The 56,253-nt window shown below is 68.3% G+C and carries 55 protein-coding genes (1 of these 55 cut by a window edge); 24 read left to right on the forward strand and 31 right to left on the reverse strand.

All coding sequences use genetic code 11. From position 1 onward, the window contains the following. Positions 1-139 precede the first annotated feature (139 nt). The 5 genes from ACIPEP_RS17080 to ACIPEP_RS17100 form a co-directional block, all read right to left on the reverse strand. Positions 140-2,281, reverse strand: coding sequence for a beta-galactosidase (locus tag ACIPEP_RS17080; RefSeq protein WP_402717906.1), 2,142 nt, complete (start codon positions 2,279-2,281; stop codon positions 140-142). 3 nt (positions 2,282-2,284) lie between these two features. Beyond that, positions 2,285-3,193, reverse strand: coding sequence for a carbohydrate ABC transporter permease (locus ACIPEP_RS17085; RefSeq protein WP_402717907.1), 909 nt, complete (start codon positions 3,191-3,193; stop codon positions 2,285-2,287). Beyond that, positions 3,190-4,134, reverse strand: coding sequence for a carbohydrate ABC transporter permease (locus tag ACIPEP_RS17090; RefSeq protein ID WP_254790855.1), 945 nt, complete (start codon positions 4,132-4,134; stop codon positions 3,190-3,192). The genes ACIPEP_RS17085 and ACIPEP_RS17090 overlap by 4 nt, the downstream gene beginning before the upstream one ends. Before the next feature lie 11 nt (positions 4,135-4,145). Beyond that, entirely contained in the window at positions 4,146-5,537 is a 1,392-nt protein-coding gene (locus ACIPEP_RS17095) for an ABC transporter substrate-binding protein (RefSeq protein WP_402717908.1), read from the reverse strand. A gap of 105 nt (positions 5,538-5,642) precedes the next feature. Continuing rightward, the gene (locus tag ACIPEP_RS17100) at positions 5,643-6,704 is read right to left on the reverse strand and encodes a LacI family DNA-binding transcriptional regulator (RefSeq protein WP_402717909.1); all 1,062 of its coding nucleotides are present in this window, start codon (positions 6,702-6,704) and stop codon (positions 5,643-5,645) included. Positions 6,705-6,977: 273 nt separating this feature from the next. Here ACIPEP_RS17100 and ACIPEP_RS17105 point away from each other — a divergent pair, with 273 nt between their 5' ends. Further along, positions 6,978-7,538: a hypothetical protein gene (locus ACIPEP_RS17105; RefSeq protein WP_402717910.1), complete on the forward strand. Its 561-nt coding sequence runs from the start codon at positions 6,978-6,980 to the stop codon at positions 7,536-7,538. Between the two features lie 78 nt (positions 7,539-7,616). Here ACIPEP_RS17105 and ACIPEP_RS17110 read toward each other — a convergent pair whose 3' ends face one another. The 7 genes from ACIPEP_RS17110 to ACIPEP_RS17140 all read right to left on the reverse strand — a co-directional run bounded on the left by ACIPEP_RS17110 (position 7,617) and on the right by ACIPEP_RS17140 (position 13,963). Next, positions 7,617-7,919 (reverse strand): Sec-independent protein translocase TatB, encoded by a 303-nt coding sequence (locus ACIPEP_RS17110; RefSeq protein WP_336698598.1) that lies wholly within the window; start codon positions 7,917-7,919, stop codon positions 7,617-7,619. A 31-nt stretch (positions 7,920-7,950) separates the two neighbouring features. After that, positions 7,951-8,187: a twin-arginine translocase TatA/TatE family subunit gene (locus ACIPEP_RS17115; protein ID WP_308202932.1), complete on the reverse strand. Its 237-nt coding sequence runs from the start codon at positions 8,185-8,187 to the stop codon at positions 7,951-7,953. 63 nt (positions 8,188-8,250) lie between these two features. Then, positions 8,251-9,180, reverse strand: coding sequence for a carbohydrate kinase (locus ACIPEP_RS17120; RefSeq protein ID WP_402717955.1), 930 nt, complete (start codon positions 9,178-9,180; stop codon positions 8,251-8,253). Between the two features lie 52 nt (positions 9,181-9,232). Continuing rightward, positions 9,233-10,708, reverse strand: a complete 1,476-nt coding sequence (locus ACIPEP_RS17125; RefSeq protein ID WP_402717911.1) for a glycoside hydrolase family 32 protein — start codon at positions 10,706-10,708, stop codon at positions 9,233-9,235. Next, entirely contained in the window at positions 10,705-11,613 is a 909-nt protein-coding gene (locus ACIPEP_RS17130) for a carbohydrate ABC transporter permease (protein ID WP_083295207.1), read from the reverse strand. The genes ACIPEP_RS17125 and ACIPEP_RS17130 overlap by 4 nt, the downstream gene beginning before the upstream one ends. Then, positions 11,610-12,557, reverse strand: coding sequence for a carbohydrate ABC transporter permease (locus ACIPEP_RS17135; protein WP_070417979.1), 948 nt, complete (start codon positions 12,555-12,557; stop codon positions 11,610-11,612). The genes ACIPEP_RS17130 and ACIPEP_RS17135 overlap by 4 nt, the downstream gene beginning before the upstream one ends. Then, complete coding sequence (locus ACIPEP_RS17140) at positions 12,557-13,963, reverse strand: sugar ABC transporter substrate-binding protein (RefSeq protein WP_070417978.1); 1,407 nt, start codon at positions 13,961-13,963, stop codon at positions 12,557-12,559. The genes ACIPEP_RS17135 and ACIPEP_RS17140 overlap by 1 nt, the downstream gene beginning before the upstream one ends. 137 nt (positions 13,964-14,100) lie before the next feature. Between ACIPEP_RS17140 and ACIPEP_RS17145 the strand changes: the two genes are divergently transcribed. Continuing rightward, positions 14,101-15,177 (forward strand): LacI family DNA-binding transcriptional regulator, encoded by a 1,077-nt coding sequence (locus ACIPEP_RS17145; RefSeq protein WP_309776872.1) that lies wholly within the window; start codon positions 14,101-14,103, stop codon positions 15,175-15,177. After that, complete coding sequence (locus ACIPEP_RS17150) at positions 15,174-16,646, forward strand: GH32 C-terminal domain-containing protein (protein ID WP_402717912.1); 1,473 nt, start codon at positions 15,174-15,176, stop codon at positions 16,644-16,646. Before ACIPEP_RS17145 ends, ACIPEP_RS17150 begins: the two co-directional genes overlap by 4 nt. Positions 16,647-16,705: 59 nt before the next feature. Here the strand turns inward: ACIPEP_RS17150 and ACIPEP_RS17155 are convergent, their stop codons facing one another. From ACIPEP_RS17155 to ACIPEP_RS17175, 5 genes are all read right to left on the reverse strand, one after another. Then, positions 16,706-17,818 (reverse strand): GDSL-type esterase/lipase family protein, encoded by a 1,113-nt coding sequence (locus ACIPEP_RS17155; RefSeq protein WP_402717913.1) that lies wholly within the window; start codon positions 17,816-17,818, stop codon positions 16,706-16,708. Positions 17,819-17,939: 121 nt separating this feature from the next. Then, positions 17,940-18,431, reverse strand: a complete 492-nt coding sequence (locus ACIPEP_RS17160) for a GNAT family N-acetyltransferase (protein WP_402717914.1) — start codon at positions 18,429-18,431, stop codon at positions 17,940-17,942. A gap of 23 nt (positions 18,432-18,454) precedes the next feature. Next, positions 18,455-19,027: a DUF2510 domain-containing protein gene (locus ACIPEP_RS17165; RefSeq protein WP_402717915.1), complete on the reverse strand. Its 573-nt coding sequence runs from the start codon at positions 19,025-19,027 to the stop codon at positions 18,455-18,457. 75 nt (positions 19,028-19,102) lie between these two features. Then, complete coding sequence (locus tag ACIPEP_RS17170; RefSeq protein WP_402717916.1) at positions 19,103-21,004, reverse strand: ABC transporter ATP-binding protein; 1,902 nt, start codon at positions 21,002-21,004, stop codon at positions 19,103-19,105. Between the two features lie 131 nt (positions 21,005-21,135). Beyond that, positions 21,136-22,080, reverse strand: a complete 945-nt coding sequence (locus ACIPEP_RS17175) for a LysR family transcriptional regulator (RefSeq protein WP_070417972.1) — start codon at positions 22,078-22,080, stop codon at positions 21,136-21,138. Between the two features lie 75 nt (positions 22,081-22,155). Here ACIPEP_RS17175 and ACIPEP_RS17180 point away from each other — a divergent pair, with 75 nt between their 5' ends. From ACIPEP_RS17180 to ACIPEP_RS17215, 8 genes are all read left to right on the forward strand, one after another. Next, a complete protein-coding gene (locus tag ACIPEP_RS17180; RefSeq protein ID WP_402717917.1) occupies positions 22,156-23,115 on the forward strand; it encodes a putative oxygenase MesX in 960 nt (319 codons plus the stop codon). A 20-nt stretch (positions 23,116-23,135) separates the two neighbouring features. Beyond that, positions 23,136-24,185, forward strand: coding sequence for a methionine synthase (locus tag ACIPEP_RS17185; protein ID WP_402717918.1), 1,050 nt, complete (start codon positions 23,136-23,138; stop codon positions 24,183-24,185). Positions 24,186-24,410: 225 nt separating this feature from the next. Then, positions 24,411-24,965 carry a hypothetical protein gene (locus ACIPEP_RS17190; RefSeq protein WP_402717919.1) on the forward strand — a complete coding sequence of 185 codons (555 nt, stop codon included), beginning with the start codon at positions 24,411-24,413 and terminating at the stop codon, positions 24,963-24,965. 27 nt (positions 24,966-24,992) lie between these two features. After that, a complete protein-coding gene (locus tag ACIPEP_RS17195; protein ID WP_402717920.1) occupies positions 24,993-25,538 on the forward strand; it encodes a hypothetical protein in 546 nt (181 codons plus the stop codon). Positions 25,539-25,588: 50 nt separating this feature from the next. Next, a complete protein-coding gene (locus ACIPEP_RS17200) occupies positions 25,589-26,092 on the forward strand; it encodes an SdpA family antimicrobial peptide system protein (RefSeq protein WP_402717956.1) in 504 nt (167 codons plus the stop codon). Then, the gene (locus ACIPEP_RS17205; protein ID WP_402717921.1) at positions 26,083-27,045 is read left to right on the forward strand and encodes a sporulation-delaying protein SdpB family protein; all 963 of its coding nucleotides are present in this window, start codon (positions 26,083-26,085) and stop codon (positions 27,043-27,045) included. Before ACIPEP_RS17200 ends, ACIPEP_RS17205 begins: the two co-directional genes overlap by 10 nt. 11 nt (positions 27,046-27,056) lie before the next feature. Beyond that, a complete protein-coding gene (locus tag ACIPEP_RS17210; protein WP_402717957.1) occupies positions 27,057-27,470 on the forward strand; it encodes a DUF1648 domain-containing protein in 414 nt (137 codons plus the stop codon). Further along, positions 27,467-28,459, forward strand: coding sequence for a CPBP family intramembrane glutamic endopeptidase (locus ACIPEP_RS17215; RefSeq protein WP_402717922.1), 993 nt, complete (start codon positions 27,467-27,469; stop codon positions 28,457-28,459). Before ACIPEP_RS17210 ends, ACIPEP_RS17215 begins: the two co-directional genes overlap by 4 nt. A gap of 63 nt (positions 28,460-28,522) precedes the next feature. Here ACIPEP_RS17215 and ACIPEP_RS17220 read toward each other — a convergent pair whose 3' ends face one another. Both ACIPEP_RS17220 and ACIPEP_RS17225 read right to left on the reverse strand, forming a co-directional pair. After that, on the reverse strand, positions 28,523-29,320 hold the full coding sequence (locus ACIPEP_RS17220; RefSeq protein ID WP_402717923.1) for a serine hydrolase domain-containing protein: 798 nt from the start codon (positions 29,318-29,320) through the stop codon (positions 28,523-28,525). 31 nt (positions 29,321-29,351) lie between these two features. Then, complete coding sequence (locus ACIPEP_RS17225; protein ID WP_402717924.1) at positions 29,352-29,645, reverse strand: PLDc N-terminal domain-containing protein; 294 nt, start codon at positions 29,643-29,645, stop codon at positions 29,352-29,354. Between the two features lie 98 nt (positions 29,646-29,743). Between ACIPEP_RS17225 and ACIPEP_RS17230 the strand changes: the two genes are divergently transcribed. Beyond that, on the forward strand, positions 29,744-30,085 hold the full coding sequence (locus ACIPEP_RS17230; protein ID WP_402717925.1) for an SdpI family protein: 342 nt from the start codon (positions 29,744-29,746) through the stop codon (positions 30,083-30,085). 62 nt (positions 30,086-30,147) lie between these two features. On the opposite strand, the gene ACIPEP_RS17235 is transcribed toward ACIPEP_RS17230, so the two are convergent. Next, positions 30,148-30,534, reverse strand: a complete 387-nt coding sequence (locus tag ACIPEP_RS17235) for a hypothetical protein (protein WP_402717926.1) — start codon at positions 30,532-30,534, stop codon at positions 30,148-30,150. 120 nt (positions 30,535-30,654) lie between these two features. On the opposite strand from ACIPEP_RS17235, the gene ACIPEP_RS17240 reads away from it, so the two are divergent. Further along, on the forward strand, positions 30,655-31,080 hold the full coding sequence (locus ACIPEP_RS17240) for a hypothetical protein (RefSeq protein ID WP_070417961.1): 426 nt from the start codon (positions 30,655-30,657) through the stop codon (positions 31,078-31,080). Positions 31,081-32,349: 1,269 nt separating this feature from the next. On the opposite strand, the gene ACIPEP_RS17245 is transcribed toward ACIPEP_RS17240, so the two are convergent. Beyond that, positions 32,350-33,243 carry a hypothetical protein gene (locus tag ACIPEP_RS17245; RefSeq protein ID WP_402717927.1) on the reverse strand — a complete coding sequence of 298 codons (894 nt, stop codon included), beginning with the start codon at positions 33,241-33,243 and terminating at the stop codon, positions 32,350-32,352. Between the two features lie 127 nt (positions 33,244-33,370). Between ACIPEP_RS17245 and ACIPEP_RS17250 the strand changes: the two genes are divergently transcribed. The 3 genes from ACIPEP_RS17250 to ACIPEP_RS17260 all read left to right on the forward strand — a co-directional run bounded on the left by ACIPEP_RS17250 (position 33,371) and on the right by ACIPEP_RS17260 (position 35,458). Then, positions 33,371-33,715 carry a hypothetical protein gene (locus ACIPEP_RS17250; protein WP_402717928.1) on the forward strand — a complete coding sequence of 115 codons (345 nt, stop codon included), beginning with the start codon at positions 33,371-33,373 and terminating at the stop codon, positions 33,713-33,715. A gap of 100 nt (positions 33,716-33,815) precedes the next feature. Beyond that, positions 33,816-34,673: a hypothetical protein gene (locus tag ACIPEP_RS17255; protein ID WP_402717929.1), complete on the forward strand. Its 858-nt coding sequence runs from the start codon at positions 33,816-33,818 to the stop codon at positions 34,671-34,673. A 101-nt stretch (positions 34,674-34,774) separates the two neighbouring features. Further along, positions 34,775-35,458, forward strand: a complete 684-nt coding sequence (locus ACIPEP_RS17260; protein ID WP_402717930.1) for a DUF5677 domain-containing protein — start codon at positions 34,775-34,777, stop codon at positions 35,456-35,458. A 12-nt stretch (positions 35,459-35,470) separates the two neighbouring features. On the opposite strand, the gene ACIPEP_RS17265 is transcribed toward ACIPEP_RS17260, so the two are convergent. After that, the gene (locus ACIPEP_RS17265; RefSeq protein ID WP_402717931.1) at positions 35,471-35,599 is read right to left on the reverse strand and encodes a hypothetical protein; all 129 of its coding nucleotides are present in this window, start codon (positions 35,597-35,599) and stop codon (positions 35,471-35,473) included. Positions 35,600-36,029: 430 nt separating this feature from the next. Between ACIPEP_RS17265 and ACIPEP_RS17270 the strand changes: the two genes are divergently transcribed. Continuing rightward, positions 36,030-37,796, forward strand: coding sequence for an AIPR family protein (locus ACIPEP_RS17270; protein ID WP_402717932.1), 1,767 nt, complete (start codon positions 36,030-36,032; stop codon positions 37,794-37,796). A 1-nt stretch (position 37,797) separates the two neighbouring features. Then, a complete protein-coding gene (locus tag ACIPEP_RS17275) occupies positions 37,798-38,829 on the forward strand; it encodes a hypothetical protein (RefSeq protein ID WP_402717933.1) in 1,032 nt (343 codons plus the stop codon). 225 nt (positions 38,830-39,054) lie between these two features. Here the strand turns inward: ACIPEP_RS17275 and nrdF are convergent, their stop codons facing one another. The 4 genes from nrdF to nrdH all read right to left on the reverse strand — a co-directional run bounded on the left by nrdF (position 39,055) and on the right by nrdH (position 43,441). Next, complete coding sequence (gene nrdF, locus ACIPEP_RS17280; RefSeq protein WP_071295675.1) at positions 39,055-40,056, reverse strand: class 1b ribonucleoside-diphosphate reductase subunit beta; 1,002 nt, start codon at positions 40,054-40,056, stop codon at positions 39,055-39,057. Between the two features lie 503 nt (positions 40,057-40,559). Beyond that, positions 40,560-42,665, reverse strand: coding sequence for a class 1b ribonucleoside-diphosphate reductase subunit alpha (gene nrdE, locus ACIPEP_RS17285; protein ID WP_083295195.1), 2,106 nt, complete (start codon positions 42,663-42,665; stop codon positions 40,560-40,562). A 17-nt stretch (positions 42,666-42,682) separates the two neighbouring features. After that, positions 42,683-43,099, reverse strand: a complete 417-nt coding sequence (gene nrdI, locus ACIPEP_RS17290; protein WP_022906556.1) for a class Ib ribonucleoside-diphosphate reductase assembly flavoprotein NrdI — start codon at positions 43,097-43,099, stop codon at positions 42,683-42,685. A gap of 108 nt (positions 43,100-43,207) precedes the next feature. Then, positions 43,208-43,441: a glutaredoxin-like protein NrdH gene (gene nrdH / locus ACIPEP_RS17295; RefSeq protein WP_022904483.1), complete on the reverse strand. Its 234-nt coding sequence runs from the start codon at positions 43,439-43,441 to the stop codon at positions 43,208-43,210. Positions 43,442-43,797: 356 nt separating this feature from the next. On the opposite strand from nrdH, the gene ACIPEP_RS17300 reads away from it, so the two are divergent. From ACIPEP_RS17300 to ACIPEP_RS17310, 3 genes are all read left to right on the forward strand, one after another. After that, positions 43,798-45,003 (forward strand): MFS transporter, encoded by a 1,206-nt coding sequence (locus ACIPEP_RS17300; RefSeq protein WP_070417915.1) that lies wholly within the window; start codon positions 43,798-43,800, stop codon positions 45,001-45,003. Positions 45,004-45,125: 122 nt separating this feature from the next. Next, positions 45,126-45,944 carry an aldo/keto reductase gene (locus ACIPEP_RS17305; protein ID WP_402717934.1) on the forward strand — a complete coding sequence of 273 codons (819 nt, stop codon included), beginning with the start codon at positions 45,126-45,128 and terminating at the stop codon, positions 45,942-45,944. A 19-nt stretch (positions 45,945-45,963) separates the two neighbouring features. After that, positions 45,964-46,539 carry a hypothetical protein gene (locus tag ACIPEP_RS17310; RefSeq protein WP_402717935.1) on the forward strand — a complete coding sequence of 192 codons (576 nt, stop codon included), beginning with the start codon at positions 45,964-45,966 and terminating at the stop codon, positions 46,537-46,539. On the opposite strand, the gene ACIPEP_RS17315 is transcribed toward ACIPEP_RS17310, so the two are convergent. Further along, positions 46,536-46,874: a hypothetical protein gene (locus ACIPEP_RS17315; RefSeq protein WP_402717936.1), complete on the reverse strand. Its 339-nt coding sequence runs from the start codon at positions 46,872-46,874 to the stop codon at positions 46,536-46,538. The two genes, ACIPEP_RS17310 and ACIPEP_RS17315, sit on opposite strands and share 4 nt — an antisense overlap. A gap of 203 nt (positions 46,875-47,077) precedes the next feature. Here ACIPEP_RS17315 and ACIPEP_RS17320 point away from each other — a divergent pair, with 203 nt between their 5' ends. Beyond that, on the forward strand, positions 47,078-47,905 hold the full coding sequence (locus tag ACIPEP_RS17320; protein WP_402717937.1) for a hypothetical protein: 828 nt from the start codon (positions 47,078-47,080) through the stop codon (positions 47,903-47,905). A 63-nt stretch (positions 47,906-47,968) separates the two neighbouring features. Beyond that, entirely contained in the window at positions 47,969-48,490 is a 522-nt protein-coding gene (locus tag ACIPEP_RS17325) for a ribonuclease H (protein WP_402717938.1), read from the forward strand. A gap of 3 nt (positions 48,491-48,493) precedes the next feature. Here ACIPEP_RS17325 and ACIPEP_RS17330 read toward each other — a convergent pair whose 3' ends face one another. Further along, the gene (locus ACIPEP_RS17330; RefSeq protein ID WP_402717939.1) at positions 48,494-49,045 is read right to left on the reverse strand and encodes a GNAT family N-acetyltransferase; all 552 of its coding nucleotides are present in this window, start codon (positions 49,043-49,045) and stop codon (positions 48,494-48,496) included. A 5-nt stretch (positions 49,046-49,050) separates the two neighbouring features. Continuing rightward, entirely contained in the window at positions 49,051-51,639 is a 2,589-nt protein-coding gene (locus ACIPEP_RS17335) for a DEAD/DEAH box helicase (protein ID WP_402717940.1), read from the reverse strand. Between the two features lie 110 nt (positions 51,640-51,749). On the opposite strand from ACIPEP_RS17335, the gene ACIPEP_RS17340 reads away from it, so the two are divergent. Next, positions 51,750-52,766 carry an LLM class flavin-dependent oxidoreductase gene (locus tag ACIPEP_RS17340; RefSeq protein WP_402717941.1) on the forward strand — a complete coding sequence of 339 codons (1,017 nt, stop codon included), beginning with the start codon at positions 51,750-51,752 and terminating at the stop codon, positions 52,764-52,766. Positions 52,767-53,186: 420 nt separating this feature from the next. Here ACIPEP_RS17340 and ACIPEP_RS17345 read toward each other — a convergent pair whose 3' ends face one another. Both ACIPEP_RS17345 and ACIPEP_RS17350 read right to left on the reverse strand, forming a co-directional pair. Next, positions 53,187-55,646: a glycoside hydrolase family 3 protein gene (locus ACIPEP_RS17345; RefSeq protein ID WP_402717942.1), complete on the reverse strand. Its 2,460-nt coding sequence runs from the start codon at positions 55,644-55,646 to the stop codon at positions 53,187-53,189. 46 nt (positions 55,647-55,692) lie between these two features. After that, positions 55,693-56,253, reverse strand: the 3' end of a protein-coding gene (locus ACIPEP_RS17350) for an MFS transporter (protein ID WP_402717943.1). Its footprint extends 708 nt past the window's final position; only the last 561 of its 1,269 coding nucleotides appear in the window; its start codon lies off the right edge, out of view; it ends in the stop codon at positions 55,693-55,695.

Genomic DNA, 56,253 nt, shown 5'->3' on the forward strand with positions numbered 1-56,253 from the left:
GTGGGTGGGGGGGGGGGGGGTGGGGGGGGCGGGGGGGGGGCCGCCGCGGGGGGGGGGGGGGGGGGGGGGGGGGTCCCGGGGGGGGGGGGGGGGGGGGGGGCCCCCGGGCCCCCCCCGCCTCCCGTCCCGCAGTGGTCGCCTACCGGACGGCCAGCACCCGCACGTCCCACGCCCCGAGCGACAGCTCGGACCCGGCGGCGAGCGCCGTGCCGTCGAGGACGTCCTCCGCCGCGACCGGCACCTGGAAGGCGCTCGGCGTCCACGACCAGTTGTGGACCACGTGCACGGTCTCCCCGCGTCCGTTGACCGAACTCTGCACCGACTGCGTGTCGGTCTGGGGACGCCAGCCGGGTGCTCCGTCCGCCCCTGGAGCCGCCCAGTCGACGAGCGCCGCGGCGAGCGCCGGGTCCGGGACGGTCCCGACGTAGGTCACCCGTCCGGCACCGTGCGCACGGGTGGTGACCGCGGCGAACCGGCCGTGGTGCGGGTGGTCGTACCCGACGAGCACGTCGGCGTCGTCGACGAGCAGGCCGTCCGCCCACCGGGTCGCCGTGGCCCCGACCGGCACGGAGAACCCGTGGTCCGTCGCGGCGGCCCCGGCGGACACCGGGACGCGGCGACCGAGGTTGCTGAACTCGTCGTAGTGGACGCCCGCCGCGACGTCGAGGAAGGCGGGCTTGCGCTCGAGCCGGGCACGCGCCTCCTCGTCCTCGTAGCCGGTGCGGATGCCGACCACGAGGTGGCCGCCGGCCTCGGCGTAGGCGGCGAGCCAGTGCAGCTGCGCGTCGGTGGCGATGGTGAACGCCGCGGCGACGAGGACCGGGCGCTCGGCGGCGAAGGACCCCGGGTCGCGGTCGAACACCTGCGACGGGTGCACCGTGTTCGCCTGGAGCCCGGCGTCGAACACCCCGCGGGCGAAGGCGTCGTAGACCGTCTGCCACGATCGGCGGTCGGGCTCCATGCCGTCGCCGAGCGCCGGGTGTTCGTTCAACGCCCACTTCGACTCGTTCGAGAAGAGCAGCGCGACGTCGGCGCGCGGCCGGAGTCCGGCGACCCGGTCCCCGGCGCGCGCGAACTCGGCACCGATCCGGGCGATCTCCTCGTACGTCCGCCCGGGCTGCTGGGAGTGCGGGAGCACCCCGCCCCAGTACGTCTCCACCCCGTAGTGCAGCGTGTGCCAGTGCCAGTACTCGATCATCGAGGCGCCACGGGACACGAGCGCCCACGCGGCCTGGCGCCACTGCCCCTCGTACGCCGGCTCGTTCATCCAGGAGAAGCCGATGGCCTGCGCGTTCGTCTCGGTGACGAGGAACGGCGCCTGCTTCGACCCGTACATCCGGTCACCCGACGCGACGATCGACCAGGCGCCGGACGACGTCCAGAACTGGGCCGGCTCGTCGGTGCTCGGGAGCTCGAGCGCGTCCTGCATCCGGTAGTAGGGGTTGCCGGCCGTGACGTCGAGGGAACGGGTGAGCACCTCGTCCTCGACGGTGGGCCGCTCGTAGGCGATGCACGTCGTGACGAACTGGTCCGCACGGGAGTACTCCCGCACGACCGACGCCTGCCAGGCGATGAAGTCCGTCGTAATCGAGGCCTGGAACCGACGCCACGCGAGGTCGTACTGCGGCTGCGCGTTGCCGTCCGGGGTCCACAGGTCCGCCCAGGTCGAGAGCCGGTGCGACCAGTAGGTCAGCCCCCACTCCTCGTTGAGCCGCTCGACGCTCCCGTAGGTGTGGCGCAGGTGGTCGACGAACCGCTGGAACACCTCGGGGTTCGCGATGAGCTCGTTGCCCGGCTCGTTGTCGACCTGGTACCCGATCACGGCCGGGTGGTCGGCGTACCGGGCGACGATCTTCCGGATGACCCGCTCGGCGTGGAACAGGAACGCGGGGTGGGCGTAGTCGATCTCCTGGCGAGCCCCCCAGCCCATCGCCTCGCCGCCGGTCCGTCGCCGGACGTTGATCTCCGGCACGATGCGGGCGAGCCACATGGGCACCGCGTAGGTCGGCGTGCCGAGGACCACCCGGATGCCGTGCTCGTGTGCGGCGTCCAGCACCGGGGCGAGCCACTCGAGGTCGAACCGGCCGTTCTCCGGCTCCCAGGTGCTCCAGACGGACTCGCCGACGCGGATGACCGAGAACCCGGCCTCCTGCATGAGGCGCATGTCCTCGCCGAGCCGGGGTGTGGGCTGGTACTCGTGGTAGTAAGCGGCGCCGAAGAGGACGCGGTCGTGCTGCATGGTGCGGGGTACTCCGTTCGAGGGTGCTTGGTCGCGGGTCATGTCTCAGCCCTTCACGGCGCCGGCCGTCAGGCCGTCGAGCAACTGCTTGCGGAGGAGCAGGAACACGAGGATGGTCGGCACGCTCGCGAGCACGGCGCCGGCGAGCACGAGGTCGTACGAGCGGTTCTCCGAGGCGAAGATCGCGTTGAGGCCGAGCGGCAGGGTGTACTGGTTCGAGTCGGACAACAGGACCAGCGGCCACTGGAACGAGTTGTAGCTCTGCAGGAAGCTCCACACGGCGAGTGCGCCGAGGGACGGCCGGAGCAACGGGAGCACGACACGACGGAACGTGCCGAACTCCGAGTTGCCGTCGATGCGGGCGGCCTCGATGATCTCGTCCGGGATCGCCTGGACGATGAACTGCTGCATCATGAAGATGCCGAACGCCGGCGCCACCCACGGCACGACGAGCGAGAACCACGGGTTCGTGAGCCCCGACTTCACCACCAGGATGAAGAGCGGCACGAGGATCACCGCGAACGGCACGGACAGCGACGAGAACATCACCGCGAACAGCACCCGCTTGCCCCGGAACCGGAACTTCGCGAACCCGTAGCCCGCCATCGCGCAGACGAAGACGGACACGATGGTGGCGATGAGCGCGGTCCCGACACTGATGCCGAACCACGCCCAGAACGGCTGGGTCGACAGCAGGTTGGAGTAGTTCTCGCCGGTCGCCGGGTTCGGGATCAGCGACGGCGGTGTCGCGAAGATGTCGCCGCGTCGCTTGAACGAGCCGGACAGGGCCCAGAGCAGCGGGAAGACGAACACGAGCAGCAGGGCGATGAGGGTCGCGTAGAGCAGCCCACGGCGGGCGACCCACCCGCGCGTGCGGGGCGGGCCGGAGCGGGGAGCCCGACCTCCGGCGGTGGTGACGGCCCGGGTGGTCGGGCGGTCGGTGGTGGCGGTCATGCGTCCCTCCCGATGGCGAGTGCGCGGTTGAGGATCTGGCTGACGCCGAAGACGATGACGAACAGCACGACCCCGGCCGCGGCCGCGTACCCGAACTGCTGTCGCTCGAACGCGGCGCGGTAGATGAACATGGCGACGGACAGGGTCGCTTCGCCCGGGCCGCCCTTCGTCAGCAGGTACGGCTCGTCGAAGAGCTGCGCGGCGCTGATGAACGACGTGACGACGACGAAGCTCGTGACCGGTCGGATCTCCGGCAGGGTCACGTTCGTGAACTTCCGGAACGTGCCGGCACCGTCGAGCGACGCGGCCTCGTACTGCTCCGGCGACACGTTCTGGAGCGCCGCGAGGAAGAAGATCGTCAGGTACCCGACCGTGCGCCAGAGGAGCACGAACCCGATCGCGACCTTCGCGAGCGTCGGGTCCCCGAGCCAGTCGGTGTTCGGCAGCCCGAACAGCGCCTTGAGCGAGGCGTTGAGCAGCCCGTAGTTCGTGTCGAACACCAGGCTGTAGATGAGCGCGATGACGATCGGTGACAGCACCATCGGGATGAAGAACGTCACGCGGAACAGGTCACGGGCGCGCAGCCCCTTGGCGTTGAGCGCCTGCGCGACGAGCAGGGAGACCGGCACGATGACGAACACGGCGATGAGCGTGTAGATCAGCGAGTTCACCAGGGCGGTGCCGAAGCTGGTGTCGCGGAACAGGTTCGCGTAGTTCGACAGCCCGATCCAGTTCGGGGTGCCGAGACCGACCCACTCCGTGAGCGACAGGTACACGGCGGCGAGCACCGGCACGATCATGAACAGGCCGTACAACACGTAGAACGGCGCGATGAACAGGTACGGCGCGCTGCCGCCGTTCGTGTTGAGCCGTCGTCGTCGGGCCGGCGGATCGGCCGTGGTGGCGGACACCGGGATGCCGGTGGCGGTGGATGTGGACAACGTCGTCCTCCTCAGGCGCGGGTCTGGCCGCGGAAGTCGGCCGCAGCGGCGTCGAGCGCCTGCTTCGGGGAGATCTGGCCCTTGTAGGCCTTGATGATGTAGCCGCTCAGGACGGTCTGCAGGATCGCTGCGTCGGCGCTCTGGTGCTGCGACGGGACGTCGTCGACGACGGACTTGTAGACGCCGAACAGCTGCTGCCCGCCGAAGTACGGGTCGCTCATCGCGGCGAGGCGCGGGTCGTCGTAGACCGAGCGCAGGGTCGGCAGGTACCCGAGGTCCTGGTACCGCTTCACCTGCTGGTCCGGGTCGAGGTACGCCGCGAGCACGAGGTCGATCCCCGCCTTCGTGAGGGGCTTGTCGCGGAGCACCGCGAACCCGGTCCCGCCGCCGACGCTCGTCGTGCTGCCGCCACCGGCGAACCGGGGCAGGTTCCGGACGCGCCACTTCCCCTTCTGCTCGGGGACGTTCGGCTTGATGCCGTAGCTGGCGTACCAGGAGGGCATGTCGACCGCCAGGATCGTGCCGCCCTTCAGCCCGGACTGCAGGCTCGGCCCGTACATGTCCGCGACCGTGGCGATCGCTCCGGACTGCACGCCGTCGACGAGGAACTGCAGGGTGCGCTCGGCCTCCGGGGTCTGGATGGCGATGCCGCCGTCCTCGTCGTACAGGTCGCCGCCGCGCTGGAGCAGCAGGATCTGGTAGCTCTGCAGCGTGCCGCCCGGATCAGTGACCGCGACCGCGTGCAGCGAGACGCCCTTGCTCTTGTTGAGCTTCGCCCCGAGGTCCATGTACTCCTCCCACGTCGTCAGGTCGTCGGGGATGCCGAGGGCCTCGAACCGGTCGGCACGGTGGTAGTACACGCAGAGCGGGGTGTCCGAGTCGAGCGCGTAGAGGTGTCCGTCCTTCGAGAACGGCGTCAGTCGTGCGGCGATCAGGTCGTCCTGCTGCGCGGCCACCGACGGCGACAGGTCGCTCAGCAGCTCCTTCGCGATGTCGCCGCGGAGCATCCGGCAGAACGCTCCGATCTCGAGTCCCGCGACGTCCGGTGTGCCCGTGCCCGCGACCGCCTGGGCGATGAGCTTCGTCGGGATGTCGGCCGCCGCGATCGTGGTGATGTCGAGCGCGAACCGGAAGTCGGACTTCCGGTCGGCGACCGGCAGCGCCTGGGTGAAGAACTTCTCGTAGCCGGGGTCGTGCGTCCAGAACGCCAGGTCGGCGCGTCCGGAGCGGACGGCTGCGGTCGACTGCGGTGAGCAGGCGGCCAGCAGGCCGCTGAGCGCGAAGGCTCCGCCAGCAGCGGCGCCCCATCGGAGCAGGCCGCGTCGGCTGGGTCCCGGGCTCGCGTTCCGGTCGGGAGGCGCGGCTGCGGCGGTCGTGCCGGGTCGCGGTGGTACTGGGGTCACGTGTCGTCTCCTGACGTCGTCGTCGAGGTGGGTGCGGGTGTGGAGGCGAGCGCGCGTGAGCGCTCACTCACGGGACGGCGGCAAGCCGCGCCTCCCGTCCGGTGTTCAGTCGGCGGGGCGGAGGTGACGCCGCTCCGGTGACGGCGGCGCACTGGTGGCGCGCGTGATGAGCTGGCCGGGGAGCATCCGGTGCCGCTCGGCCGGCGGGTGGCCGTCGAGCGTCCGGAACAGGCGGTGCATCGCGAGACGGGTGGCCTCGTCGAAGTCCTGGCGGATGGTGGTGAGGGGCACCGGCAGGAACGCCGCGATCGGCATGTCGTCGAAGCCGACGATGCTGACGTCGCCCGGGACGGACAGACCCGCCTGCTGGATCGCGGACATCGCGCCGATCGCCATCTGGTCGTTCGCCACGAACACCGCGGTCACGTCGGGTCGGGTGAGGAGCGCGCGCATCGCGTCGTGGCCGCTCTGCGGCGACCAGTCCCCCTCGACCGGTTCATGCTCGGCGACGCCCGCATCCTGCAGGGCCGCGCGCCAACCGGTCTCCCGGCGCTGGCTCGAGGTCCAGTTCCCGGGGCCGGCGATGTGCCACACGGTCTCGTGGCCGAGGGCCAGCAGGTGGTCGGTCGCAGCGAAGGCGGCACCGGTCTCGTCGAGGCCGACCGCGAGGGTGTTCTCACGGTCGGCGACGTCGGGCGGCCCGAGCGTCAGGACGGTCACGCCCGAGGGCATGCGGAGCTGGTCCATCTGGTTGTCGACCGGCTCGGAGAAGACGATCGCCTCGACGTCCTGGCCGATGAGGGAGTCCACCGCGGGTTGGAGCTCCTCGGCGGTCGCGGTCACCGTTCGGACCACGGCGAGGCTGTAGCCGTTCGTGCGGCAGGCCTGCTCGACGCGGGTGAGCATCGCCGTCGGGCCGTACAGGTTCGTGCCGATGGTGATGAGGCCGACGCGGCGGGAGCGCTGGGACTTCAGGGAGCGGGCGGCGGCGTTCGGGCGGAAACCGAGCTCGGCGATCGCGGCCTCGACCTTGGCGCGCACGGCCTCGGTGACGTGGGGCTCGTCGTTCACCACGCGGGAGACGGTCTTCTGGGAGACACCGGCGAGGGCGGCGACGTCGGTCATCGAGGCGGGGCGCAGGCGGCGGACGGGGGCGGTGTCGCTCATGTGCCAGCTCCTTCGCTGCTGCCTCGGGCCCGAGGGGGATCGGGTGTGGGAGACAGGTAACCACGGGGTTGTCTACGTAGTCAAGGGTCATTTTCCCCGTATTGCTCGCACCCGTGAGGTTGTACCGTTCGCTGATGTGCAGCATTCTGGGCTTCGTCGCCGCGCCCGTGGCGATGATTCGGGGAGGATGAACTTGAGCGCAGACGAGCGGCGATCGTTGACTGCGCACGGAGGGACCGGCGACTCTTCGCAACCGATCGACGGCAGCGAGCGATGAGGGGGTCGCGAACGAGACCATCCGTCGCCCTCGCTGCCGGCGCCTCCTGCGCGGCGTTGCTCGCGGTCGACAACCTGCTGGGCTTCACCGGGCACCACGTCCTCGGTGCGATCGCCGTGCCCGTCCTGGCCGCGACGTCGGTGGCAGCAGGGTCGATGGCTGCCGCTGGTGGAGCGTTCACCCGCGATGCCGTGCGCATCCTCGTCGCCGCCGGCGTCGTCGGCTTCGTGGCGACGCTGTCCCCGGCGACCAGCAGTCAGCTGTGGTTCCCCATCGCGCTCGTCCTGCAAGCACTGGTCCCGCTCGCCTTCGTCGCAGCTGGGCTCCTCTCCGCGCGGCAGCCCGTGGAACCCCGTGCCGTCCGCGTGCTCGGGATGCTGCTCCTGGTGCCGGCCACCGCGTGGATCGTCACCGCGTTCGCGTCGGTTGCGCTCGTGGTGTTCCTGATCGCGCAGACCTGCACGCTGCTCGTCGCGGCAGCCACGGAACTGCACCCGGTCGTCCGCCGGGCGTGGGGACTCGCGCGCGGGCTCTGGTCGAGCGCTGATGTCCGTTGAGGCGTTCGTGCATCAGACGCTTCGACCGCGGATCGCGTGGTCGGGGAACTCACGCGCTCCGCGGAGCGGCGCGGGGCATCACTGCTGAGTCTCATGGGTGACAGCCGTCGCCGCTGACGCCCGCTCCCCCGACTCGCTCGCTGACGACGGGTGCGTCAGCGCATCACGGATGATCCGGCGCGGGTCGTACCGACGCGGGTCGAGCTCGGACCAGTCGATCTCGACGCCGATCTCCTCCTCGACCTGGGCCTTCGTGGATTCCGCCCAGTGACGGAGCTGTCGGACGAACCCGGCCAGCTGCTGCGCGAGACCGACGAGGCGGTGCGGTCCGACGAAGACCGCGGCGACGATCCCGATGACGATCAGCTTCTCGGCGTCCACGGTGCGCTCCGCTCAGCTCGAGGCGGTGTCGTCACTCGACGGGCGTCGTCGGGGTCGACGTCGCGGCGGGAGCAGAGTCGCCGGTCGCGGCGGGAGCGGAGTCGCTGGTCGGGGTGCCGTGCGGCTCAGTGTCGCGGACCTCGCGGCGGAAGATCGTGAGCGACTGCCCGAGACCCTTCGCCAGGGCGGGGAGCTTGGTGGCGCCGAAGAGCAGGATGACGATGCCGAGGATGACGAGCAGGTGGATGCCGGTGAGGTTGCCGAGCATGGTGTTCTCCTTCGAGGGTTCGGGTGGTGGACAAGGGTCGGTGGGTCCGCACGGTCGACGCGGTCACCGGACGGCCTTCGGGCCGGAGGCCAGCCGGACGTCGTCAATGGTCGGCAGGTCGGCCCCGCGACGTCCGACCGTGATCGCCGCGGCGATGGAGCACGTCCGTCCCAGCTCCCGCAACGCGGTGCCGTCGAGGTGCCCCAGCGACGAGTCGCTTCCCGTCGACGACGAGTCCCCCGGCCACGGCCTCGAGCGGGTCAACTGCCAGAGGAGCGCCGCGGTGTAGGTGTCCCCCGCGCCCACCGTGTCGATGACGGCCGCGCGCTCCCCCGGCACCGTCACCCGCTCCGAGGCCGTGGACAGGACGGATCCCGATGCCCCGGCGGTGACGACGGCGAGCTCTGCCCCGAGCCCGATGACCGCGTCGAGCACCGCGTCGGTGTCACGCCCGGGCCAGAGCCATGCCGCGTCCTCGTCGGAGAGCTTCACCACGGTCGCCAGGGCCGCCAGCTCCTCGAACCGGGCGCGTGCTGCGGACCGGGTGCCGAGCAGGGCGGGGCGGACGTTCGGGTCGAACGAGACGATCCCACCGGCGGCCGTGGTCCGTTCGGCCGCAGCGAGCACCTTCTCTGCCCCCGGCTGGAGGAACGCGGCGATCGATCCGACGTGCAACCACTCCGGTGTCCGCTGGAGGCGCGGGAGGTCCCACTCGATGTCGAACGCGTAGCTGGGCTGCCCGTCCGCACCGAGCAGCACCGTCGCGGACGACGTCCGTGCAGCGCCGAAGCCGCCGGCGACGAGCTGCACGCCCGAGGCCTCGAGGTGCTGCGCGACGCGCTGTCCTCGCTCGTCCGCACCGAGCCAGGTCGCGAACTCGACCTCGGCGCCGAGCCGCCCCAGGCCGAGCGCCACGTTCGCGGGCCCGCCGCCGGGGACCTCGCGGCCCTGACCGACGACGTCGACCAGCGCTTCGCCGGCGACGGTGATCATCGACACGTCCGTGTCCTCCCCGGACCGGCGACGGGGCCGTACCGCAGCGACATCAGGCAGTCCCGGCGCCGGCGACGACCGCCCGCGGAGCGGACGCCACCGACGTGACCGAGCACTCGAGCGGCCACCACGACGCGCCCTCCGGGGCCTCGACGGTCCACGGCGGTGCCTGCACCGGGTAGACCCGCGTCGTGGCGGAGCGTCCGGCGCTGGTGAAGACCTCGACCACGGAACCGTCGAGCAGCACGCGCACCGCGGGGCGGTCCGCCGCGGCGTCGAACGGACGACGGATCTCGGCTGGGCGCCGGTCCGCGCGCTGGTCGGTGCTGGCGCAGGACCGGTCGACGGTGAGCGTGTCCGCCTCGGTGTCGACGACGATGTCGAGGAACTCGGCGTCGGAGAACCGGACCCGGATGCGGCCGGTCACCGGGTCCTGGAGCACGATCTCTGCCTGGGCGCCGATCGTCTCCGCGCGGCCGTCCGTCGCCGAACCGACGCGCAGCGCATCGAGAGCCGGGTGGGGCTCGGTCAGGAGCCGTCCGTCCGCGACCCACGCGCGGCGCGGCAGGGAGATCGCTCCCGACCAGCCGGCCTGCTCGGTCCACTCCTGGGTCCGGCCCTCGGTGATCCACCCCAACAGCACCGGGCCCCACGACCCCGTCCGCATCACCGAGGCCGCGTAGAAGTGCTGCCCGTCGTCGATCCGGGAGGGCCGCGGGTCACCGGTCAGGGGTACCGCGAGCACGTCGCCGGGCCCCTCCGCGTGGGACCAGGACGCGACGATCGCCACGTCGGCGCCGTCGATCGTGATGATCTGCGGGCACTCCCAGCCCTCGCCGGTGTCGATGCCGTGCACCGTCGCGCGCGGCATGGCGACGAGGTCGCCGACGAACGCCCAGTCGACACCGTCGGTCGAGCGGTAGTGCCGGACGGACGCCACCTGGTCGGCGTTCGCGGCGCCGACGGCCATCGACCACCCGTCTCCGTCGGGCCACACGAACGGGTCGCGGAACATCGTGATCGATTCCTCGGCTCCGGGGTCCGCGACGACCTGCACGGGGGCTCCGAAGGTGGCTCCGCCGTCGGTGGACTCGGCGAGCAGCACCGACTGGAAGGGGCTGTGGTCGACCTTGCCGGAGTAGTAGGCGCGGACGACGCCGTCGTGCAGGACGGTGTTGCCCGACCAGGCACCACCGGAGTCGGCACCGCCCGGGACCGGCACGATCGCCGGACGGTGGAGCGTCCAGTGCACGAGGTCGTGGCTCGTCACGTGTCCCCACTCCACCGGGACGTCGAGGTCGACGCGCGGCCGAGACTGGAAGTACAGGTGGGCCTGCCCGCCGATGTCGATCGGGCCGTTCGGGTCGTTGACGTAGCCGCGGGGCAGGCGGACGTGGAACTGCGGGAGGTGGTGGTCGGCTGGTGCGATCACGGTCGGTGCTGCTTCCTGGGACGGGGTGGGGACGGCGCGGGCGTCGGCCGACGGGGCCACTGCCGAAGGCGCCTCGGTCACGGGCGTGTCGGTCATCGTGACGACCCCGCCGTGACGCCCTCGATGAAGTACCGCTGGGCGACGATGAACAGCAGCACGCTCGGGATCATCGTCAGGACCACGCCGGCGAGCACGACCGAGATCGAGCCGGTGCCGAGGTTGCCCTGCAGGCCGACCAGGCCGAGCGGGAGCGTGAACGTGTCCTGCTGGTTCAGGAAGATCAGCGGCCGGTAGTACTCGGCCCAGAACCCGGAGAAGTTCAGGATCGCGAGCGTCGCGATCGCCGGGCTGGCCATCCGCGAGTACACGTGCCAGAAGACGCCGAACTGCGTCGCTCCGTCGATGCGCGCCGCCTCACCGAGCTCCTTCGGCATCTGCATGAAGTACTGCCGCATCAGGAAGGTGCCGAACGCGCTGCCGAGGGCCGGGACGATGAGCGAGGCGATGGAGCCGGTCAGTCCCATGTCCTTCAGGATGACGAACACCGGGATGATGATCGTCTGGATCGGCACCATCATGGTGGCGAGGAAGATCCCGAAGATCGTGTTCTTCCCCGGGAAGCTGATCATCGCGAACGCGTAGCCCGAGAGCGTGCAGGTGATGGTCTGGCCGACCACGATGAGCAGTGTGACGAGCACGCTGTTCACGAAGAACTGGCCGATCGGGATCTGGTTGAACACGGCCGCGTAGTTGCTGAAGTCCCACGAGAGCGGGATCCACTGCGGCGGGTTGTCGAACGACTCGGCCGGGGTGCGGAGCGAGGTGGTCAGGGTCCAGAGCAGCGGCCCGAGCGCGAACACCGCGGCGATGATCAGGATGACCAGCCCGATGACGCTGCCGACCTTCGCCACCGGTCGGCGGCGACGGACGATGTGGGCGACGCTCGGCTGTGCGACGGTCTCCGGCGCGTGGAGCGGGTTGATGACGTCGGTGGTCGTCATTGGTAGAACACCAGCTTTCGTGCGGCGATGAACTGGATCCCGGTGATGATGCCGATGATGACGAGCAACAGGATCGCGATGGCGGAGGCGAACCCGAACTGCAGGTTCTGGAAGCCGGCCTGGTAGAGGGAGATGGTCGCGGTCGTCGTCGCGGTGCCCGGCCCGCCCTTCGTCATGATGAACGGCTGGTCGAACAGTTGCATCGCGTTGATCATCGCGATCACGGTGGCGAAGAGGATCGTCGGGCTGATCAACGGGATCTTGATCCGGAAGAGGGTGCGCCACGGCCCGGCTCCGTCGATCGCTGCGGCTTCCTGGACGTCGACCGGCACGGACATCAGGGCGGCCACGAACAGGACGAACGTGAAGCCCACCTGCTGCCAGACCACCACGAGCACGACCGTGACCTTCGCCCAGAACGGGTCGTTGAGCCAGTGCGCGCCCGGGAGCCCGATCTCGTTCAGGTAGTAGTTGATGAGCCCGAACTTGGTGTCGAAGATGTAGCCCATGAAGATCGACACCGCCGCGGACGACGCGAGCAGTGGCAGGTAGAACGACGTCCGGAAGAAGACGCGCGTGGCGTTGCGCTTCCGGTTGTTCGCCAGCACTGCCAACAGCATGCCGAGCGAGATCTGCAACGCGACGATGCAGACCGCGAGCACGACGGTCACCCCGAACGAGGCCAGGACCGGACCGTCGGTGAACAGCCGCACGTAGTTGTCCAGGCCGACGAACTTCGGGCTGCTGATCACGTCCCACGAAGTGAAGGAGAGCCCGAGCGACGCGAGGATCGGGATGAAGGTGAAGACGGCGACGAAGACCACCGCCAGTCCGATCATCGCGTAGCCGAACGAGGCTTCACGGCGCCGGACGCGCTTGGCCGCCGGGCGGCGGGCTGCGACCTCGGCAGCCCGCCGGGAGCGGAATCCTGTCGTCGCGGTCATCACGACGCCTGCGCGGCGGCCTTCTCGATGTCGGCCTGCAGGCCGTCGAGCGCCTTCTTCGCGTTGCCGGACGAGATCGCCTGGGTGGTGCGCTGGTTGAGGGCCGTCGCGAGCGCGTTGTAGTAGGGCGGTGCGGAGATCGGCACCGAGTTGTCGAGCTGGTCGTAGAACACCGACCAGTGCTCAGGCCCCGTGGTCTTGTACCGATCGGCCGTCAGCAGCGACTTCTGCGCCGGTGTCGTGACGTTGCCGGGCCAGAGCGCGTCGAAGCTCTCCGGCTGCACCATGAGCTTGATGACCTCGAACGCCAGGTCCTTCTGCTTCGACGAGTCGAAGATGCCGTACCCGCCGGCACCGAAGAGCGACTTGTTGCTCTTCCACGTCGGGAACTCCACGACGTCGAAGCTGCCGTCCTTCATGCCCGCGTTGTGGAGACCACCCGCCCAGAACCCACCACCGATCGTCATGCCGATGCGCCCGGACGCGAAGAGGCCCTGCAGCGTGCCGCCACCGCCGACGTCGGGCGACGGGGACGCCCCCGACTTCTGCAGGTCGATCACGTACTGCAGCGCCTCGACCGCGGCGTCGGAGTTCGCCGTCGGGTCGCCCCACTTCCAGCCGCCCTTGCGGCCACTCACGCCCACGGCGTTGCCGTCGAACGCCTTGCTGCCCCAGAGCCAGTCGCCGCCGGAGTAGCGACCCTCCTCGAGGAGGTTGCCGTCGTTCGCGTAGAGGAACGAGGTCCAGCTGCCCCAGAGCCGCACGACCCAGTCGAACGCGTAGGTGCTGCCGCCGACCTTGGCCAGGCTCTCCGCCGACGAGTGGAAGTCGTCCATCGACCAGTTCGCGGCCGGACGCGAGAGCCCCGCCTTGTCGAACAGCGACGTCGAGTAGAACATGCTGCCGGCGTTGAAGCTGTCGGGCAGCGTGTAGAGGTGCCCCTGGTACATCGTCGACTCGACCAGCGATGGGTGGATGCCCCTGAAGTACGTCGACAGCCCGGACAGGTTCTTGGTGACGAGGTCGTCGAGCGGCGTCAGCAGGTTCTTCGAGGCGAGCAGCTGCTGCCCCTCGGTCGCGACACTGACGATGTCGGGCACGTCCCCGGAAGCGATCTGCGTGAGCACCTTCGCCAGGAAGTCGTTCCAGTCGGTGCCGTTGATGGCCGTGACCTGCAGCTTCGCCGTCTTGTCGAGCTGCCGGATCTTCGGCTCGATGGCCTTCTGGAGTGCGGTCGCCGCGCTCTGCTCCCCGAAGTAGAGCATCTTGATCGTGCCCGTCGCGCCACCGCCACTGCCGGAGGTGGAGCACGCCGCGAGCGATCCGATGCCGGCCAGTGCGAGTCCGGCACCACCGAACTTGAACAGCGTGCGTCGGTCGATCGGAGTGCTGAATCCGTTCGCCATGGGTCGCTCCTCTCTGAGCGATCGTGGCCCCGTCGAGTCGGAGCCAATACGTATTTGCTCGCCGACTGTACACACGTCGTCCAGATGAGGCAATACGTATTTGCTTCTGCCATGATGAGCATGTCGAAGGAGGACAGATGGCGAGCCGAAAGCAGACGGAACCGTCGCACCGCGTCACGATGAAGGACGTCGCGCGGCATGCCGGCGTCTCGCAGCCGACGGTCTCGTTCGTGCTGAACGACCGGCGCGACGTCTCGATCGCCGCGGACACCCGGGCCCGTGTGCTCGAGTCGGCGAAGGCGCTCAACTTCCAGCCGAACCGTGCCGCGCAGTCCCTCCGGTCGAACCGGTCCTACACGGTCGGGGTCATCGCGGACCGGCTCGTCTCCCAGCCCTACGCCGGTCACATCGTGCTCGGTGTGCAGCAGGCCGTGCAGGAAGCCGGGTACGTCTGCTTCGTCGTCGAGACCGCGCAGACGTCCGACGGCGGCACGGCGGCCGTCGCGAACCTCGTGCAGCAGGGCGTCGCCGGCCTGATCTACGCCGCCCCCGGCCCCGAGGACGTCACGCCGGTGTCGGGCGTCGAGGGCGTGCCGACGGTCTTCGTAAACTGCTTCCCGCCGGACGGCGCCCCGGCCGTCACCGTGCTGGCCGACGAGTTCCAGGGTGGCCACGACGTCGCCGCTGCCGTGTTCGCCGCCGGGCACACCGACGTCGCGTTCCTCGGCGGTCCGGAGGACGACTACGCCTGCCGCGAGCGCAAGCGCGGGTTCGACGAGGCCGCGGCCGAAGCCGGGCTCCGAGCAGACGCCGTCCCCGTCCGGTACGGCACCTACCAGGTGGGCTCCGGCTACGACCTCGCGATGGAGTTCCTCGCCGACGACCCGCCGACCGCCCTCGTGTGCGGGAACGACCGCATGGCTGTCGGCGCACTGATGGCGGCGCAGTCCCTCGGGCTCCGCTGCCCGGAGGACGTCAGCATCGTCGGCTTCGACGACCAGCCCGACCTCGCCGACCAGATGCACCCGCCGCTGACCACGGTCGCGCTCCCCCACCAGCAGATGGGCTTCGACGCCGGCACGCTCCTGCTCGCCGAGACGCACGATCCCGGGCGCCACCTCGTGCCCTGCGAGTACGTCCCGCGAAGCTCCCTCGCAACGCCACGGGACGCCCCAGCCCCCGCACCCGCAACCGATCCGCAGGAGTCCGAGTGACCGCCGAACCGAGCACCCACTTCCGCCCGCCGAACGGCTTCGTGGGCGACGTCATCCCGTTCGCGGCCGACGACCGGGCGTGGCTGTACTACCTGCTCGACGAACGGCCGGACGCGGCAACCGTCGACCGTCCGACGGGCATGCCCTGGGGCGCGGTCTCGACGACGGACTTCGTGACCTTCGAGGACCACGGCGTCGTGCTCCCCTCGGGCGGACCCGACGCCAGCGACTTCGACTGCTACACGGGCAGCGTCGTCCGCGACGACTCCGGGCTCCTGCACCTGTTCTCCACCGGCCACAACCCGCGCATCACCACCGACACCGATCTCGGCCGGAAGGACGTCCAGGTCGTCTGCCACGCGACCTCCGACGGCGACCTCACGCGCTGGACGAAGCACCCCGAGTGGGACCTGCCAGCACTCCCCGGCTACGCGCCCGAGGACTGGCGCGACCCGTTCGTCTTCCGCCCGTCGCCCGAGCGCCCCTGGCAGATGCTCCTCGCGACCCGCCGCCCGGACGAGCCCTACCGCCGCTCCGGTCTCGTCGCCCGCCTCGAGTCGGACGACCTCGTCACCTGGCGCGACGCCGACCCGATCTGGGCGCCGCACCGGTTCATCGCCCACGAGTGCCCGGACGTCTTCCGGTGGGGCGACTGGTGGTACCTCGTGTACTCCGAGTTCTCCGACGCGTTCTGCACGCGCTACCGCGTCGCGACGTCGCCCGACGGACCGTGGCTCGCGCCCGCCGACGACACCGTCGACGGCCGCGCGTTCTACGCCGCGAAGACCGTCGCCCTCGGCGAGGACCGCTTCTTCGTCGGGTGGATCGCCACGAAGGAGGGTGAGCGCGACGCCGGGGCGTGGCAGTGGGCCGGCACCATGGCGACCCTCCAGGCGCACCAGCGAGCGGACGGATCGTTGCGCTTCGACCTCCCCCGGGCGCTCCGAGCGGCGTACGCGCACGAGGTCGACGTCACCGATGTCTTCACACCCGTGAACGGCGCAGCACCGGTCGTCGGAGACGGCGCATCGAGCCGCTTCGCATCCTGGACCGGGCCGGAACTCCCCGTCGAGGCACTCGTCACGATCGAGCTCGACGTCGCCCCGGACACCCGGTCGTTCGGTGTGCTCCTGCGCACGAGCGACGACGCGGAAGCCGGCTACGCGCTCCGCCTCGAACCGGACCGCTCCCGACTCGTCCTCGATCGGTGGCCGCGCGGTACGACCGGCGGTGAGCAGTGGCAGATCCTCGGTGACGTCCCGCACGCGGTCGAGCTCGAGCGCCCGGTCCCCCTCGCTCCCGGCCCGCACCGCATCGACGTGCACCTCGACGGCGACCTCTGCGTCGCCGTCGTCGACGGTTCCGTCGCGTTGAGCACGCGCCTCTACGACCGCCCGTGCGGGCGCCTCGCGCTCTTCGCGCAGGACGGCGCGTTCGCGCTGACCCGGGTCACCGTCAGCACTCGCTGACGGGCTCCGCACTGGCGGACGGGAGGCGCGGTTCCAGCTGGCACCGCGCCTCCAGTCCGTCAGTCGTCCTCGTGCGAAGCCAGGGTGGCGAGCACGAGCTTCGCGATCCGCCGTTGGCCGGAGTCGTTCGGGTGGATGCCGTCCGTCGAGTAGATGCCCGTGCCCGAGTGGTCGGCCTGCGGGAGGGCGTCCGCCAGACCGACGAACGCAGCGCCACCCTTCGCTGCGGCGTTCTCGATCTCGGCGAGGTAGGTCGACCACGGGCTCGCCATGCCGTCCGTCATGCTCGAGGCCGGGTCGAACTCACCGATCACGAGCAGCGAGGGCTTCGTGGGGAGCGCCGCGAGCGCCTTCAGGAACGCCACGTACTGCGTCCCGAGTTCCTCGGGGGTGAGCTTCGACGCGTCGTTGCCACCCAGCGTGATCGTGACGAGGTCCGGAGCAGCACGACGCATCGCTGTCAGGAAGCCCTCCTGGTCCTCGGTGAAGGTCGCGATCGTCGCTCCGGAGTGGGCGGAGTCGTAGCGGTGGATGCCCTTGCCCCGGTCGCCGTCGAAGATCGTGAACCCCAGCAGGGAGAACGGCGAGACAGCGGTGACGGTCACCGTGTGCTCACCGCTCGACAACCCGTCCACCGTCGTCGTCGTGCCGGTGCTGGCGTTCCCCGTCGTGGCGACGGTCTCCGGTGCGGCTCCGTCGACGCTGTAGGTGAAGTCGCCGGACCCGGGGTAGCGCGCCCACCAGATGTCGATCCCGGTGCCCGTGAAGGCGTAGGTGCGCGAAGCGCCTGCCTGCATCGCGACCGATCGGTAGCCGAGGTCGGGTGCGGTGGCGTCGAACTGGCTCGACCCCGTGCTCGCGGTCGCCCAGTCACCCCATGTCGAGTCCGGGCCGTACACGGCGAACTGTGCCGGGAGGTACCCGGCGCCACCGGTGACACCGTCCGTCGGGTGCTCCGTGCGGAGCCCGTCGAGCGTGAGGTCCATCCACCGGGTGGAGCGGGCGGAGGCGCCCTGCCCCTCGGTGATCGAGTCCCCCAGGGCGACCCAGTTCGCGGGTTCGTCGGCCCGGTCGGCCACGGCCGCGTTCCAGGTGGCGAGGGGATCGGCGGCCTTCGGGGCCGTCTGCGTGGAGCACCCCGAGACGACGGTCGCCAGGAGTGCGACGGCCACGCCGGCCACGACCCGGGCTCCCCCTCGACGCCGTCCACGAACAGTGCTCCGCAGTGGGCCGTTCACGTTGCCTCCCGTGCGTTGGGATGTGGACCGCGACCGAGCGCCGGGTCGGGCAATGCTACGCGCCCCGCTCGCGGACCCGGAACGAGGCGTCGCCACTGACGAGCTCGCGTGACCACGCGACCTCGCGTCCGAGCTGCCCGGTCGACGTGAAGAGGCGCACCTGTTGCGTTCCGGGCAGGACGGAAGCGAGCACGTCGCGGTCTGCGGGAGTGAAGCCGAGCTTCTGCCAGAAGGGCCCCGACCGCCGCGAGAACAACCACGCTCGACCCGCGCCCGCTCGAGCCGCTTCAGCCAGCGCGAAGCGCGCGAGCCGCGTACCGGCCCCGGACGCCCGCATCGAGCCGGACACCGCGACGCTCCGGATCAGGGCGTGCGCGCCGTTCGCGCTGAGCTCGAATCCGGTGCTGCCGGTGATCCCGCCCTCGGGTCCGCGTTCGAGCCAGATCCGCACGGCCGGCGAGTCGAGGCCGGCGACCGTCAGGTCGGCCTCGAGCAGGAACGTCCGCAACTCGTCCAGGTCGTCGCTCGTCGCTCGTGTGTAGTGCACGACTCGTCCTCGTCCGGTGACGACTACGGGAGCATCTGCTGGAACACCGCGACGGCCCGACCGATCCCGACGACCACGCCGATGACGACGACGGCGATGCTGATCCACAGCGGCCACATGGGCCGTCCGGGTGCGACCTTGCGGACGACGACGTACCGGCCGATGACGTAGACGATCGGCGACAGGAACGCCCAGGGCCACGAGAACGGCCGGACGACGCTCCGTCGGCCGAGGGCACGGTGGTCGAAGAACGCGAGCACGACGTTCGCGGCGTACAGGAGCACGGAGAACGCCTGCAGCAGGAAGTACCCGGCGGTGTAGATGGAGGTCGGGTCCACCGTCCGGACGCCTCCCGGACCGACGCCGTACCGGACCTGCGGCTCGTAGAGGAAGGTGACGGGGAGGGAGAGCAGCGGGAGCAGCGCGAGGACCCAGACGAACACGGTGTCCGTCGGCACGTGCTCGGGGAGCCGCTGGCGGGGCAGCTGCGCGGGCGGCGGGCCGACCTGCACGGTCCACTGGGTGCCGTCCCACCAGCGGGCGGCGTGTTGACCGGACGGGTCGGGGTACCAGCCTGGCGGCGTCGGTGACGACACGGTGCGCTCCTCGGGGGTCGGCGGGAGCATCGAACCCCCGCCCCGACCGTAGTGCAGCACGGCGGTCGAGTGCACCTACGCCCTCGCCGGACCCACCTCGTCCGGAGCGACGTCCTTCTGCACCGCGAACTGCGTCCGGTGCAGTTCCTCGTACCGGCCACCCGCCGCGAGCAGCTCCTCGTGCGTCCCGCGCTCCACGATCGAGCCGTCCTCGACGACGAGGATCTGGTCCGCACTCCGGATGGTGGAGAGTCGGTGCGCGATCACCATCGCCGTCCGTCCCTCGAGCGCCTCGCTGAGCGCGGCCTGCACCGCAGCCTCCGAGGTGGAGTCGAGCGCCGCGGTGGCCTCGTCGAGGATGACCACCCGCGGCTGGGCGAGCAGGAGCCTCGCGATCGTCATCCGCTGCCGCTCGCCGCCGGACAGCCGGTAGCCGCGCTCCCCCACCATCGTGTCGAGCTGGTCCGGCAGGGACCGGATCAGCGACTCGAGACGCGCGCGGCGGACCGCGTCCCACACCTCGTCGTCGGACGCGCCCGGCCGCGCGAGCCGCAGGTTCGAGCGGATGGTCTCGTGGAACAGGTGCCCGTCCTGCGTCACCATGCCCATCGTGTGCCGGAGGGACTCGAAGGTCACGTCGCGGACGTCCTCGCCGGCGAGCCGGACGGCGCCCTGGTCGACGTCGTAGAGCCGCGAGAGCAGCTGCGCGATCGTGGACTTGCCCGCGCCCGAGGTCCCGACGAGCGCGACGGTCTGTCCGGGCTCGATCCGGAACGAGATGCCGTGCAGCACCTCGTCCCCGCCACGGGTGTCGAGCGTGGAGACCTCCTCGAGCGAGGCCAGCGACACCCGGTCCGCCGAGGGGTAGGCGAACCGGACGTCGTCGAACTCCACCGCGACCGGACCGTCCGGCACGGCCACGGCGCCGGGCTTCTCCTGGATGAGCGGCTCGAGGTCGAGGACCTCGAACACCCGCTCGAAGCTGACGACTGCGCTCATGATCTCGACACGGGCGTTCGCGAGGCTGGTCAGCGGCACGTACAGCCGGGTGAGGAGGAGCGCGAGCGTGACCACGTCACCCGTGTTCAGCTGGCCGCCGAGGGCGAGGACCCCGCCGAGGCCGTACACGAGCGCGAGGGCGAGGGCCGCGACGAGCGTCAGGGCAGTGACGAAGACGAACTGCAGCATCGCGGTGCGCACGCCGATGTCCCGGACGCGCGCCGCACGGACCCGGAACTCCTCGGACTCCTCCTCCGGCCGACCGAAGAGCTTCACGAGGGTGGCTCCGGGAGCGGAGAAGCGCTCGGTCATCTGCGTGCTCATCGCCGAGTTGTGGTCGGCGGCCTCGCGACGCAGGGCCGCGAGTCGACCACCCATGCGGCGAGCCGGCACCAGGAAGAGCGGCAGCATGAGCACCGCGATCACCGTCACGAGCCACGACGTGCTGAGCATCACGGCGAGGGTGAGGACGAGCGCCACGAGGTTCGTGACCACGCCGGACAGCGTGCCGCTGAAGGCCTGCTGCGCCCCGATCACGTCGTTGTTGAGGCGGCTGACGAGCGCGCCCGTCCGGGTCCGGGTGAAGAAGGCGATCGGCATCTTCTGCACGTGGTCGAACACCGCCGTCCGCAGGTCGAGGATCACCCCTTCACCGATGCGGGCGGAGTACCACCGGGTCGCGAGCGACGAGGCAGCGTCGGCCACGGCGACGACGGCGATGACCACCGCGAGCCAGACGATCGTGCCGACCGCGCCACGAGCGGCGATGACGTCGACCACCTGGCCGGCGAGCACCGGAGTCGCGACCGCGAGGAACGCGCCGACGATCGAGAGCGCGATGAAGACCACGAGCTTGGCGCGGTACGGCGTCGCGAACGTCATGATGCGCCGGAGCGACTCGCGGGAGAACCCGTTCCTGCCGTCCTTGGCGGTGGAGATCTTGTAGAGCGAGCTCCAGGCCGCGCCTTCCATGCTCATGGCAGTTCCCTCCGCGCCGCGGAGTCGACGCGGGCCGGGAGCCAGGATACGGCGGTCCGTCGCGCCCCGCGCCTCGCGGGAGCCTGGAGGCGCGACCCGCCTGACGGAGGCGGGTCGCGCCTCCAGGCTGGTCACCGCGCGAGCGGCTCGACGCCGTAACTCGTGACCACCGCTCGCAACTCGTCCAGGTACGCCTGCGCCTGCACGGTGAGGGGAACCGAGGCGTGGGCGATCCACCCGATCTCGATGCGCTCGTCGACGTCGAGCGGGATGGCGACGATCTCGGGGTCGAGGTCATCGCTGATGAGGCCCGTCGAGATCGTGTACCCGCCGAGGCCGATCATGAGGTTGAAGATCGTCGCCCGGTCCGACACCCGGATCTCCCGCTTGCTCGACATCGTCGACAGGATCTCCTCGGCGAGGTAGAAGGAGTTGTTCGCGCCCTGGTCGAACGTGAGTCGGGGCAGGTCGGCGAGGTCCTCGAGGGTCGCGCGCTCCCGCGACGCGATCGGGTTCCGCCGGGAGACGAAGATGTGCGGCTGGGCGACGAACAGCGGGGTGAACACGACACCGGCGTCCCGCAGCAGCTTCCCGAGGACCTGCTTGTTGAAGTCGTTGCGGTAGAGGATGCCGACCTCGCTCCGCAGGGTGCGGACGTCCTCGATGATGTCCCAGGTGCGCGTCTCGCGGAGCGAGAACTCGTACTCGTCCGCGGCCGCCGCTTCGACCATCCGGACGAAGGCCTCGACGGCGAACGAGTAGTGCTGCGCCGACACCCCGAGCAACCGACGCGATGCCTGCCTGCCGACGTACCGCTGCTCGAGCAGGGAGACCTGCTCGACGACCTGCCGGGCGTACCCGAGGAACTCGACGCCGTCGACGGTGAGCACGACGCCTCGGGCCGAACGGGTGAAGAGCGGGCGACCGATCCGTGTCTCGAGGTCCTTCATCGCCGCGGACATGGTCGGCTGCGACACGTAGAGCAGATCGGCCGCGGCGCTCATCGAGCCCTCGGTCGCGACCTCGATGAAGTACCGGAGCTGCTGCAGGGTGATGTCGTTCGAGACCCGGGCCATAGGCTGAGGCTATACCGCCGCATAGTGTCTCGGTATTACCTGATGGCCTCGGGATCCCGCCATGATCGATGCATCATGGCGAGCGAGATCACCTTCAGCATCACCCGGACCCGGTTCGACGAGGACTACTCCCCGTCGGACAGCTCCCGGCTGACCACGAACTTCGCCAACCTGGCGCGCGGCGAGCGCCGGCAGGAGAACCTCCGTGCTGCGCTGGCGATGATCGACGAGCGCGCGAACGAGCTCTCGGCTGCCGGTGATCGCTACCGCCTGCAGCTCGACATCGTCTCGGCCGCACTGCAGTTCTCCGACGGTGGATCGGACGCCGAGTTCCCGCTGCTCGAGATGCTCGACGTCACGATCGTCGACCAGCACACCGGCGAGCACCACCACGGCATCCTCGGCAACAACTTCTCGTCGTACCTGCGCGACTACGACTTCTCGGTGCTGCTGCCGTCGTCGCCGGGCCTGCCGTCCGACTTCGGTGTGCTGCACGGGGCGCTCTTCCAGCGGTTCCTTTCGTCGTCGGCGTTCCACGACGGCTTCAGCGCCGAGCCCGTCGTCTGCATCAGCGTCTCGACGAGCCAGACCTACCGCCGGACCGGGTACGTCCACCCCGTCCTCGGCGCGGAGTACGAACACGAGCACTCCTCGCTCACCGACGACTACTTCGGCCGGATGGGCATGCGGGTCCGGTACTTCCAGCCCGCCGGAGCGTCGGCCCCGCTCGCGTTCTACACGCGCGGCGACCTGACCGGGGACTACACGGACCTCCAGCTCATCGGCACGATCGCCACCATGGAGACGTTCCAGAAGATCTACCGCCCGGAGATCTACGCAGCGAACACCCCGGCCGGCAGCACGTACCGCCCCACCCTCGACCACACCGACTTCACGCCCACCCCGGTCACCTACGACCGCGAGGAGCGCAGCCGCCTCGGAATCACCCAGGGCCGGTGGACCGAGGAGCACCTCGTGACGCCGCACCACGCGCTCCTCTCGCAGTTCGCTGCCGAGCCCGTCCCCGCCCGCTGACCGTCTGGACCCGCACCCGCATGAGTTCTCTCCTTCCCACCGCGATCGTCGGCAGCCTGCCGAAGCCGTCCTGGCTCGCCGAGCCCGAGCGCCTCTGGTCCCCCTGGCAGCTCGCCGGGGCCGCCCTGACCGAGGGCAAGCAGGACGCACTCCGATCCGCCGTGCACGAGCAGGAGCACCGCGGGATCGACATCGTCAGCGACGGCGAGCAGACCCGCCAGCACTTCGTCACGACGTTCATCGAGCACCTCGACGGCATCGACCAGGAGCGCAAGGAGACCGTCCGGATCCGCGACCGCTACGACGCTGCCGTCCCCACGGTCGTCGGCGCAGTGAGTCGCCCCGCCCCGGTGTTCGTCGACGACGCCAAGTTCCTCCGCGCGCAGACCGACCGGCCGATCAAGTGGGCGCTGCCCGGCCCGATGACCATGATCGACACGCTCTCCGACCAGCACTACAAGTCTCGCGAGAAGCTGGCGTGGGAGTTCGCCACGATCCTCAACCAGGAAGCGCGCGAGCTCGAAGCCGCCGGCGTCGACATCATCCAGTTCGACGAGCCCGCCTTCACCGTCTTCCACGACGAGGTGCAGGACTGGGGCGTCGCCGCCCTCGAACGCGCCACCGAGGGGCTCCGAGCCGAGACCGCCGTGCACATCTGCTACGGGTACGGCATCGAGGCGAACAACAAGTGGAAGGAGACGCTCGGCGCCGAGTGGCGGCAGTACGAGCAGTCGTTCCCGCTGCTGCAGCAGTCGTCGATCGACATCGTGTCGCTCGAGTGCATCCACTCGCACGTGCCGCTCGACCTCGTGGAGCTCATCCGGGGGAAGAAGATCATGCTCGGAGCGATCGACGTCGCGACCGAGGTCGTCGAGACCCCGGACGAGGTCGCGGAGGTGCTGCGGCGGGCGCTCGAGTTCGTGGATGCGGACAAGCTCATCCCCAGCTCGAACTGTGGGATGGCGCCGCTGGCGCGGGGTGCGGCGTTGGGGAAGCTCAGTGCGCTGTCCGCTGGTGCGGACATCGTGCGGGCGGAGCTCGTCGGCGCGGCGGTCCCGTCGGCGCGCTGACCGCTTCGAGACACCACGGCGGCTCTCTTCCGGAAGGAGGAGAGCCGCCGTTCGTGTTGCGTCCGCCGTGGGCGCGGCTCTCGATCCGGCCTGGAGGCGCGGCTGTCGTCCGGCTGACAGGTTGCGTTGGTCCGAAGCCAGGGCTGCATCGATATGTTGCGCATTACACTTCGGTATGTGTAGGTTGTCTTCGGCGCGGAGGGGCTGCGCCAGAAGGGGGCTTCGATGTCGAAGTTCATGATTGCGGCTGCGGCCGCTATGGTCACCGTTTCCGCTGCAATCACGGTGCCGGCGCCGCCTGCCCAGGCAGCAACGCCAACGTCGCAACACGTCAGAGTGGAATGGGCTCCGCTTTCTGATCGAAACGTGATCGAGCTGTTCACCGGGCAGGGGCGGATCATCGCCGAACACCCTGAACTAGCGAAGTACGTGCCAAGCGGCGAGCAGAAGCTGACAGCTGCGCAAATCACCGCCGTGACCGCGGAGTACCAGAACGCCTACCCACAGTTCCACGACAACATCACCATCCCGCTGCAGAGCGGCGACCCGTACCGGGTCCTCGACGCGCTGCATGCCTTCCAAACCGCGACCGAGCGCATCGCCACCTCACAGCCTGCCGCCATCACCGGCGACGGCAAGTGCGCCCTGCTGATCGCCGTCGCGGTCGCGGCCACGCTCTGGCTGGGCGTCCTCGTCTGGGTTGCTGGCCGATCCGGCTCCGCCCTCACCGAGGAACAGTTCGCGGCCGAACTGGCAGCTGCTTTGCCGTCGAGCAACTGACAAGAACCTCGAGAGGAATAACCTTCGATGTCGAAGATTATGATCGCGGCTGCGGCCGTGATGGTCACCGTTTCCGCTGCAATCACAGTGCCGGCGCTGCCAGCCCAGGCAGCAACACCGACGACCCATCACCTCGCCGCCGAGCGAGCCCCGCTCTCCGATCGGAACGTGATCGAGCTGTTCACCGGGCAGGGGCGGGTCATCGCTGAGCACCCAGAGCTTGTCAAGTACGTACCGAGCGGCGAGCAGAAGCTGACAGCTGCGCAGATCTCCGCCGTAACCACGGAGTACCAGAATGCCTACCCGCAGTTCCACGACAACATCACCGCCCCACTGCAGAGCGGCGACCCGTACCGGGTGCTCGATGCGCTGCACGCATTTGAAACCGCGACCAAGCTCATCGCCACCTCGGACTCTGCCACCATCACCGGCGACGGCAAGTGCCTCGTCGTCGTCGCAGTCGGCGTCCTGGTCTGGGCGGCTGTTTCCGTGAAGGTGAAGTTGTGGCCGAAGTCAGGAAACCGCGATTTGAGTGCTGCCTTTGCCTCGGAGCTAACTCTCGCCCTGCGGTGATGGGTTCGGAACGAGCGCTCTGGCCGTTCGCAACGACGGTCGTGGTGCTGATGAGTTGGACGGCGCTCACCATCGTGCAGTCGTTATCTCCACACGCGTTGTCGAGTCGTGAACCTGTCGCCGTGGCGGCCCGAGATGCTGTGCTGGCGATAGCTCCACAGCGCTGGGAGTTCTTCACTGCGTCGTCCAAGGGCCGGCAGTACGTCGCCTACCGCACGCAGACAAGCGAATCGGCACTTTCGCTGCCGCAAGGCAAAGAAGCGAACATGTTCGGCGTCTCGCGCGCGCAGCGTGCGCAGGGTCCTGAGCTAGCAGCGCTGCATCAGCAGGTGGCGAACTGGAAGAAGTGCGTGGACAAGTCTGCATCTCAGAAGTGCATCCGGCAGGCAGCCGAAGAGCGACCGCAGGCTCTGAGGAATGGGGCGAAGCGGAAGACTCTCTGCGGAGATCTCCTCCTCGCTCAGGAGAAGGCGACGCCGTTCGAGTTCCGTAGCTTCGATCTCCCGAACTTCCGGGTGCTGCAGGCTGCACGGGTGGAGGTGTCGTGCAACTGATCTTCGCTGAGGTGAGCGCGCCCCGGCTGCGGCGCACCATCCGCGGGTTCGACCTTCAGACGCTCCGCTTCAGCGGTTTCCGGGGAATTCTCGCGCTGGCTCAGCTCACGATCCTCGTGGCAACGCCGTACGACGCGTTGATGCAGACTCTGGTGGGAAGCGGAGCCGGACCGGTTTGTGATGGGCTTCGAAACGCTTCGACATACTGCCTTGGACAATCCTTGCCCGATGCGCTCGTCACATCCGCCATGGTCATGATCCTCATCGGGGTTGCGGCTGGGGTTGCGCCGACCGTGATGGCGATCCTTCACGCGTGGGTTGCGTTCTCGATCGCTGGGTCGATCTCGCTCCCCGACGGGGGCGACCAAGCGGCCGCGGTGTGCACCCTGCTCCTTGTCACCGTCAGTTTCGCCGACCGACGTCGCTGGCTGCTCGGTCCGCCGCGGACCGTCGCGAGCTGGCGCCGACAAGTGGCGCTCGGAGGTCTCATGGTCATGCGAGTGCAGGTCACTGCGATCTACTTCAACGCCGCGATCGCCAAGCTGTTTGCACCCGAATGGGTCAACGGCACAGCCGAGTACTACGTCCTTCGGGACCCGTTCTTCGGGGCAAGCGGACCGCTTGCTCCTGTCCTAAAAGCTGCGACGACGCTGCCCGCTGTGACGGTGGGCGTGACGTGGGGTGCTGTGATAGCGGAGATCGCGATCGGTGTGCTGATTCTGTGTGGCCCGCGAAGTCGTTCGATTGCCTTGCTCCTGTGCGTGGTGCTGCACGGCGCGATCATCATCACGATGGGGCTCTGGAGCTTCGGGCTGATCATGATTGCGATCGTCGGCATCGCCGCGATGCCGTACACGCCGCATGAGCAGACGCACCAGTTCTGGTCCCGCCTCGGCAGAAGGCACCACGCCACCGTGCACAGCCCTAGCGTGAATGGCGCTGGGGTCCGGTGAGCGCGCAGCACGTGCGTAGCGCGTCTCTTGGCTCCCTCGCCGCGGCCGTCCCCGTCTTCATCGAGATCGCAGTCACGAGTGCGTGGTGGAACCGACTCCCCGATCGGATCGCTACGACCTTCGGTCCGGACGGCAGCCCAGGCGGATACGGGACCCCGTTGGGGACGGTGAGCCTTCTCGCTGCCGTGCAGACCCTCTTTCTTGTCGCGGCGGTCGGATCGGCCTTCGCGCGAGATCGACGGAAGGGTCGGATCGCCTGCGCGGTAACCGCTGGGTTCATCGCCACTGTGGCGATCAGCTGGCTGATGATCGCGGGAGTCGCGGCCTCGATCGTGGCACCAGCAGCGTGGTGGTCACTCCTGGCAGGCCCGGCATGGGCAGTCGTTCCGTACTGGCTACTTCGCATCGACAAGGAGGCACCATGATGCAGATCACGGCGCGAAAGGACCACAGAGAGACCACGGCAGGCAGGCCGCGGGGCACCCGATGGGGTGCGGTCAGCGTGTTCGTGTGCCTGGCGTACGGTGCAGCGTGGGTGCTGCTCTGGCCAGCGGTTCAGACGAGCGCGGATCTCGCGGATCCCGTCGGAAGCCCAGGTGCCTACATCGCGACCGTGGCGATGATGTTCACACCGGGCCTCGCAGCGCTGCTGGTCGCAGTCATGCTCCAGCGTCATCGCGGGAAAGCGCTCCTGGCGGAGCTCGGGCTGACAGGATTCTTCACCCGTCAGGGCTGGCGATTCGCTGGCGCCGGCATCGCCGGAGCTGCGGTGCTGGTTCTGGGCAGCTGGGGTCTCGGCCTGCTGCTCGGGTGGGTGCAGCTCGATCCTGAGCGGTCCGTGGCGAGAGAGCTCATCATTCGAGTCACGGGCGAGCAGCCGCCGATGCCGATGGCGCTCCTTGCGCTGCTGCAACTGGTGAACCTCCCCATCGGGATAGCGATCACGGCGATCGCTGCGACGGGCGAGGAAATCGGTTGGCGCGGCTGGCTCCTCCCGAAACTGCTGCCGCTCGGAACCGGGTGGGCCCTCAGCCTGAGCGGGGCGATCTGGGGTCTCTGGCACGCCCCCGCGATCCTGCTCGGCCTGAACTACGAGCAACGTGACCCGCTCGGGATCATCATGATGACCATCGGCTGCGTGGGTGCCGGCGTGCTGATCGGCTGGCTCCGGCTTGCGAGCGGATCGCTTCTGCCCTGCGTCCTCGCACACGCGGCGCTCAACAGCTTCGCCACGTACCAGTCGATCCTCTTTCCGCCGTTCGACCAACGCCTTGTCGGGCCGCTCGCGATCACCGGGTGGATCGTCATGACGGTCCTGATCGTGACCGGCGTGTTGCGGGCAACTCGACTTCGGCAGCGACGCGACTCAGAACGGGGCAGCCACGAGATCCGCAACACCGAGGCGTCTCAGTAGCCGAGCAGATGGGCCCATGAGGGTCCGCTCGGAAGACAGGGGGCTCACCGGATCACCGCCGCATCAGCCGTCGCACTTCTCTCGCACCTCCCGCTCGATCAGCGCCGTGGCGATCGCATCGGCCGCATGCGGAGCCTTCGCGAGCGCATGGACCACCGCGGTGATTCCGGCGGCGTTGGCGATGACCGCGCCTGCCGCTCGCACCTCGCCGTTGATCCAGGTCGATGCCCCTTGCCGCTGCCAGCTCACCGTGCGGGAGGGCGGAGCGCCAGGCTCGAGCGCCCATTCGGCATAGCGACAGAGGTCCTCGAACGTTGACCAGACGCCGCCTGCGGCCGCGAACGACGACTCCCCGAGCGCCCACGGCCTGACCGCTTGACCGAAGAGCGTCGGCACCACACGTTCTGCCCGAGCAGGCACAAGCGTCGCGGAACAGATCCCAGCCGGCTCGAGGACGTGCTGGTGCACGGCGGCGAACCAGTCGCCGTGCACCCCCTCGAGCACGGCACCGAGGAGTGCGTAGCCGAGGTTCGAGTACACGAAGTGGCCTCGTGGCGTGCCCGGCACTGCCGTATCGAGATCCAGAGGCACGCCGACGCCCTTTCGGTACGGGTCGCCGAAGAGGCTGTCACGCATCGTCGCCGGAAGCCGCGGTAGCCCCGAGGTGTGGCGGACGAGGTCCGCCACGGTCATCTCGTCGTCGGCCACCCCTGGCAGGTAGTACGCGACCGGTCGGTCGACCTCGAGTGTGAGCCACGCGGTCGTCCCGACGAGCCCCTTCGTGATGCTCCCCCACTCGAGCATCGAAGCGGTGGCGTACGGCCCGCGGGGCTCGCGCACAGTTCTCCAGCCGTCCGCCACGCGAAGACTCGCGCGCCAGAGCCCGGATGCCTCATGTGGGGTCCGCATGAGGGCCTTCCCCCGACGTGTGGTCGAGGTCTCGGAACCGCAGCAGCCGTTCGCGGCGCCTCGCAGCGAACCACGAGACCGGACCGACGAAGGGCACGAACAGGACCAGGACGGCCCAGGCGAGCACGGGCCACCCCGTCGGTGACGAGGCTGCGAGCAGCGACACGAGAGCTGCGAGAGCAAGCACCAATCCGACGATGGCGACGCTCATCATCGCGCCGTCCAGCACCGTCGGCAGAAGCGGGTTCACGCTCCCGGCCGTGGTCAGGTCGAACATCTCGCAGACTCCCCATCCTCGCTGCCACCACCCAATGAGTAACTGAAACGTTGCCGTTTACATGTCAAGACACTAGCTTCACACCTATGGATGGAGCAATGGTGTTCACGCTGTCTCTCGAGGTCGGTGCCGCGATTCTCGTCACCTGGCTGACCTGGAGAGCCGCGAGCGGATCGCTGGCTCGGAACGATCTCACCGGCGTCCGCACACGGATCACGATGTCCAGCGACGAGGCATGGCGCATCGCTCATCGTGCAGCGCTGCGTCCAACCATCATCAGCGGAACGATCACCGTGACCTGGTGCCTGATCAGCATGGGTCTTGCCCCGCTCCGCAGTCCGGTCTCCGTCCTCGTGGCCGCAGGAGTGCTCGTCGGCGGTGCACTCCTGTCGATCCCGGTGGCGCACCGTGCCGTCCGCCGATCCTTCCCCGATCGCTGATGACAACCTCGCCCCCCGAGGAACGTGGGCGACACGCGTCAACGCGACGGCGGCTCCTGGCCTCACATGTCGGCGCTGACGCGGAGCGTGTAGCCCTCGAGAACGGTCTGGTGCTCGACGAAGTGCACGAACACCGATGCTGCATGGTCGGCTGTGAAGAGCTCTGCCGGATGCCGCGGCTCGTGTGCAGCCTGTACGTCGATGGTCTCGGTGACTGGCTCGGTGAGATCGTGATCTCGGCCCACGACGAAGAAGCGGTACTCACCGTCGTCTTCGAGACGACGGAACTCGACGCTCATCTTCTCGGCCGTGTCGCCGGCTTGCAGGTAGGAGTCGCTGTACTCATCGATGACTTCCTGCGGGCCTGCACGCCAGGTCTGGTCATCGATCGGGCGGAACGTGTCGTTCAGAACGGTGATGACGGACCCGTTCGTCCTCGTGAGGACCAAGGCGGGCTACTCCACGTGCTCGTTGGCGACAGAGGTGATCTTGATGCGTACCAAATGCAGCGTGGCACACGCCTGACCGCGTCGCCGCGAAGCGTCAGGCGGACGGCGTTGACTACGCCCATGATCTCAAAGGGCCTCATCCATCAGGTGGAAAGCGCGACCGTTCGTGATCGCGACGGTGCGACGGTCGGCAAGGTGACGCAGGTGTTCCCCTCCGACGAGGACGGCAGTGCTGCCTACGTCAGCGTCGCGACGGGGCTGCTCGGGAGGCACCAAACGCTCGTCCCGGTCGAAGACGCCACCCTCGACGGCACGGATCTGCACGTCGGGTACACCAAGAATGCGATCCAGGCGGCACCCTCCCTCGGCCCCGAACACACCCTGTCCCTCGCCGAGGCGAACGCAGTCCGCAAGCACTTCGGGTTGTCCGCAGCCGGCGCGGCAACCGGAGACATGGGCGACCCGAACGAGAACCTCGATCAGGCCGGGACAGGGCCTGCCGGCGCGGATGACACCGAGGGTGCAGGCACGACGCCGCCGGCGTGATGGTGCCACAGCGCGGACATTCGCTTTCTCGCAGCACTCCTCGGCGAGTCCCGCCGCTGTGCCCTAGGAAGTCTTGAGTCGAGCGTAGGCCGGCGCCTCAATAGACCATCGGCTACCGAGACGGGGCGCAGCGCCGCCCGACGGACGTGCGCCGAAGCGCTCGCTGGACGATCAACTTACGGGACGGCGACTAGTGCCTTCGAGTTGCGGCGAGACGCAGACGCCCTCACGCTGGCGTCTGGTGCCCCGGACTCGGGCGGGAAGCGAATGGAGCTCGCTCCGCGCCGCACACAGGTGATGGTGTCGTTGACGGCTTAAGACGTCAGGACGCGTCTCCGCCCGGTGTGGATGATGATCTGATGTCTCGTGGACCACGTCGCAGTCGGCCGAGGACTAGGCCGGTGACGTTGGCCGTGGCCGTGCACAGAGCTGCGCCAGCCGCAAGAGCAACCGGCAAGAAGGCCCATAGAACGCGGATTGCAAGAACTGTGATTCGAGCGAACACCGGTACGACCCAGATGGTGAGACGCACGAGCAGAAACCCGAAACGCATGGTCAGCACCATCAATTGCACGAGCAGGTTGAACATGAGCGTCACGAGGCTGAAGACGAGTCCAAGCATCGATTTGACTCCCAAGATTCGAAGCTAGGTGTGCCACCGGAGCCTAGGGCACCGGTGCCATCATGCGCTGCCCCAGTTCTAGGCTCGTGCCACCGCGGGGCTGCACCGTCGCCTATGCGCCGATAGGGGATCGGCTATCGGACACGGTCAGTCGTACTCACCGATGGAGCGTTGGAGGCGAGTGCGTCGCCACGCGAGTGGCAGGAGGAGGGCTGGGGCAGTGATGAGAGCGGCGCCCGTCACGGCGACTGCCGTCATCGCCCAGTCGTTCTCAGGAATCGTGAGGTCGCGCCCGGATGGGGTAGCAATCGTGCAGTCGGTGCCGAGTGGCCAGTATGACGGAGTGACGCTGTACCCGATGCCCTCAGATGTTGCCGCGCCAGTGGCGGCCGCACCTTCCGCTAGACAGCTAGGTGCGCTATCACCTCCGACGAGTTGTCCTTGAGTTGCGATCAGTGCTCCGCCGACAAGCGTCAATCCGACGAAGACGGAGGCCGCAGCGAGGAACCAGAGGCGCATGCTACTTCTCGGTGTGGCTCTGTCGTGAACCGCGATCATGGCAGCAAGTCAAGCCCATCGGCGACCCGAATCAGGTTGGGGCGCGAGGTCAACCCGGTGGTCAAATCCGCCGTCCGCTGATCGATCGGCTAACGGACAGCCCGAAGGGCGGCGATCGCGGACGCAACAGTGTGCGCCCACGGGTCAGCTACAGGACCGTTGAGGCCAAAGAACTCAACCAGATTTGAGCCCAAGAGCGCCAAGGTGCCAATACACATGCCCGTCCACTCGACGGCGTAGGCCTTTGGGAGTTCCGGCCGGCGCAGGTTTCCGGGCGTGAGGAAGATGTTGATCGAGTCGACCTCCGCATGCGCAAACGACGAGATGTGTGAGTAATAGTGCCGTCCCATGGGGACCTGAACTGCTCGGTTCAGCAGTGCGGCGGCTAGCTCTGTTACGTTCGCACTATTGGTGACCGCAAACCTCTTGGATGCATCATCGATGGTGTTGCGCACCAGGTCTACTTCGACAGGCTCCCCATCGATGTCAATCTCGCTGTACTTGCCAAGATAGCGGATCTCGGCGCGAACAAGTCGAAGGTTGTTGCGGATGGCGTCGGTAGCACTCTGCGCGGTGAGGATGTAGGACGCTTTCGCAAGAGCTTCGATGCATCCGCGCGAGACGGTCGCTAACGAGACATGAGTCCCAGAGCGTTGAAGGATAAGTGACGCTCCGCGAGCGTGGTCTGCTGCGGCAAAGCATCGAGTGAGAAGGTGGCCGATCAGCAGGTGAACCTCTCCAGCGTCCGCCGGCGAGGGCAACTCGTCATACGCGCGCACCCACCGAGCGGCCCGGCAATCATCTGCCCATAACGATTCGCGGGTGTGGACGACCAGCGCCTCAAACGCTTCGGCCAAGGCCGAGAGGGCCACCGAGAGCGTCGTTCGGTCGGTGTCGCTGATCGGTGTCGCGTCGTAGTCGTCTGTTAGGTATGCCAACGTGCTTCTCCCCCGGCGGTGACAGTATCCGAGCGTCTTGCGCATGACGCGCCCTGGTCAGGCTAGCTAGAAGGAGGGCCTAGCCTGCCTCGGGCTGATCGGCTATCGAGACAGTCGACTGCGAGCTCCCGTGCGTGGTTGTTCCTCGACCCTGTCCCAGGTTGGTAGCTTGATGACCATGACGACAGTTGCTCATCTCACAAATCTCAACTACGTGGTTCTCGACTTCGCGACGCAGCGGGTCCGGACCACGCCGGACGAGGTTCGCCAGGCGGCCGAAGGTGGCGATTTGCTCGCGCACCTCGAGGAAGTCGCTGAGGACGCGGGACTCGATGCAAGCATTCTCGGATCGTGGACTCCCGCCGAGCGCTCTGACATCAACAACATGTTTGCGTCGTGGGCCAACGCGATCGACCTCGAGCGGAAGTACGGCATCACTCGTGACAGAGCCGACCAAGGATGGATCGCTCTCGCTTTCGGAATCAACGATCAGATTCGAGCGGTGTCGTCGCGCTGAAGAGCTGTTCGACCGGAGTCACAACGCCGGCCGCGGTGTCTCCTCGGGAGGCTTGGCGCTCACGAGCGATGGTCGGTCGTAGTGCTCTAGCGTTTGCGGCATGCATGACGCTAACGCTGGCGTGGACCCCAACTGGGTGATCGCCGTCACGGGGCTCCTGACTTTCATCGTCGCTGTGGTTGCGGCGGTCTACGCCGCGAAGGCGGCCCGCAGCGGGCGCGAGCAGGTCGACGAGGCACGAAAGCAAACAATGGAAGCGCACGTACAGGCCGAGGCAGCTCAGTCTCAAGTGCGTGTGGCGGAAGCATCTCTGGCCCAGCAGACGGAGACGGCGGCGGAGCAACATGATGCGCTTCTGCGGTCGGAACGCCGCGCCATCGAGGCGCGTGTTGACGATCGAATGCCGACGGTGCTGGCCGAGGCCCACCTCCCGGATCCCCGACTGGAAGTTATGGGATCGAGTGGTCCGGCGGACTTCGAATGGCACGGACTGAAGGGGACGCTCGAGTACCCGTCGACGGAGATCACTCCCCCCTTCCGACAGCGTGTTGACATCTCGATTCGCAACGTCTCTGCTGTCGCAGCGCGCGTTGACGTCTCCGATGCCGCTGGCGGCGAGATTGCTGGGGTCCCTAGCGGGACGTCGCTGGTGCTCGGTCCGGGGGAGGACGTGGTGCTGCACTGGAATCGGACGGTGTCTGGTCAGACGCTCCAGCAAGAGGGCGCGGTCGACGATCCGCGCCACTGGCTATTCAATGTTCGGCTCTGGGTGCGAGACCTAGGTATGGACGCTTGCGATGCCTACCTGTTCAACGGGGATCTGCGGTACTTCAAGCGTGACGGTACACGCCTGATCGTTTCGCACCAGCTGGACTACGAGTGGCCCGGCAACGTGAATGTTGCAACCCCTGTCGACGGCCGTGTGTACGACCGTCTCGACGCGGAAGGGCAGGAATAGCCGTGGGCCCGATGTCCCCTCGGCCGCTGCCGAGTAGGCACGAGGTTCTGCCATGGGTAACCAGATACGTCCTCGATCGAGACCACGCAGACGAAATCCGGGTGCACGACGAGAACGCTTGGGACTTCCGTGTCCTCGGCGGCGTCTTGGAGCGTGTGCGCCGTGCTGCGTACGCCTATCTCGTGCTCGATCGACGCGGTTTCGCAGTGGAGGGCCGGTTCATGGTGCGCAGTGCCATTGAGCACGCCGTGACGGCGCAGTGGGCCTATCTCACACCTGACGGTATCGATCGTCTACAGGTCAAGATGGTGCGAGCGCGGCTCGACTACGCGAAGCAGAACCGTGATCATGCCGACCGTGAATGGGCCCGCGTCATCGCCAACATTGAGGCGCAGTTCCCTACGACGAAGAACGGCACCCGGAAGCCGGGCACGCCCAAGTTCTCCGGCAAGGAGGGCATGCTCGCGCTGATGGACACAACGGGGTATCTCCAGCGCGCGTACTCGGTGCTCTCGCGCGTCGGACATGTGAGCGACCAAGCTGTTACCGACTACTTCGTGACCGAGCCGGACGGCACCATCGCCGTGACCAGCGCACCGTCAGAGGATTTCGACCTCGAGGTCTTCCACACGATCGCTACGTGCTGTGCTCTAGCGGCTTGGATTCGTGCTCGTCTCGAAGGTGACGAGCAAGGTATCGAGCTTGCCTCCAGTCAACGGCTGCTCTATCGGCTCGACACCCACCTCGACCCCGCCTTGCGACGGTTCCCGGATGAGGAGAACTAGAGGGGTTGCAGGTCAGGTGGTGGCCCCGAAGAGCCCGGGCACCTCGTCGCGCAAGTAGGCGGTGAGCTCCTGCACGGTGTTCACCGTTCTGGCCTCGATGAGCAGCGCGGGGAGCATGACCGGAGCAGCTCTTGCCGGCACCTTTATCGAAGCGTTCCACCCAGCCGCCGGGTTCACCATCTCAGCCCTCACCGTCGACATCGGCGTATGTGCAGCACTCCTGCTGCTCTGGCGCCGACAGGAAGCTCACAAGACCGCTCGTCCCGAGTCTCCCTGAGACGGCAACGAACCTGCTGAGCTGAGACAGCGGAACCACGACGGGATGTTTTGTCGCTGATCGCCAGTCAGCCGCTAGCCGAGTGTCCGCATGTTCAGTCCTCACGGACCACAGTGCCAAACGGACGGTATTCGCGCTCGGCACCGATGCGGCAGGATCAGTCGCGGGGACACTCATCCGAGCTGCGGTAGCCGCGCCCGGTAGCGGATCGTCTGTCTGGACGCCTCGGGTCCTGATCGGCTATGTCCTTCGAGTGGGCGAACGGCTGCCGCCCGAATCGGCCAGACTGACGTCATGCCGAGCAACACTCGCACTCTGATTGATCAGTTCGTCGAGGACGACCAGCGCGCTAGAGACCGCCCCCTGACACCCGACGTCGCATTTGAGCTATTCGCGGCCGATTGCGTGCTGCGTGCACGCAACCTGTCGGGTGAAGAGGTGGCGCAAGGTCGAATTGGGGGAGGTGGAGACGGCGGTATAGACACGGTGCATGTCTTCCTCGACCAAGAGCTGCTTCACGCGGATCATGCGATCTTTGCGGACGACTTCAAGGCCTCCGCCATTCGGCGTGGCGTTGAACTCGAGCTCGTCCTCGTTCAAGCGAAGCGCGAGACGTCATTCACGGAGACGGCGATCGATAAGGCCGCGTCGTCCCTGGGGCGACTGCTCGACCTTGAGCAAGACGACGACGCGCTCGCCAGGTACTATTCTCGCGAGCTCATTGCGCAGTTTCGCCTCTTCCGGCGTGCTTGGGGCGTGCTTGGGATCCGGGCACCGTCCATTCGCGTGAACTTTACGTACGTCACCCGGGGTGACGTGGCGACTGCCGGGCGTGCAGTCCGAGCGAAGCTGGATGATCTCACCGCGGCACTCGAGCGTGACGTGTTCGGCTCGAACGCCCGTGTAGAGCTCCTCGGCAGCGACGAACTCTGGGCGATCGCCAGCGCGGCTCCCTCCTACGATCTCCCGCTCCGGTTCCGCGAGTACTCCACTCAGGACAGCTCGTACGTGGGGTTCGTGTCCCTGCGGGACTACTTCAACTTCATCTGTGACGAGTCGGGTGAGATGCGATCCCATCTCTTCGACTGGAACGTCCGAGATTTTCAGGGCAACAACCCCGTCAACCGCGAGATCAAGCGGTCGCTAGCGCCCGAGGTAACAGACGACTTCTGGTGGCTCAACAACGGTGTCACGATCCTGTGTTCGCAGGCGCACATTGCCGGCCGCCGCTTCACGTTGACTGATGTTCAGATCGTCAACGGCATGCAGACCTCACACTCGCTCTATACGGCTATCTCCGACCGGAACGGTCCGGATGACAGCGATGATCGGCGTTCTATCCTCGTCCGCGTCCTGGAAACTGAGGACGAGGACGTACGGGACAGGGTCATTCGTGCTACCAACAGCCAAACCAGAGTGCCGGACACCTCACTGCACGCTACCGAGCCGCTGCATCGACAGATCGAAAGCTACTTCTCCGGGTCGGGTTGGTACTACGACCGTAGGAAGAACTTTTACCGCAACGCTGGCAAACCATCCGAACGGATCGTCAGCATTGGGCTCCTGGGACAGGCAACTATGGCGATCGCTCTCGGCCGTCCCGACGCGGCACGTGCTCGCCCAACAACGCTGCTGAACAGCGATGAGGAGTACGCAAGGATCTTCTCCACAGAGGTTCCGCTTGCGGTCTACCTCTGGCTCGCGCAACTGCAGCGCGGCGTGGACCGTCAGCTGGCACGCGAGGCAGAGGCTTTCGTGGTGTCGAACCTGCGCTTCCACGTCAGCGCCTATATCGCGACACAGTTTTACGGAGACAGGATCCGGAGCCCGAAACAGCTGGCCGCACTCGCCTCCACGCCGCCACAGGTCACAGACGAACTGGTCTGGCGGGCACTCTCGCCCATTCAGAGCTTGTGGAACAACGAGTCCGAGGAGCTCGAGTGGCCCTATGACCGCGTGTCGAAAAGCCAGACGTTCGCCGACAAGGTCATCGAGCTAGCCCTCAGCGATGCCGCTGCCGATGACTGCGATGCCGGGGTGCCCTCGGGGAGGGGGTGCTGACATGAGCCCGACGTCATCGAACGACGAACAAGCGCCTGACCTGAAGGCACCGCCGGTACGGCGCAACTTCGCCGATGCGGGTGCTGGTAGATGGGGGTGGGAGCTGCGTGCGCTTGCGCAGCGCGAGGCAGTTCGAGCGCTAGAGCGCTACTCGCAGGACGATTCGGATGCGGAGCGGGAAGTCGCGATCGCCGTTGGCGCCGCAATCGAGTACCTGCACACCGCGGTGATCGCGACAGTCGACCCAGTGTTGTTGGCTGCGCCTCAACACCTTCCGTCCATGTTGATGCTCTCGCGACACAACCAGGAATGGGTCATCGATCCACGCGAGCTTCGAACCGCAGACATGACGCGGAAAATCGATCTCGTGCAACGCATGTTCCCCGAGCAGGATGTGAAAGTTGATGCTCTCGCGATTGCGCCGTACCGGAACGCTGCTGTGCACGCTGGTCTGACCCGGGATAGATCGGCGCCGGAGCTGCTACAGCGAATGGTGCGCGTCATCGACAAGTTAGATCCACTGCTAGGAAAGCCGGCCAACCGTGAGTTTTGGCCTGACCAGTACGCGGGTACGGTGCAACACTTCCGTGACGAGGCAGCGTCCGCAGTCGCACGCCTCCTTGAAGCGCGTCTGGAAAGCGCGCGCGCTCGCTTCCAAGCGCTTACCGTCGGTCTAGATTCCGTTAGCATCGCGGCCGTCGTCGGCGGACTCGAGATGGGTGCCCGGAGTCGAGCTCCAGAGCTCGCACGCCAGCGCCGTTGCCCAGCGTGCCAACGTTCGGGGTGGATCTCTTACACCCGATCTACCACTTTCCCGACAGTGCAAGGCGGCGACGTCGGGGACCTTGAGACGGTCGGTGTGCCAATGGAGTTCGACTGTGGGGTGTGCGGCCTATACCTCGGTCCGGATCTGATTCGCGAGTTCCGAGACATGCGCGAGCTGCTCGCACTGGACGAAGAGACGGATTGGGCTCTGATCGAGACCGACGCGTACCCGTACTGGGAGCCGGGCGAAGATGAGGACAGTCGCTAGATTCTTCGTAGCCAGGTCGAGATTCACAACACAGGTTCCGATCGCCGGTCCTCTACCGGGCACAGCCTCCCGCGGCACGCGATCCACGGCCTTCACGTCTCACATAGCTCGTCCGGAACGAATCTCGATGAGCGCCCCTATCCGGCTGCATCAGCGACTCCGCCCGTCAACGAAGAACGCCCCGCCAGCCGAAGCCAACGGGGCGCCCCACGAATCAGACCAGACTCAGAAGTCCCAGTCCTCGTCCTCAGTCTTCTCCGCCTTGCCGATGACGTACGACGACCCGGACCCCGAGAAGAAGTCGTGGTTCTCGTCGGCGTTGGGCGACAGCGCCGACAGGATCGCCGGGTTCACGTCCGTCGTCTCCTTGGGGAACATCGGCTCGTAGCCCAAGTTCATCAGCGCCTTGTTGGCGTTGTAGTGCAGGAACTTCTTGACGTCCTCGGTCAGCCCGACGCCGTCGTAGAGGTCCTGCGTGTACTGCACCTCGTTCTCGTAGAGCTCGAACAGCAGGTTGAACGTGTAGTCCTTGATCTCCTGCTTGCGCTCTTCGGAAGCGCCCTCGAGGCCCTTCTGGAACTTGTACCCGATGTAGTACCCGTGGACGGCTTCGTCGCGGATGATCAGGCGGATCAGGTCAGCCGTGTTGGTGAGCTTGGCGCGCGAGGACCAGTACATCGGCAGGTAGAAGCCGGAGTAGAACAGGAACGACTCGAGCAGCGTCGAGGCGACCTTGCGCTTCAGGGGGTCGTCACCGGTGTAGTAGTCAAGGACGATCTGGGCCTTCTTCTGCAGGTTCACGTTCTCGGTGGACCAGCGGAAGGCGTCGTCGATCTCGGGCGTCGAGGCCAGCGTCGAGAAGATCGACGAGTAGCTCTTCGCGTGGACCGACTCCATGAACGCGATGTTCGTGTAGACGGCTTCTTCGTGCGGGGTGATCGCGTCGGGGATCAGGCTGATCGCGCCGACGGTGCCCTGGATGGTGTCGAGCAGCGTCAGGCCGGTGAAGACCCGCATGGTGAGTTGCTGCTCCGCCGGCGTCAGTGTGTTCCACGACTGCACGTCGTTCGACAGCGGCACCTTCTCGGGCAGCCAGAAGTTGTTGACCAGCCGGTTCCAGACCTCGACGTCCTTGTCGTCCTGGATGCGGTTCCAGTTGATGGCACTGACCGCACTGATCAGCGGGATGGACTTGCCCGTGGCGTGGACCGGGTCGGTGAGGGTCATGGTTTCTTCCTGGATATGGCTTGTCGTTGAGGTGGGCGGGGCAAGCCTGAGCCTGCCCCGCCTCCAGCGCTACACGCGCTGTGTGATGGTGCCACCGGGGTTTCGCTTCGCACTTGCTGCTGTCACAAACTGACCAGTACCAGCGGAACGATTCACCGTGCGGGAGTTGCCTGTACCGCTGCCCACACGCTCGGTGGTCGTCTTCGACGGCCAACGAGCGGCGGCAGCCGCGCTGACGAAGCGGCCGCTTGCGGCGCTTCGATTGACACTTCTACCCACTGTCTTCACCTCCTCTCGGGGCTGAATCAGCCCCGAGAGCCCAGCCCGACGGGCCAGTTCGACTCATGTACAGTGGACGTTCCAGCGCTCAGTTGGGGTCCCTGTTTGGGGCTGTTCAGGACCAGGTTTTCGCGAACCTGGTCCTGAGCTTTTTATGGACTTGTGTGGACCTGGAGGCGCGGTGCGGGCTGGCACCGCGCCTCCAGAATGCAGAGCGGCAGGCTCTACAGCATGCAGCTGACGCAGCCCTCGACCTCGGTGCCCTCGAGCGCGAGCTGGCGGAGACGGATGTAGTAGATCGTCTTGATGCCCTTGCGCCATGCGTAGATCTGCGCCTTGTTGATGTCGCGCGTGGTGGCGGTGTCCTTGAAGAACAGCGTCAGGGACAGGCCCTGGTCCACGTGCTGCGTCGCCGCGGCGTACGTGTCGATGATCTTCTCGGCACCGATCTCGTACGCGTCCTGGTAGTAGTCCAGGTTGTCGTTCGTCATGAACGGCGCCGGGTAGTAGACGCGACCGAGCTTGCCTTCCTTGCGGATCTCGATCTTCGACGCGATCGGGTGGATCGACGACGTCGAGTGGTTGATGTACGAGATCGAACCGGTCGGCGGGACGGCCTGCAGGTTCTGGTTGTAGATGCCGTGCTCCTGGATGGACGCCTTCAGCGCCTTCCAGTCGTCCTGCGTCGGGATCGTGATGTTCGCGTTGTCGAAGAGCGAGGCGACGCGAGCCGTGGCGGGGGTCCACGCCTGGTCGGTGTACTTGTCGAAGAACTCGCCCGACGCGTACTTCGAGTCGCGGAACCCGTCGAAGGTCTCGCCGGTCTCGATCGCGATCTTGTTCGACGCACGAAGGGCGTGGAACAGCACCGTGTAGAAGTAGATGTTCGTGAAGTCGATGCCCTCTTCGGAGCCGTAGTAGACGCGCTCACGAGCGAGGTAGCCGTGCAGGTTCATCTGGCCGAGGCCGATGGCGTGCGACTTGTCGTTGCCGTCCTCGACGGAGCGGACCGACGTGATGTGCGACATCTGCGACACCGAGGTGAGGCCGCGGATGGCGGTCTCGATGGTGCGACCGAAGTCCGGCGAGTCCATCGTCAGCGCGATGTTCAGCGAGCCGAGGTTGCAGGAGATGTCCTTGCCGATCTCGTTGTACGAGAGGTCCTCGTTGAACGTCGTCGGGGTGTTGACCTGCAGGATTTCCGAGCACAGGTTGGACATGTTGATCCGACCCTTGATCGGGTTGGCCTTGTTCACCGTGTCCTCGAACACGATGTACGGGTAGCCCGACTCGAACTGGATCTCGGCGATGGTGGTGAAGAAGTCGCGCGCCTTGATCTTCGTCTTCTTGATGCGCGAGTCGTCGACCATCTCGCGGTACTTCTCGGAGATCGGGACGTCGCCGAACGGGATGCCGTAGACCTTCTCGACGTCGTACGGCGAGAAGAGGTACATGTCCTCGTTGTTCTTCGCGAGCTCGAACGTGATGTCCGGCACGACGACGCCGAGGGAGAGCGTCTTGATGCGGATCTTCTCGTCGGCGTTCTCACGCTTGGTGTCGAGGAACCGCATGATGTCCGGGTGGTGGGCGCTGAGGTAGACCGCGCCGGCACCCTGACGCGCACCGAGCTGGTTCGCGTAGGAGAAGGAGTCTTCCAGCAGCTTCATCACGGGGATGATGCCCGAGGACTGGTTCTCGATCTGCTTGATCGGGGCGCCGGCCTCGCGGATGTTGGAGAGGAGCAGGGCCACGCCGCCGCCGCGCTTCGAGAGCTGCAGCGAGGAGTTGATGCCGCGCGAGATCGACTCCATGTTGTCCTCGATGCGGAGGAGGAAGCAGGAGACGAGCTCGCCGCGCTGGGCCTTCGCGGTGTTGAGGAACGTCGGGGTCGCGGGCTGGAAACGGCCGGCGATGATCTCTTCCACGAGGTCGATCGCGAGCTGCTCGTTGCCCTGTGCGAGGCCGAGGGCGGTCATCACGACGCGGTCCTCGAAGCGCTCGAGGTAGCGCTTGCCGTCGAACGTCTTGAGCGTGTAGCTCGTGTAGTACTTGAACGCACCGAGGAACGTCTGGAACCGGAACTTCTTCGAGTACGCCAGGTCGTTGAGCTTCTGGATGAAGTCCAGCGAGTACATGTCGATCGTCTCGCGCTCGTAGTACTCGTTCTCGACCAGGTAGTCGAGCCGCTCCTTCAGGTTGTGGAAGAAGACGGTGTTCTGGTTGACGTGCTGCAGGAAGAACTGCTTCGCGGCCTCACGGTCCTTGTCGAACTGGATGTTCCCGTCCGCGTCGTAGAGGTTGAGCATCGCGTTGAGGGAGTGGTAGTCCATCCCCGTCTGCGGCGACGTCAGATCGACGTCTGCAACTGCTGCGTCCAAAATGCATCCAATCCTGTGTTGACCGCTGACACGTCGTCAGGAGTCCCGAAGAGTTCGAATCTGTAGAGGACGGGGACGTTGCACTTGCGTGCGATGACGTCCCCCGCGAGACCGTAGGCCTCGCCGAAGTTCGTGTTGCCCCCGACGATCACACCGCGGATGAGCGAGCGGTTGCGTTCGTCGTTGAGGAACTTGATGACCTGCTTGGGGACCGCTCCCTGCCCGTTGCCGCCACCGTAGGTGGGCAGCACCAACACGTACGGCTCGTCCACGTGGAGGAACGGGTCGTTCGGGTAGAGCGGGATCCGGTCCGCGTCACGGCCGAGCTTCTCGACGAAGCGTGCGGTGTACCCGGACACGCTCGAGAAGTAGACCAGTCGGCTCATGGTGCCCCTCCGATGAGAAGGTGCGGACAGACGGACCGTGGGTGTCCTGCGGTGGTGATCCGAGCCTCCTGAACGAGCTCGGGTCACCACCCGCGGACGTGGGTCGAACTACGCGAGTTCGGCGCTGAGCGTCGCGATCTTGTCGGGACGGAAGCCCGACCAGTGGTCGTCGTCCGTGACGACGACGGGCGCCTGCAGGTAGCCGAGGCTCTTGACGTGCTCGAGCGCGGCTTCGTCGGTGGAGACGTCGTGCACTTCGTACTGGATGCCCTTGTTGTCGAGCGCCCGGTACGTCGCGGTGCACTGGACGCAGGACGGCTTGGTGTAGACGGTGACGGCCATGATCTCCCCTGGTTCTGCTGTTGCTGTGGTGGTTGTCTTGATGCCTGTGTGCAGCAGGTTCCGGGAGGGGCCGCTGCGATGCCTCCACACTACATCTAGTGGCTGGCGGAGTCACCGACCACAAGAGGAAGTGTTACAGCCGTGTAGTTCTCCACAAGCTCCTCCACAGTGTGAACAGCTCGGAGAGGCCCGTGATTCCGCCATTCTCCAGCGGACCACCGACACTTCCCCACACCCGTGGACAGCGTCGATCCACATGTGTGGAATCAGCGTGTCGGCGTGTCGCGGGCAGCTCGCCGTCCACACCTCCCCCGGACGGGTGACAGGGCCGTCCGTCCGGTCCGTACACTCGTCTCGTGAGCACGTACGGCCCCCTCCTCAAGACTCCCGGCGTGGGTCGCGTCATCGCCGCGCAGCTCACCGCACGGTTCCCCTTCGGCATGCTGTCGCTGGCCTACCTGCTGCACGTCGAGCACGTCTTCGACTCGTACGGCGCCGCCGGTCTCGTACTCGCGACCACGAGCATCGGGCAGGCGATCGCGGGTCCGCTCACCAGCCGCTGGATGGGCAGCTGGGGCATGCGGCCGGTGCTCATCCTGACGAGCCTCGTCGCGCTCGTGAGCATGGCCGTCATCGCGTTCTTCGTCATGCCGCTGTGGGCCTACGTGGTCGTCGGGTTCCTGGGCGGCCTCGCCGTCCCGCCCGTGCAGCCGGCGGTGCGCACCATCTACCCCAAGATGGTGACCTCGTCGCAGCTCACGCCCCTCTTCTCCCTCGACGCGAGCGCGCAGGAGCTCATCTGGGTCGCCGGCCCGGTCATCACGACGTTCGTCGCGACGCAGATCGGCACGGTCCAGGCGATCGTCGTCGCGATGGTGTTCCTGGTGGTCGGCGGCACGTGGTTCATCGCCTCCCCCGAGCTCGGCCGCGTCCGCATCCCGCGGTCGAAGCGCGCGTTCGGCGTGGTGCTGAAGCGGCCGTCGGTCGTCGTCGCCACCCTCACCGGCCTCCTCCTCATCGGGGCCTGCGCCGCGGTCGAGGCGAGCGTCACGAGCGTCTTCGGCGAGGGCAGCCCGAACGCCGGCATCGTCCTCGCCGTCTTCGCGGTCGGGTCGCTCATCGGCGGCCTCACGCTCGGCCACCTGCCGATCTCGCGCAACACCCTGTGGACGCGGATGTCGATCGTGTTCGTCGGACTCGCCCTGGCCGTCGGCGGCACGAACTTCTGGTGGCTCTGCCTCGCCCTGGTCATCGCCGGCGCGGGCATCGCTCCGGCCCTCGCGGTCATGTTCGGCTCGGTCTCGGCGACGGTGAAGTTCTCCGACACGGCCGAGGCGTACGGCTGGATGGGCACCGGCCAGCTCATCGGTGCAGCGGGCGGTTCCGCGGTCGCCGGCTTCCTCATCGACAGCCAGGGAGCGACCGGCGGGATGATGGTCGGTGCCGTGATGGCCGCGGTGGGCGTCGTCCTGCCGCTCGTCACGCGGCGCTGGCTGCCCGACCTGCGTGGTCGCGACGCGAGCCCCATCCCCGACACGGAGCCGGTGAACATCCCCACCTAGGTCGCGAAACACGCGTGTTTCGACGTCCTGTGCGTCGATCGACGGGTGTCACGTCGATGACGTGGTGCGACGCCCAGCCTGGAGGCGCGGCGCACCCCCGCCACGATCGGCAGGATGGGTGCATGGTCACCTCAGTCCCCCTCCGCGACGGCGCATCGATCCCCGCCATCGGCTTCGGCGCCTACAAGGTCGACGACACCGAGGCCGAGACGGCGGTCGGTCTCGCGCTCGACGCCGGCTACCGGCACGTCGACACCGCCGAGATGTACGGCAACGAGACCGGCGTCGGGAAGGCGATCCGCGCCTCCGGGCTCGACCGTGACGACGTCTTCGTGACGACCAAGGTGTGGAACGACCACCAGGGGCGCGACGCGACCCTGCGGGCGTTCGACGCGAGCCTCGAGCGACTCGGGCTCGACACCGTCGACCTCTACCTGATCCACTGGCCGGCCGCGGCGAACGACCGCTACGTCGACACCTGGCGCGCCCTCGTCGAGCTGCGCGAGTCGGGGCGCGCGCGCAGCGTCGGGGTATCGAACTTCCAGGTGCCGCACCTCGAACGGCTCATCGACGAGACGGGCGAGGTCCCGGCGGTGAACCAGGTCGAACGGCACCCGTGGCTGCCGCAGCGCGACCTCACGGCGTTCCACGCGCAGCACGGGATCGTGACCGAGGCCTGGTCGCCGCTCGGACGCGGGCGGCTCATCGACGAGCCGGTGCTCACCGGCATCGCGGACGCCCACGGGGTGAGCGTGGCGCAGGTGCTCGTGCGGTGGAACGTGCAGCAGGGGGTGGTGGTGCTGCCGAAGTCGGTGACGCCGTCGCGGATCCGGTCGAACCTCGACGTCGACGGGTTCGTGCTGAGCGACGACGACCTGGCGGCGATCGCGTCGCTCGAGTCGGGGCAGCGCACGGGGTCCCACCCGGACTCGGTGTCCTGACGCGCGTAGGTTCTTCGGGGTGAACGATCCTCAACAGACCGCGCGTGAACACCTCCGGCCGGACGAGCACCTGTACTGGGCGGGGACGAGCGACCCGGCGAAGCTGTTCGCTGGACAGGACGTGTTCCTGGTGCCCTTCTCGGTGCTCTGGTGCGGGTTCGCCGTGTACTGGGAGGTCACCGCCGCGACGTCCGGCGCACCGACGTTCTTCCTCGTCTTCGGGGGCGTCTTCATCCTGCCCGGCCTGTTCTTCGTCTTCGGCCGTTTCCTGCTGAAGCGTCACCGGAAGCGCACCACCGTGTACGCGGTGACGTCCCGCCGAGCGCTCGTCATCACGCCCCGCGGCTCGCGAGAGGTCTCGGTGGGCCGCACCGATCGGACCATCACGTGGAGCAAGGACCGTCGGCACTGCTCGGTGGAGTGGAACACCGGCCAGCCGTCCGGGCTCCCGGCGTTCGTCAGCGGTTCCGGAGCGGCACGCCTCTACGCGAACACGGGTCTCGACGCGTTCGCATTCGGCCCGCGGCCGTTCGCGTTCTGGGACGTCCGCGACGGTGAGGAGCTCGTCCGCGAACTCGACCGGGTGGCGAGCTAGCCCCGGCGGTCCTCCTCGGACTGCCACGGCAGGTGCAGGTCGCCGGGCTCCGGCTCGACGTCACCCGCGTCGTCGGCACCACCCGTGCCCGGAGCGGCGACGATCCTCGAGGGGTCGATGCCGTCCGCCTCGAGGTCGGCACGATCGCGCTGTGACGTCTGCGATGCCTCGGTCTCCCGCTCGCTCGACGGGCTGTACGAGGTGTCGGCCGCGCGCTGCTCACGCTCACCGACGCCGTTCGCGCCCTCGTGGTGTGCGGCCTCGCGCAGGGCGTCGGTGCGTGCGCGGTCGTCGGAGTCCTCGGGGCCCGGGACGTCGGGGATGCTGTCGCTCATGGCGCCGACCGTAGGCCCCGCTGCCCGAGCGACGCCCCCGGCAGTCCGATCGACGCACCCGACCGGTGGTCCGCCCGAGGGCGACCGCTCGATCCCGCAGCATCGGTACCGATCCGGTCACGGGCCCGGAACGCGCCTCGACCCCACGCTACGATCGCCGCGGGCCAGGCGAGATCCGACGCCGGCCGGGGACGAGGGGGATCATGCGACGAGCGGTGACGAGGGGACGGACGACTGCGGTGGTGCTGCTGGCGGCGGTCGCAGCCATCGGACTGACCGGCTGCTCGGTGTTCAGCGGACCCGATCCGGTGCCGAGTCCGACCCGGCTGGCCGTGCAGGGACCGGACGCCACCGAGTTACCGACGCCCTCCGCGTCCCCGACCCCCGAGCAGGTCCTCCCTGCCGGGACGGTCGCCGCCGAGACCGACGTCGTGTCGAAGACCGGGGACACGTCGATCCACGTGCGGGTCACGGCCGATGCCGGCGGTGTGTTCACGGTGCACCTCTCGGACTACCGGACGACGAACCCGCAGCCGATGTCGATCCAGTTCCGCCACCGCGTCGCCGGGTTCCAGGACGGCTACGACGCGGTCGCCCGTGGGTTCGTGCAGTGGGACCGCGCATCCGGACCGCCCGACTCGTACACGCTCGACGCGGGCGCACGGCCCGACTACCTCGCGAGCGCCGTCCTGGTGCCGATGTCGTCCGACGATGGCAGCAGCGATGCGGACCGTCCGTGGGTCGGCTCCGTGCTCGCGGTCGGCACGCTGACGTGGAAGATCCCGAACCCCTACCCGGACCTGCGCGTGACCGTGGGGAAGGCCCGCCCGGGTGCGTACGGGTACGTGAAGGACGTCGACGGCACGCCCACCTGGTACATGGTGTCGCACGGGGACGACCTCACCACGGTGTCGAAGCGCTTCGGCGTCACCCCGGCGCAGTTCGAGTGGATGAACCCCTACCTCGAGCTCCGCGGCGACAAGTGGCTCAACGAGGACGCCACCCTCAACATCTCCCCCGCGAACCGCTGACGCCGGGGGTCGGTCCGGTCCGTTACGGTTGACCAGCACTCGCCACACGCAGGAGGTCCCACCGTGACGATCGTCGCCGCAGCAGACGGCTCAGCCCTCGGCAACCCCGGCCCGGCCGGCTGGGCCTGGTACGTCGATGACGACCGCTGGGCCGCCGGTGGGTGGCCGAACGCCACCAACAACCAGGGTGAGCTGACCGCCGTCCTCCAGCTGCTCCGCGCCACGAAGGACACCGGCGAGCCGCTGCACATCCTCTGCGACAGCCAGTACGCGATCAAGGCGTGCACCGAGTGGCTCGCGGGCTGGAAGCGGAAGGGCTGGCGGAAGGCCGACGGCAAGCCCGTGCTGAACGTCGAGATCATCAAGGAGCTCGACGCCGAGCTGCGGGGGCGCAAGGTCACGTTCGAGTGGGTCCGTGGCCACGTCGGGCACGAGATGAACGAGGCGGCCGACGTCCGCGCCCGTGGTGCCGCGACCGCCTACCAGCAGGGCACCGAGGTGCCGCACGGGCCGGGGTGGCCAGGGGTCGAGGTCACCGAGCCGGCCGCGCTGCCCGAGGCGACCCCGCCCGCGACCCTGTTCTGACCGTCAGAGCGGCCGTTCCGAGAGCGGCCGCTCCCAGAGCGCGACCGTGCTGACGAGGTGGTCGTACCGGTACGGCTTCTCCTCCCCCGTCGGCTCGTACCCGAGCGCCCGCCAGAACGGCTCCGCCACCGACGCGTTCGACGCGACGATCCCCAGGCGCAAACGGCGCGAGCGCCCCACGCCCGAGCGGCCCACACCCGAGCGCCCGGACGCCACCCGGACCCGCTCGACGACCGCGTCGTGCATCGCCCGCCCGAGCCCCCGACCCTGCTCGCCCCCTCGGGCGACCAGCAGCCCGATGTACGCGACGGACGGCGACGGGTACCCGAGCAGCACGTCCGCGAACGCCACGAGCCGCTCCCCCTCCCACAGCCCGAGCCCGACCTTCCCCGCCGGATCGAACCCGTCCGGCACCGACAGCAGCGCGCTCAGCCCGTCGGACGGCCCCGGCGGGTACCCGGTGATCCGCAACGCGTAGTCCGGCACCGACTCGAGCAGGTCCTGCAGCGCGGCGACGTCACCGTCGGCCGAGGAGCCGCCGAGCTCGCGCACCACGGGCATCAGTCGACGTCCACGTCCGACCAGCCGTCGAAGCGTCCGATCTCGGTGACCCGCACCACGGCCTCGCCCGCTTCGTCCGACGCGTCGAGGTCGATCGTGGCGGAGAACCCGAAGTCCTTGTCGCCGGCGGGGTCGGCGAAGATCTGCCGCGCACGCCAGACGCGCGCTGAGCCCGCCGCCCCGGACACCCCGGTGGCCCCGGCCTCGTCGAGCACCAGGTACTGCATGGACCGGGCGTCGGCACCCGTCCCGATCTCGTCGTGCGCCTCGTAGTACTCCTCGAGCACGGCGTCCCACGCGTCCTCGCCGAAGCCCGCCGCACCGTCCAGCGCCGCGAGTCCGGCGACGTCGTCGGCGGCGGCGAGCAGCACCCGCTGGAACAGGGCGTTGCGCACGAGCACCCGGAACGCCCGCGGGTTCCCGGTGAGCCGCGAGGGCTGCGGCGGCGCGATCTCCTCGTGTTCCTCCGACGCGAGCAGGACGTCACCGTTCAGCAGCGCCTCCCACTCGTCGACGAGCGAGGAGTCGGTCTGCTTGACGACCTCGCCGAGCCACTCGATCAGGTCGTCGAGCTCCGGGGTGCGCTGCTCGTCGGCGATCGTCTGCCGCATCGTCCGGTACGCGTCGGACAGGTACCGGAGGACGAGCCCCTCCGAGCGGGTGAGCTGGTAGAACCGCACGAAGTCGCCGAAGGTCATCGCCCGCTCGTACATGTCACGCACGACGGCCTTGGGCGAGAGCGCGAAGTCGAGCACCCACGGCTGTTCGGCCGCGTAGGCCTCGTACGCGGCCTCGAGCAGTTCCGCGAGGGGGCGGGGCCACGTGACCTCCTCGAGCAGTTCCATCCGCTCGTCGTACTCGATCCCCTCCTGCTTCATCCGGGCGACGGCCTCGCCGCGCTCCTTGAACTGCTGCTGCGAGAGGATCGCCCGCGGGTCGTCGAGGGTGGCCTCGACGATCGAGACCATGTCGAGCGCATAGCTGGGAGACGAAGGGTCGAGCAGCTCGAACGCCGCGAGCGCGAACGGCGAGAGCGGCTGGTTGAGCGCGAAGTTCGGCGCGATGTCGACGGTCAGCCGGTACTCCCCGTCGACCTTCTCGATCACCCGCGCGTTGATGAGCGTCCGCGCGATGGTCAGTGCCCGCCGGGCCATCGCGAGCTGCCGCGACCGGGGCTCGTGGTTGTCGAAGACGAGCGACCGGACGGACTCGAACGCCGAACCGCCGCGCGCGACGACGGAGAGCACCATCGCGTGCGTGATCCGCATCCGCGAGACCATCGGCTCGGGCTCGGCCGCGATGAGCCGCTCGAACGACGCCTGGCCCCACGACACGAAGCCGTCCGGTGCCTTCTTCCGCTTGATCTTGTTCTTCTTCTTCGGGTCGTCACCGGCCTTCGCGACCGCCCGGGCGTTCTCGATGTCGTGCTCCGGCGCCTCGGCGACGACGTCGCCCTCGGTGTCGTACCCGGCACGACCGGCTCGACCGGCGATCTGGTGGAACTCACGAGCGGACAGCTGTCGCATCTTCGTGCCGTCGAACTTCGTCAGCCCGGTGAGCAGCACCGAGCGGATCGGCACGTTGATGCCGACGCCGAGGGTGTCGGTGCCGCAGATCACCGGCAACAGCCCGCGCTGGGCGAGCTGCTCGACGAGCCGTCGGTACTTCGGCAGCATGCCGGCGTGGTGGACGCCGATGCCCGCCCGGATGAGTCGGGACAGGGTCTGCCCGAACCCGGCGCTGAAACGGAAGCCGGCGATGGCCTCGGCGATCTGGTCTCGGCGTTCGCGTGACGCGACGCGCGCCGACATGAGCGCCTGCGCCCGTTCGAGTGCGGCGGCCTGGGCGAAGTGGACGATGTAGATCGGTGCCTTGCCCTCCTCGAGCAGCCGTTCGACCGTCTCCTGCACGGGCGTCATCACGTACTCGTACTCGAGCGGCACCGGACGCGAGACCCCGGTGACCCGCGCGGTGGGCCGTCCGGTCCGGCGCGAGAGGTCGTCCGCGATGGTCGTGACGTCGCCGAGCGTCGCGGACATGAGCAGGAACTGCGCCCGTTCGAGGACGAGCAGCGGCACCTGCCACGCCCATCCGCGGTCGGGGTCGCCGTAGTAGTGGAACTCGTCCATCACGACGACGTCGACGTCGGCGTCCGGTCCCTGCCGGAGCGCGAGGTTCGCGAGGATTTCCGCCGTGCAGCACACGATCGGGGCATCGGCGTTGACGCTCGAGTCACCCGTGACCATGCCGACGTTCTGGGCACCGAACAGCTCGACGAGCTGGAAGAACTTCTCGGAGACGAGTGCCTTGATCGGCGCCGTGTAGTAGCTCCGCTTGCCCTCGGCGAGGGCGGCGAAGTGCGCACCCGCGGCGACGAGTGACTTGCCGGTGCCGGTGGGCGTCGAGAGCACGACGTTGGCGCCGGAGACGAGCTCGATCACGGCTTCGTCCTGCGCCGGGTAGAGCGGGCGCCCGCCCTCGGCCGCCCAGGCCGCGAACGCCTCGTACACGGCGTCCGGGTCGACGACACCGTCGACCGCCGCCGGCAGGGCGGCGACGAGCGGGGGCTGGGTGGTGACGTCGGTCATGGCACCATCCTCCCAGGTGGGTGGTGACGACGAGACGGACTGGAGGCGCGGTGCGGGCCGGCACCGCGCCTCCTGGACCACGCATGGATGCGTCCGCATAGACTCACGTCGTGCGCGAACTCGGCTTCCTCTCCTTCGTCCCGAACCACGGCGGCACGGCCGGCGCCGCCGCTGCCCTCGAGGACGGCCTGCGGCTCTTCGAGACCGCCGAGTCGCTCGGCTACGGCACCGGCTGGGTCCGCGGGCGCCACTTCGAGCCGTTCCTGACCAGCCCGATGACCTTCTTCGCGGCCGCCGCCCAGCGCACCAGCACGATCAGCTTCGGCACCGCGGTCCTCGGCATGCGCTACGAGGACCCGATCCGCCTCGCCGAGGACGCCAGCACGGTCGACCTCCTCAGCGACGGCCGCGTGCAGCTCGGCATCTCGACCGGCATCGCGGGCTACGGTCCGATCCTCGACCCGGTGTTCGGCGCGTCCGACCGCAGCTTCCGCGACGAGGCCGAGGCGCGCGCGTCCCGCCTGCTCGAGGTGCTGCAGGGCGAGCCGCTCGGCACCGCCGGCAAGGGCTACGAGAGCATCCCGGCCGACGCCGACCTGACGCTGCAGCCCCTCAGCCCCGGACTCCGCGACCGCGTGTGGTGGGGCGGCGGCAGCATGGGCACCGCGGTGCGGACGGCCGAGAAGGGTCTGCTGCTGCACTGTTCGACCCTGAACACCGAGGACACCGGTGCGCCGTTCGCCGAGGCGCAGGCGGACCAGATCGCCGCGTACCGCGAGCGCTTCGCCCAGCTGCACCCCGACCGCACCCCGAAGGTCGCCGTCGGCCGGATCGTGGTCCCGCTGCTCGACGACCACGACCGCGCCGTGCACGAGGAGTTCCTCACCGGATACGCGAGCGGCATGGACGACGAGGGGCGACCGCTCTCGGGGAACCCGCCGTTCCGCTTCAGCAAGGTCGTCTCCGGCGAGCCGTCGGCCATCGTCGACGCGCTGCTCGCCGACCCGGCCGTGCGGTCGACCGACGAACTCGTGATCACCCTGCCCGCGAACGGTGACGCCGCGTCGCACGAGCGGATCCTGCGCATCGTCGCCGAGGACGTCGCACCGGCCGTCCGAGCCCGGTGATGCAGGGCATCCGGCGGGCCCGCACCAGGTGGTGGTGAGGCTCCCCGGGAGCCCGGCCGGATGACCATCTCGTCCCTGATCCGCACGGGATGGTGCACCCATCGTTCCACCTACCGAGTGGTTTGTCACACCGGATTGCGGTTCGTGGACCGAAAAAGTGACGTTCGTTCACTGGTTTCTCCCAGACTGACGGAAGTCAACCGGTTGGCACCTGCCCCTGACAAGCGAATGCGCCCCCGCGCGGACGCGGGGACGCATTCTGGACGCACCAGGGCCACCAGGGCTCCATCGGCCGGATCAGGAGACCGTGTCGCACGCATGGCGACCCAGTTCTCGGTGCGCGCGCCGACGGTAACCAGCCGCCTGGCGCAGATCGATGTTACTGAATGATCACGGCGTCAGCGCGGAAACCGGACGACTTCACGCGGATTGGACCGTCACGGTGCCGGATTCGTCCGACACCGATGCGCCGACGTGCAGCGTGAAGGTGCCGGACTCGTGGGCCCATGCACCGTCCCAGTGCGCGAACGCCCGGGCCGGGACCTCGATCGAGACCTCGGTGGACTCCCCCGCGTCGAGCCGCACGGGCGCGAAGCCGACGAGCCAGCGGACCGGACGGTCGACCGCCGAGGACTCCCGCGACGCGTAGACCTGCACGACGTGCTTGCCGGCCCGGTCGCCCGTGTTCGCCACGGTCGCGGTGACGATGACCGCGTCGCCCTCGCGGACGGTCGGCGTCGCGGTGACGCCGTCGATCGTCCAGGTCGTGTAGCCGAGTCCGTGGCCGAACGGGTAGGCCGGCTCGGTGCCCGCGCGGAGCCAGGCCCGGTAGCCGATGTGCACGCCCTCGTCGTAGGACACCTTGCCGTCGACCGGGGTGACGTCCAGCACGGGGACGTCCGCCATCGCGACCGGCCAGGTGGTGGGCAGACGGCCGCCCGGCTCGCGAGCACCGGTGAGGACGTCGGCGAGCGCGTTGCCGTACTCCTGCCCGCCGAACCACGTGAGCAGGACCGCGGCGACGTCGTTCCGCCACGGCATCTCGACCGGCGAGCCGGCGTTCACGACGACCACGGTGTTCGGGTTCGCCGCGGCGACCGCGCGGACCAGGTCGTCCTGGTGACCCGGGAGCGCGAGCGAGGAGCGGTCGTAGCCCTCGGACTCGACCTTCGAGTTGGTCCCGACCACGACGACGGCGATGTCCGCCCCGGTCGCGGCGGCCACGGCCGCGTCGATCAACACCGACGGGTCCTCGTCGCTCGGCTCGGTGCCGAACTGGTACGCGAGCACGCCGCCGAGGGTCTCGTCCTGGATGACGTCGTACTCGATGCGGATCGCGAGGTCCTGGCCGGCCGTCACCGACACGGGCACCGAGCGTGCCGGCGGGTTGAGGAACGCGGCGCCGAGCTGGTCGCCCTCGAAGGGGACGTCCTCGTCGAGCACGAGCTCGCCGTCGATCCACATGCGCGAGCGGCCCGCTGCACCGATGCCGATCCGGACCGTGCCGGTGGACGGCGCGGTGTAGGTCGTGGTGATGTCGAGCCGGTCGGCCTCGCGCGTGGGGGCGTCGCCGCCGAACCAGAACAGCGCGGTGGCACGGCGGTCCTCGACGTACAGCTCGGTCCCGTCGCGCACGAACGCGACGCGGGCGCCGGGCTCGCCGGTGCCGGGGTTGGTGATGGTGGACAGCGGGAACTCCGCGATGCCCTCCTGCACGACGGCACCGATCGCGTAGTCCACCGTGGCACCCGGGAACGCCGAACGGATCCCGTCGAGCGGCGAGACGACCTGCGACGGCACGACCGTGGCCGAGCCACCGCCCTGCGTGCGGGCCTGGTCGGCGTTGTGGCCGATGACGGCGATGCGCGAGACGGCGGGCGCGTCGAGCGGCAGCACGCCGGTGTTGCGGACGAGGACGGTGCCCTCGGCCTCGGCCTCGCGGACGAACGCGACGCCGTCCTCGACGTGCACGGGCTGGGCGGCCACGGGCTCGAAGCCCTCGAGTGCGCCGACGCGGGCGGCGAGGGTGAGGATGCGGCGGACCTTGCGGTCGATCGCCTCGATCGGCACGTCGCCGGACTGCACGGCGGCGAGCAGCGGCCCCTCGCTCCACCACTGGTTCGGCCCGGGCATCGCGACGTCCTGGGACGCCTTCGCCGAGTCGACCGAGCGGACACCGGTCCAGTCGGAGACGACGATGCCGTCGAAGCCCCACTCGGAGTTCAGCGGCGTCTCGAGCAGCTCGTTCTCGGACGCGGTGACGCCGTTGATCGAGTTGTACGACGACATGATCGCCCAGGCGTGCGCCTCGGTCACGGCCTTCTCGAACGCGAGCAGGTAGAGCTCCCGCAAGGCACGGTCGGAGACCTCGGTGGACGCGGTGAAGCGGTCGGTCTCGTAGTCGTTCGCGATGTAGTGCTTCGGGGTCGCGGCGACGCCGTTCTCCTGCACGCCCTCGACGTACGACGCCGCCAGGTCACCGGTGAGCACGGGGTCCTCGCTGAACGCCTCGAAGTGCCGGCCGCCGAGGGGCGAGCGGTGCAGGTTGATGGTCGGGCCGAGGACGACGTCGACGCCCTTGCGGCGGGCCTCGACGGCCGCTGCGGCGCCGTAGCGCTTCGCGATCGCGCGGTCCCACGAGGCGCTCAGCGCCGTCGCGGACGGCAGGTTCAGCGACGGGTCGCGCTCGTCCCAGACCTCACCGCGGACGCCCGACGGGCCGTCCGACATGAGGATGCGGCGCAGCCCGATCTTCTCGATCGGCCAGGTGGTCCAGAAGTCGCGCCCCGTCAGGAGCTGCACCTTCTCGTCGGTGGTCAGCTGGCCGACGAGCGCCTCGATGCGCTCGGCCGTACTGGAGGCAGTGGTCACGTCGTCCACGGTAGTCACGGTGGTCGGTCCTTTCGTTCAGAGCCAGAACAGGTGGTCAGCGCACGCCGCGGATGCGGGACACCGAGGCGATGCCGAGCAGTCCGACGACGGCGCCGGTGATGAAGAAGCCGCTGTACCCGCCGGTGAGGGCGATCACGCCGGGGGCGGAGGCGGGGACGATCGACTGCGGCAGGGCCTGCGCGATGTTCACCACGCCGAGGTCCTTCGCGTTGTCCTCGTCGGAGGGGAGCACGTCGGTGATGAGGGCGAGGTCGACGGCGTAGAAGACCCCCATGCCGGCGCCCATCACGAACTCCCCGACGAGCACCATGCCGAGCGACGGCGCGAGCGCGATGAGCACGAGGCCCACCACGCCGACGACACCGGCCACGGCGACGAAGAGCTTGCGGCGACCGAGCTTGTCGGACAGCCACCCGGCGACGAGCGACGTGAGGACGATCCCCACGACGTTCCACAGCGTGCCCTGGAACACCGCGTTCGCGACGTGCTCGGACTCGACGCCGATGTCGTCGCGCAGGAAGTAGGTCAGGTAGCTCACCGCGGTGTACTGCGCGGCGACCATGAGGAAGCGGGTCAGCCAGGCCCAGCCGAGGTC

This window comes from Curtobacterium sp. NPDC087082, from assembly GCF_044745045.1.
Taxonomy (GTDB): Bacteria; Actinomycetota; Actinomycetes; order Actinomycetales; family Microbacteriaceae; genus Curtobacterium.

What these genes read in the sequence shown, in the direction of transcription:
- ACIPEP_RS17080 (WP_402717906.1), bottom strand. Translation starts at nt 2,281, where the DNA reads ATGACCCGCGACCAAGCACCCTCGAACGGAGTACCCCGCACCATGCAG.
- nrdI (WP_022906556.1), bottom strand. Translation starts at nt 43,099, where the DNA reads ATGAGCCGACTGGTCTACTTCTCGAGCGTGTCCGGGTACACCGCACGC.
- ACIPEP_RS17250 (WP_402717928.1), top strand. Translation starts at nt 33,371, where the DNA reads ATGACCATGACGACAGTTGCTCATCTCACAAATCTCAACTACGTGGTT.
- ACIPEP_RS17245 (WP_402717927.1), bottom strand. Translation starts at nt 33,243, where the DNA reads ATGCGCAAGACGCTCGGATACTGTCACCGCCGGGGGAGAAGCACGTTG.
- ACIPEP_RS17190 (WP_402717919.1), top strand. Translation starts at nt 24,411, where the DNA reads ATGTCGAAGTTCATGATTGCGGCTGCGGCCGCTATGGTCACCGTTTCC.
- ACIPEP_RS17175 (WP_070417972.1), bottom strand. Translation starts at nt 22,080, where the DNA reads ATGGCCCGGGTCTCGAACGACATCACCCTGCAGCAGCTCCGGTACTTC.
- ACIPEP_RS17230 (WP_402717925.1), top strand. Translation starts at nt 29,744, where the DNA reads ATGGTGTTCACGCTGTCTCTCGAGGTCGGTGCCGCGATTCTCGTCACC.
- ACIPEP_RS17335 (WP_402717940.1), bottom strand. Translation starts at nt 51,639, where the DNA reads ATGACCGACGTCACCACCCAGCCCCCGCTCGTCGCCGCCCTGCCGGCG.
- ACIPEP_RS17100 (WP_402717909.1), bottom strand. Translation starts at nt 6,704, where the DNA reads ATGAGCGACACCGCCCCCGTCCGCCGCCTGCGCCCCGCCTCGATGACC.
- ACIPEP_RS17315 (WP_402717936.1), bottom strand. Translation starts at nt 46,874, where the DNA reads ATGAGCGACAGCATCCCCGACGTCCCGGGCCCCGAGGACTCCGACGAC.
- ACIPEP_RS17195 (WP_402717920.1), top strand. Translation starts at nt 24,993, where the DNA reads ATGTCGAAGATTATGATCGCGGCTGCGGCCGTGATGGTCACCGTTTCC.
- ACIPEP_RS17130 (WP_083295207.1), bottom strand. Translation starts at nt 11,613, where the DNA reads ATGACGACCACCGACGTCATCAACCCGCTCCACGCGCCGGAGACCGTC.
- nrdF (WP_071295675.1), bottom strand. Translation starts at nt 40,056, where the DNA reads ATGACCCTCACCGACCCGGTCCACGCCACGGGCAAGTCCATCCCGCTG.
- ACIPEP_RS17320 (WP_402717937.1), top strand. Translation starts at nt 47,078, where the DNA reads ATGCGACGAGCGGTGACGAGGGGACGGACGACTGCGGTGGTGCTGCTG.
- ACIPEP_RS17115 (WP_308202932.1), bottom strand. Translation starts at nt 8,187, where the DNA reads ATGCTCGGCAACCTCACCGGCATCCACCTGCTCGTCATCCTCGGCATC.
- ACIPEP_RS17170 (WP_402717916.1), bottom strand. Translation starts at nt 21,004, where the DNA reads ATGAGCATGGAAGGCGCGGCCTGGAGCTCGCTCTACAAGATCTCCACC.
- ACIPEP_RS17135 (WP_070417979.1), bottom strand. Translation starts at nt 12,557, where the DNA reads ATGACCGCGACGACAGGATTCCGCTCCCGGCGGGCTGCCGAGGTCGCA.
- nrdH (WP_022904483.1), bottom strand. Translation starts at nt 43,441, where the DNA reads ATGGCCGTCACCGTCTACACCAAGCCGTCCTGCGTCCAGTGCACCGCG.
- ACIPEP_RS17125 (WP_402717911.1), bottom strand. Translation starts at nt 10,708, where the DNA reads ATGACCGACACGCCCGTGACCGAGGCGCCTTCGGCAGTGGCCCCGTCG.
- ACIPEP_RS17105 (WP_402717910.1), top strand. Translation starts at nt 6,978, where the DNA reads ATGAGGGGGTCGCGAACGAGACCATCCGTCGCCCTCGCTGCCGGCGCC.
- ACIPEP_RS17240 (WP_070417961.1), top strand. Translation starts at nt 30,655, where the DNA reads ATGATCTCAAAGGGCCTCATCCATCAGGTGGAAAGCGCGACCGTTCGT.
- ACIPEP_RS17275 (WP_402717933.1), top strand. Translation starts at nt 37,798, where the DNA reads ATGAGCCCGACGTCATCGAACGACGAACAAGCGCCTGACCTGAAGGCA.
- ACIPEP_RS17120 (WP_402717955.1), bottom strand. Translation starts at nt 9,180, where the DNA reads ATGATCACCGTCGCCGGCGAAGCGCTGGTCGACGTCGTCGGTCAGGGC.
- ACIPEP_RS17215 (WP_402717922.1), top strand. Translation starts at nt 27,467, where the DNA reads ATGATGCAGATCACGGCGCGAAAGGACCACAGAGAGACCACGGCAGGC.
- ACIPEP_RS17255 (WP_402717929.1), top strand. Translation starts at nt 33,816, where the DNA reads ATGCATGACGCTAACGCTGGCGTGGACCCCAACTGGGTGATCGCCGTC.
- nrdE (WP_083295195.1), bottom strand. Translation starts at nt 42,665, where the DNA reads ATGGACTACCACTCCCTCAACGCGATGCTCAACCTCTACGACGCGGAC.
- ACIPEP_RS17180 (WP_402717917.1), top strand. Translation starts at nt 22,156, where the DNA reads ATGGCGAGCGAGATCACCTTCAGCATCACCCGGACCCGGTTCGACGAG.
- ACIPEP_RS17085 (WP_402717907.1), bottom strand. Translation starts at nt 3,193, where the DNA reads ATGACCGCCACCACCGACCGCCCGACCACCCGGGCCGTCACCACCGCC.
- ACIPEP_RS17270 (WP_402717932.1), top strand. Translation starts at nt 36,030, where the DNA reads ATGCCGAGCAACACTCGCACTCTGATTGATCAGTTCGTCGAGGACGAC.
- ACIPEP_RS17305 (WP_402717934.1), top strand. Translation starts at nt 45,126, where the DNA reads ATGGTCACCTCAGTCCCCCTCCGCGACGGCGCATCGATCCCCGCCATC.
- ACIPEP_RS17145 (WP_309776872.1), top strand. Translation starts at nt 14,101, where the DNA reads ATGGCGAGCCGAAAGCAGACGGAACCGTCGCACCGCGTCACGATGAAG.
- ACIPEP_RS17185 (WP_402717918.1), top strand. Translation starts at nt 23,136, where the DNA reads ATGAGTTCTCTCCTTCCCACCGCGATCGTCGGCAGCCTGCCGAAGCCG.
- ACIPEP_RS17225 (WP_402717924.1), bottom strand. Translation starts at nt 29,645, where the DNA reads ATGTTCGACCTGACCACGGCCGGGAGCGTGAACCCGCTTCTGCCGACG.
- ACIPEP_RS17200 (WP_402717956.1), top strand. Translation starts at nt 25,589, where the DNA reads ATGAGTTGGACGGCGCTCACCATCGTGCAGTCGTTATCTCCACACGCG.
- ACIPEP_RS17140 (WP_070417978.1), bottom strand. Translation starts at nt 13,963, where the DNA reads ATGGCGAACGGATTCAGCACTCCGATCGACCGACGCACGCTGTTCAAG.